The following is a 56,923-nucleotide window of genomic DNA, read 5'->3' on the forward strand; positions in this document are numbered from 1 at the left end:
TGCCGCCGGAGAAATCGCCGGCACGGAAGGCCGGCACCATGTCGTTTTCGATGATCAGCTTGGTGTGCAGGTCGGTCAGCGTGCCTTCCAGCCCATAGCCGACTTCGATGCGCATCTTGCGGTCGTTCGGCGCCACCAGAAGCAGGACGCCGTTGTTCTCCTTCGCCTGGCCCAGTTTCCAGGCGCGGAACAGCCGGTTGGCGTAAGGCTCGATCTCCTCGCCGTCGAGGCTGGGGATGGTCGCGACGACGATCTGGTCGGACCCTTTGGTCTCGAACTCGGCAAGCTTCTGCGTCAGCGCCGCCTCGGTCGCGGCATCGATGATGCCGGCATTGTCGACGACCCGTCCGGTGAGGGTTGGCAGGTCGGCGGCGAAGGCGATGACAGGGAGGAGGAGGAGAAGGCTTTGGAAGACGAGCAGGAAGGCCAGGCAGGCGTTCTGTCGCGCCCCCCTCTGTCCTGCCGGACATCTCCCCCTCAAGGGGGGAGATCGGCTGTCACGGCTGTTTTCGCCAATCTCCAACGTTGCAGGATGGGCGGTGAGGCCAAAGCTGCCAATCTCCCCCCTTGAGGGGGAGATGCCCGGTAGGGCAGAGGGGGGCGCTACGGAGTGCAAGGCCAATAGGGACCACGCTCACCGGCTGTTCTTCACCCGCCTTGCGTGGTGTTGGTGCCGAAATCGACCTTCGGCGGCTGCATCTTATCCTCCTCGATGGTGAAATTCGCAAACGGCTGGTTGCCGCGGAACCAAAAGGTCGCCCAGATCACCGACGGGAAGGTCCTCAGCGTCAGATTGTACTCTCTCACTGCCTGGATATAGTCGCGGCGGGCGACCGTGATCCGGTTCTCGGTGCCTTCGAGTTGTGCTTGCAGCGCCAGAAAGTTCTGGTTGGCCTTGAGATCGGGATAGTTCTCCACCACCGCCAGCAGGCGCGACAGCGCGCTGGTCAGGCCGGCCTGGCTGTCCTGGAATTTCTTGAAGGCTTCCGGATTGTTCAGCGTTTCCGGCGTCACGGTCACCTGCGTCGCCTTGGCGCGCGCTTCGACCACGGCATCGAGCGTGTCCTTCTCGTGCGCGGCGTAGCCCTTGACCGTGTTGACCAGATTGGGGATGAGATCGGCGCGGCGCTGGTATTGATTCAACACCTCGCTCCATGCGGCTTTGGCGTTTTCCTCAGCCGTCGGAATGGTGTTGTAGCCGCAGCCGGCAAGCAGCGGCAGCATGACGGCCATGACCAGGAACGCAGCTAGATTACGAAAGATTGGCGGCGAAGAAAGGCGCTGGGCAAGCATGATAAGTCCCCTCGATAGCATTGGCAGGCGAAGCATTAGCACAATCCTTGCGTAAGAAAATGACTTCGGCCGAGAAGTGTTACTGGTTTCTGCCATTCGCCGTCGGGCCCTGTGACAGACGAGGCGAACGGGTTAAGCTCGGCATAAAACGGGACATCACCATGGCGAAACGCCACGACAGCGACGCGGAATCGCGCCGCATCATCGAACGGGTGGCGCGCGAGACCGACCCGGGGGGCACCTCGTTCCTTGCACGAACCACTAAAGGCGCGCGCGACCACGTCACCGCGGCCGATGCCGACCGGTCGGACCCGATCGAATATTGGGGCACCCGCATCGGTCGGGCAGCGGGCTTGCTTATTGCCATCGGCCTGTTGATCTGGCTCGTGCTTTTCGTCACCAGGGGCAGTTAGGAAAATCAATGAGTGCCGAAAAAACCGAGGCGCCGCGCGCGGTCATCGTCGTCTCCAGCCATGTCGCCCGTGGCTCGGTCGGCAACCGTGCCGCTGTCTTTGCGCTGGAGACGCTCGGCTTTCCGGTTTGGGCGGTACCGACCGTCATCCTGCCCTGGCATCCGGGCCATGGCCGGGCCACCCGCATCGTGCCGCCGCTAGACCAGTTCAAGGCGCTGATGGCCGACCTTGAGCGCGCGCCGTGGCTGGGCGAGGTCGGCGCCGTGCTGTCCGGCTATCTCGGCGAGGCTGGCCAGGCCGAAGCCGTCGCTTCGCTGGTCGGCGCAGTGAAGGCGAAGACGCCGGACGCCCTCTATATCTGCGATCCGGTGATGGGCGATTCGGGCGGGCTCTACGTACCTGAGCCGACCGCAATCGCCATGCGCGACCGGCTGATGCCGATCGCCGATATCGCCACGCCCAACCGCTACGAGCTGGAATGGATGGCCGGAGCGCCGCTGCCAGACCTGAAATCGGCAATGGCTGCGGCCCTGCAGGCCGGCCCACCGGCCATGCTGGTCACATCGGCGCCGGCGATGATGGCCGGCGGCACCGGCAATTTACTGCTTGCCGGCAGAGAGGCACTGCTTGCCGAACACCGGCTCATCGACAAGCCGCCGAATGGGCTCGGCGACCTGACGGCGGCCGTCTACCTGGCGCGGATCCTGTCCGGCCAGCCGGCCGCCAAGGCGCTGCAATCGACCACGGCGGCGGTCTACGAGATCCTGGCGCGGACCGCCAAGCGCGGCGGCGACGAGTTGCAGCTCGAGACCGATGCCCAGAGCCTGTCGCACCCGATGGCGATGGTGCAGCTTCGCCATCTCCTGCATCCGGAACGGGACCGCCGGGCGTGACGCAGGCCGAAGACGCCGTGCCCCAGGATGATGCGCCCAAGGATGTTGCGCCCGACGATGTTATGCCCTGGGGTGTTGTGCTTGTCGGCGTCGACGGTTGCAAGGCCGGCTGGATAGCCGTCCGCCGCGATCCCGGTGCGGCACCGTCGACAGCCGTTTTCCCAAGCTTCGCGGCGTTGCTCGACCGACTGCCCGCCGACTCGTTGGTAGCGGTCGATATGCCAATCGGCCTGCCCGATTTCTCCCAAAGAGGCGGTCGCGGCCCGGAGGCGCTGGTGCGGCCGCTGCTTGGGGCCCGGCAGTCCAGTGTCTTTGCCATCCCCTCCCGCGCCGCGCTCTATGCGGAGATCGAAGCCTTCACCACGGTCGAAGCCTGGTACGCCGCACATTGCAAGGCAAGCGAGGTAGCCAAAACAACCTCAGATCCGCCGCGCGGCGTCTCGATCCAGGCCTTCGGCATCTTCGCCAAGATCCGTGAGATCGATTCGCTGCTGATCGCGCGGCCCGAACTGCGCAGCCGCGTCTTCGAATCGCATCCGGAAGTTGCCTTCAGCAAACTGAACGGCGACCGCGCTATGCGCCTGCCGAAGAAGATCAGGGGCAACATCAATCCGGCCGGCATGGCCGAACGCAAGGCGCTGCTTGCCCGGCATGGCTATAGCCAGGATTTTCTCGACCAGACGCCGCCGCGCGGCGCGGCCGCCGACGATTTCCTCGACGCCGCGGCGATGATGGTGGTTGCCGGACGCATCGTCAGAGGCGAGGCAATGCCGTTTCCGGATCCGCCGCTCGCCGATCGTTTCGGCATTCCGGTCGCCATCTGGGCCTGAGGACCAGGGCGTCAGGAGCGTGATCTGAGCGCCTCGTTGAGTGCCCACATATCCTTCTCCTCGGGCGCGGTCTCCAATCCGAGCACGGGAACTTGCTTGCGCAAATGGTCGTGGTGGGTGCGCACGCCATATTCGAGATCGGAGAGGTAAAAACCTCCGAAGGCTTCGGACAGCATGGATTCGTTGGACCATATCGAAAGCTGTACATCCTCGGCCAGCGTGTCGCGGTCGATGCGGTAGGATAGGTAGCGGGCTGCCGCCTGTCGCCTGGTCTCGTCGCTATAGCGGTAGATGGCGCCGCGCAGCAGCGTCTCACCCGTCGACAGCGGAAATTCCTGATAGAACTGCACCGATTCCGGCATGATCGACAGCGCGTTGTTCGGGAAGATGCCGTAGTAGATCCAGGCCTTGCGCAGGTGTTCCGGCAGGTGCTTCGCCTCGGGTGCGAGCTTGATATATTGCGCGACGCTCCAGCGCCGTCCGGCATACGGATTGTAGGTGGCGAACGAGCGCGACACGCCGTTGACGAACGGCTCGTCGAAATAGGTCGCACCGTAAAGGTCCTGCAGCGCCGGATGCGCCATGGCGACGTGGTAGCCTTCATTGTCGACATCGCGCACCGATTTCCAGTTGACCGGCGTCTTTTGGGTCCAGATGCCCCAGGACGGCACCATCTCGGCGACGCCGTAATGGGCAATCTCGGCTTCGATCGGCTTCAACAGCTCGGCCACCGATGGCTGCGGCCCACCCTTGCGGAAACGGATGAAGATGAAGCCCATCCAGATTTCGAGCTCGAGCGGCATCAGGCCGAATTCGGTCTTGTCGAGGTCGGGGAAGGAACGGGGGCGGGCAGCACCGCGCAGCGTGCCGTCGAGATTGTAGACCCAGCCATGAAAGGGGCAGACCAGCGCATTCTTGCAAGTGCCCTGGCTGTCGGCAACGACGCGACTGCCGCGGTGGCGGCACATATTGTTGAAGGCGCGCACAACGCCATCCTTGCCGCGCACGATCAGCGCCCGCTCGCCGACCACATCCATCGTCAGATAGTCGCCGGCGTTCGGCACGTCGCAGACATGGCCGGCGATCTGCCAATGGTTGCGGAAGACGTGCTCTTTCTCGAGTTCGAGCAAGGCGTCGGAATGATAGCTCCAGCCCGGCAGCCCCCGCCGATCCCAATCGTTGGGGATTGCCACGTCACGCAGATGCGGGTTCATAAAAGGCTCTTTATTTATTGAATGCTCGTTCAATAAAAGCATATTTTCCGTTGAAATGCAATGGCTTGTGAAAATGGGGCGAATTCTTGACGGGAAATCGAGCGGGATTCGAGAACCCAGTCCGAACGATCGAAGTCGGGAAAATCCCGGGAATTCCAGACGTTAATCCCCTTACACGTGTTGAGCGCCCGACGCTCTGTGGGCCTGGAAAGGCGACGTGGATCTGGTGCCGTGGGTAGCGGAAAACGAGAATGCCACCGGTGCTGCCAGCTACGCCGGATCGATTTGCCCAGGAATGGCCGCGGGCTTGGTTTCATGCCGGTTACACAATCGTTAATCCATCATCGTTGGCCGGTTACAAGGTGCGATTAAGTTCGTTTCAACAGAGAAAAGAAGAAGACTGAAGGAAACGACGATGCGTACGAAAATCCAGATCACCGATACCGACCTTCGCCAGCAGGGTCCCCAGCGTAACGACCGGCGCCCGAAGCTGGCGCTGCGCCAGCGCGCCAGTGATCATCCAATGGCGATGTTCATGCTGCTGGCGGCTGCCGCATTTGCCGGCATGGCGTTGACGCCGACGGTCGGTCCGGCCTTCGCCTCACTGAACCCGCCGGCCAACCTCATCGATGGCGCGACGACCACCACCAAGACGGCGCGCCTGCCGATTCCGGAGATCGATTTTGCCTGCAAGGGGCAGGCCTGGGGCGCCGAGAGCCTGGAATGCCTGCGCGTCATCGCTGCCCAGTCGGGCAAGGCACGACCGGTCCGCATGATCGCCAATGCCGCCCCGCTGGCTGATACGCCGAACGTTTTTTGATTTTTTTGCGAGCGCCCTCCAGCACTCCAGTCAGGCTCCCGCCGCAATGTCGGCCGGGAGCCTTTTTCTTCCGGGGCGAGATCGCGGAGTCTAGCCGCCCAGAGCGGCCTGCTCGGCAATGGCCGAGAGCACGCCGCGCACATCCAGCGTGCTGAACGGTTTTTCGAGGATCGGCGGTCGCTGCTGCGCCGGCAGCGCTTCGATCTCGCCTTTCGCGCCGATCAGATCGCCGGTGACAAGCACGAAGCGCCGTGCCAGACCCGGCATTTCGGCGAGTAGCTCGCGATAGGCGGCTATGCCGCTGGTGCCGGGCATGCGCAAATCGGAAAACACGATGTCCGGCGGCACATGGCCGCTCAGCGTCGCGGCGGCCGAGACCCAGGCCGGCACGACCCGCGACTTGATGCCCATCAGCTCCAGAATATCGGACAGCGACGCGGCGACATCCGGCTCATCGTCTATGATCAGCGCGTGACGCAAGCCGCTGGACCGCGACGGAGCTTCGCCGGCGGCGGCCGCGCCGGCAGCGATCGCCGGCAGCTGCACAACAAAACGCACACCTCTCGGCGAAACCTCCTCGAACCAGATATTGCCATTGTGCCGCTCGATGATCGATTTCGAGATCGACAGGCCGATGCCGGTACCGACACCGACCGGCTTGGTGGTGAAATAGGATTCGAATATGCGTGAGCGTATCGCTTCCGGCACGCCTGGCCCGTTGTCCTCGACCGAGAATCCGGGATTGCCGCGGTCGCTGCGAAACGTCCGGACCTTGATCCGGCGGTCGCCGGCAACGCCGACCAAGGCGTGCTGGCTGTTGATGAGGAAGTTGGCGGCCACCTGCGTCACGTGGTCGGCATCGGCCATGGCCAGCAACGGGCCGCTGGCGAAATCGGTGTCGATGATGATGCCGCTCGACCGTGCACCATAGGCGGTCACTTCGAGTGCGGCGCGGATCACCTGGTTGAGGTCGGTTTCGGCTTGTGCGGCCGGGTGCAGGCGGACCATCGACAGGAAGCTCTTGACGATACGGCCGCAGCGCTCGGCAGCGGCGCGCACCTTTTCGGCGCGCACCTTGGTCTGCGGATCGGCGGCGAATTCGTGCAGCAGCGTCGACTGGGCGACAACCACGGCCAGCGGATTGTTGAGCTCGTGCGAAACGCCGGCAAGCAGCGAGCCCATTGCCGCCATCTTCTCGTTCTGGTGCAGTTTTTCGCGCTGGCGGTTGATTTCCTCCTCGGCCCGCAACTTGTCGCGCAGGTCGCGGATGGAGCCGAAGATCAGCTGGCGATCGGCGACCCGCATCTCGGTTGCCGTCAGCTCGATCGGAAAAACCTCGCCGGCGGCATTCTGGGTGACCGTTTCAAGCCGTTGGCCGACCATCGGCGCGCCGCGGCCCGACATGTATTCGGCACCCGACGCATAGCCCTTGCGGTAATATTCCGGCACGACCGTATCGAGCAGGTCCTTGCCGAGGATATCGCTGCGCCGATAGCCGAACATCTTTTCGGCGGCCGGATTGAATTCGATAATCGAGCCGGTCTCGTCGATGACGATGATGGCGTCGAGAGAGGCCTGCAGCATGGTGCGGCGAATGACGTCGCTGGCATGCGCGTCGGAGGGCGACCGTTCGATGGCATCGCCGATGGCGAGTGCCACCATGTGCAGCGCCGCCTCTTCCTGGTCGGTCCATTCGCGTTCGTGGATGCAGTCGTTGACCGCCAGCGTGCCCCACAAATTGCCGTGCGAAAAGACCGACACCGACAGGAACGACTTGATGTTCTGCTTTTCGAAATCCGTCCGCAGAAAGCCTTCGAGATCGCGTGTGTGCCCGGCGAAGATCTTGCCTTGACGCTCGTCCTCCGCCAGCCGTTCCAGCAATGGGTCCGAATCGACGACCGACTGCATGATGACGGTCGGCGACGCCAGCTCGCCGCCAAACCGGGGGGCGATCCAATAAGCGGCGACCGACTGGGCGAAGCCCTGGCCGGGCAGTTCGCGCAGGCGAAACAGGATGCCGCGGTGACAATCCATGGCTTCGCAAAGCGTCTGGAGAATACCCTCCATTTCGCGTTGCCAGTCGCCGGCTTCGCGCAGCCGGCGAACCACATGCACGGCCGCCATCGCCGCGCCCTGCCTGGCGCCCTGCATGTCCGCGCGTGTTGTTTCAGCCGTCATGGTCAGCCGTCATTTCCTGGCCGTGGCTTGCTCAAGCCGCCGGGCCTTAGTTGTTTTCCCCGACTGGCAGCGAGAAGATATAGCCTTCGCCGCGCACCGTGCGCAGGAATTTCGGATTGGCCGGATCCGCCTCGATCTTCTTTCTCAGCCGCATGATGCGGATGTCGACGGCGCGGGACGACTCCGGGTCCTCGACGAAACCGATCGCCTCGGAGATCGCCGCCCGCGTCAACAGCCGGTTGGCGCGCGTCAGGAACACCTCCAGCACGTCGAACTCGCTCTTGGCCATGTCGATGACCGCGCCGTTGGCGCCGGTGACGAGCCTGCCGTCGAGATCGGCGTGAAAGGGTCCGAAGCTCACGGACCGGCGGCCGCCGGATGTTTCAGCCTTGGCCTTTTGTGGCTCGGTCGGCTCCGGAACGCGGCGCAGCACGCTGCGCACCCTGGCCAGCACTTCGCGCAATTCGTAAGGCTTGACGATGTAGTCGTCAGCGCCGAGCTCCAGTCCGACGATGCGGTCGAGCGCGGTACCGGCCGCCGTCGCATAGATGATGCCGATCGGCATTTTCGACCGCATCCAGCGGCCGAGCGACAGGCCGTCCTCGCCCGGCATGGCGATGTCGAGAATGGCCAGATGGAAGGACTGGGTTTCCAAAAGGTCGCGCGCCGCCGCCGCACTTTCGGCCGTGGCCACATCATAGCCGCTGGCGCCCAGATACTCGGCGACCGCATCCCTCAGGTCGGGCTCGTCCTCGACAATGACAATTCGTGCCCGCACGATGCTTTCGCTCCCGCTTTCAGCGGAAAGTAGATTGGGTATAAACATGATGTCCAGCACTCTTCTTGGGTTGCCGTATGCGGGGTAGAAAAACATGGCTGCACGATCCGTTATCGCGCTTGTTTCCGTCGCTGAAGTAATTGCGACCGATCTCGCCGATCATCTCGAGCGGCGCGGTCATGACGTCCGCGCGGCGCGACAGCCGTGGGAGGCCGAATCGCTGCTTTCGGAAAAGGGTATCGATGTCGTGGTTGTCGGCGACAGCGTCAGCCAGGCAGAGGGGCGCGACCTGCTCAGGCGACATGGCGGCGAAGGTGGACCGGATTTCATCCTGATCTGCCGCCCGGCCGATCTGGTCGACAAGGTTCTGGCGCTCGAACTCGGCGCCGCCGACGTCGTCGAAAGCCCGCTCAATGTCAGGGAGCTTGCCGCTCGCGTAGGCGGCCTTCTGGCTCGGCGCGGCAGGAGCGCCGGGGAACTGATCGTGCTGGAGAACGCGACCGTCGATCTCCGATCGGCCATCGTCATGCACCGCTCGGGCACGGAAGAACAGCTGTCCCCCGGGCAGGTGGCGCTGCTCAGGCTGTTCCTGGCCAGCCCGCGCAAGGTGCTGACGCGGGACGACATCATCGCCGCCGCGCCCGCCGAAAATGCCGAAGCCTTCGATCGGTCGATCGATTCGCGCATCGTGCGGCTGCGTCGCAAGCTCGATACCGAAACCATCACCACCATACGGGGTGCGGGCTACCGGTTCGATCCGCCCACGCAATTCACCGATTGAAGGCAGGACGGCCACCCTTTTGTCTTGAGCATCGATTTTCCCAAAACCGTTCCACTTTGGGGTCCGATGCTCTTCAGCGCACCACGAGAAGCGACGGGCCGGACAGCATGTCACTGTTCGTGCTGACCTCGCCGGCATGGGCACGTTCCTTCAGCAGGACGGTGGCGAGGCCGGCAATGCCGAGCAGCCCCTGCACGTAAAGCAGCGCGGAAAGCATGGAAGCGGCGAATTTCGTTTTCATCCTGTTCGTTCCTCAAAATTGGAATTTACGGGCACTTCAGGGGAACCCCCGAAGCGCCCGCGCCGCCAGCGGAGCCCCCCGTTGCGGCGCGGGCCTTCGGTCCTCTCGGCTGCAAGTTGCCGGAGGCGCCGCGCATCCTCAACGGCCCTAAGCCGCCCCCGCCAGAGGGGCTTGAGCCGGTCGACGCGCAGGCTGGAAACTGTCCAGACCAATCCAGACCGTAGCGAAAACAGTGTTGGCTTCCGATCGTTCGTTGACCGCTGTTTTCGTTAGGTCAACTTTGCCTGTTCGCTGTATCCGGATCATGCCGCCGAGGCTGCGCTTTGTTGCAGCTCGGTTTCGGAGTCAGGTGAATTCCTATCAAACGAAAGGCAATCGCGTATTCGCGCCGCGGTTTGGCCGATCCGCCTAGGCAAACACGCCACCGTCATGACGACGTCGTGCAACTGCAAGCTGCTTTGCACGGACCTTTTCTGTTAACCAGGGGAAACAGAATCGAAACACAAACGAGCACGTAGCGAAATCGACTTGAAACATGACGCCCCGATAAGCCGGTCATCGAATTGAGCCGGCCCCGACCGGCAGAATAGGGGAGACATCATGTACACTGCCATTTCCGCCAAGCTCATCAACATCGCCGCCGCCCTCATCACCGGTACTGCCTTGCTTGTCAGTGCCGGCAACGGCGCAGCCCACGCCGCCGCCAACAAGATCGTCGCGCGTGTGTCGCTATCGCAGCAGACCATGGAAATCCTGGTCGACGGCCGGCCGACATTCGCCTGGAAGGTCTCGACCGGCGACAGGACGCACGTCACGCCGACCGGTTCGTTCAAGCCGACCCGCATGCATGAAATTTGGTATTCGAAGAAATACGACAACGCCCCGATGCCGCATTCGGTGTTCTTCAGCGGCGGCTACGCCGTACATGCGACAAGCGCCATCAAGCGCCTCGGCCAGCCAGCCTCGCATGGCTGCGTGCGTCTGCATCCGGACAACGCCGCCGATTTCTACCAGCTCGTCGAGGTCTTCGGCCCGGCCAACACCAGCATCGTCATCGTCAAGTGAGCGATGCTTCTCGTCGCTCCCAGGGGCCGGAAATTAGCGCAGTCTAATCCGGCATTACCGGCATCAGCTTCGGATCCGGCTTTTCGGCGTGATGCGGCAGGTCCTTGCTGGCGATAAAGGTGTAGAACATCGGCACCACGAACAGCGTGAACATGGTTCCGACCAGGATGCCGGTGAAGATCACCAAGCCCATCGAATAGCGTGCCGCCGCACCGGCGCCGCTGGAGATGATCAGCGGCACCACGCCGAGCGCCATCGCCGCCGTCGTCATCAGGATCGGCCGTAGCCGCACCTTGGCCGAGGCGATGATCGCATCACGCCGCCGCATGCCGTGCATTTCACGCTGCTGGTTGGCGAACTCGACCAGAAGGATGCCGTGCTTGGTGATCAGGCCGATCAGCGTGATCAAGCCGACCTGGGTGTAGATGTTGAGCGTGCCGAGCCCAATATTAAGCGGCACGATCGCGCCGAAGATCGACAGCGGCACCGCCATCATGATGATCAGCGGATCGCGGAAACTTTCGAATTGCGCCGCCAGCACCAGATAGATGACGAGCACCGCCGCCGCGAAGGCGATGATGATCGTGTAGCCCTGTTCCTTCTCCTGCCGCGATTGACCGGTATAGTCGATGAAGAAGGTGTCGGGCAGGCTTTGCTTGGCAATGTCCTCGATCGCCTGTAGCCCATCCCCGGTGGTGATGCCGGGCCGCGGCAAGGCAGAGATCGTCGCCGAGTTGAGCTGGTTGAACTGCTCGATGGCGGCCGGCGACGCGTTGGTCGAGATCTTCACCACCGCCGAGAGCGGCACCATCTCGCCCGATACGCTGCGCACGAAATACTCGCCCAGTTTTTCGGGATTGTCGCGGAATTGCTGCGGCACCTGCGGAATGATGTCGTAGCTATTGGATTCGCGGTCGAATTGCGCCACTTCGGCGCCACCGACCAGGAGCGTCAGCGTCCGGCCGATGTCGGCTATCGGCAGGTTGAGCGCGGCGGCGCGATCGCGGTCAATCGTCACTGTCACTTGCGGCGCGTCGAAGGTCATCGAATTCTGCACGACGATGAAGCGGCCGGAGGCCTGCGCCTTGTTCTTGATGTCTTCGGCCGCCTCGTACACCTGCGAGGCGTCGCCGGTCGAGCGCACGACCATCGTTATCGGCAGGCCGCCGCCGGAGCCGGGCAGCGTCGGCGGCGCGAAGACGAAAGCTTCGACGCCCGCCACCTTGCTCAGGCGGGCCGTAATGTCTTGCTGGATTTCCTTCGAGTTGCGCGTGCGGTCAGCCCAGTCCTTGAACGCAAAGCCGACGAAAGCGCTGTTCGTCTGGCCACCACCGAAGGCGACCGCGGAGAACTGTGCCCGCGTCTCAGGCAGATCCTTGACCAGGCCGAGTATCTGATTGACGTAGGTTTCGGTATAGTCCGACGTCGCGTACCGCGGCGCGGTCACCAGCGAAAGCAGGAAACCCTGGTCCTCTTCCGGCGCCAGTTCGCTCGCGGTCTTGGTGAACATGAAACCGGTCGTGGCGACCAGCGCGAGGACGATCATCAGCGTCACCGGGCGATAGTTCAACGAACCGGTGACGAGCCGCTCATAGATGTGTTCGACGCGCCCGAACGTATTGTCGACAATGCGCTGGAAGCGGCTGTGCGAGCCGGACCTCAGGATACGTGCCGACATCATCGGTGTGATGGTGAGGGCGACGACACCCGAAAGCACCACCGAGCCGGCAAGCGTCACCGCGAATTCGCGAAATAGTGCGCCTGTCAGGCCGCCGGTGAAGGCCAGCGGCGCGAACACGGCGGCCAATGTTATCGTCATGGCGACGACGGCGGACGAGATCTCGCGCATGCCGTTGAACGCCGCCTGCATCGGCGACAAGCCGTCTTCCTCCATATGGCGGTGGATGTTTTCCACCACCACGATGGCATCGTCGACGACAAGTCCGATCGCCAGCACCATGGCCAGCAACGACAAAAGATTGATCGAATAGCCCACTGAAAACAGCAGGAAACAGACGCCGATCAGCGACAGCGGAATGGTCACGATCGGCATCAGCACCGAGCGGAACGAGCCGAGGAAGAGCAGGATGACGACGATGACGATGGCGACCGCCTCGCCGATGGTCTTGAATACCTCCTCGATCGACGCGCTGATCTGCTCGGTTGAGTCGTAGACGATCTCCATCGTCATGCCGAGCGGCAGCGTCTCCTGAATGGTCGGCACAATCTTGTGGATTGCCGCCGCGGTGGTCAGCGGATTGGCGGCCGGCGTCGGAAAGATAGCGAGAAAGATGCCGGGCTTGCCGTTGAAGCTGACCCTGGTGTCGGTGTTCGCCGCGGCGAGTTCGACGCGGGCCACGTCGCGCAGTCTCACCACATTGCCGTCTTTCGAGCGGAGCGGAAGGGCAGCGAAAGCCTCCGGGGTCTGCAGCGTCGAGCGAACGGTGATCGAGGAAACCACATATTCGTTTTCGGTGTCGCCGGGCGCGGAAAGGAAATTCGATTCGTTGATGGCGGCCAGCACTTCCGCCGCCGTCACGCCGCGCGCCGCCAGTTTGATCGGGTCGATCCAGACCCGCATCGAATATTCGGCTGCGCCGAAGATCTGCACGTCGGCGACGCCTTCGACCGTCGAGATACGCGGCCGCACGACGCGCTCGATATATTCGGTGAGCTGTTCCGGCGTCATGTTCGGGTTCTGCATCGAGATGTACATCATCGCGAACTGCTGGCCGGTGCCCTTGACGATCACCGGGTCCTTGGTTTCGTCCGGCAGATCGCCGCGAACGCTCTGCACCTTCGACAAGACTTCGTTCAGCGCGACGTCGGGGTCGGAGCCGAGTTTCATCTGCACTGTCACGGTGCTGGATGACGGCCGGCTCGCCGACGTGACATAGTCGATGTTTTCGGTCGACGCGACGGCACGCGCGATCGGCGCGGAAATGAACCCCTGGATCAGGTCGGCGCTGGCGCCGGGATAGGCAGTGGTGATGGTGATGGCCGTTTCTTCAACCTCTGGATACTGCCGGATCGAAAGGTTGAAGATGCCCTGAAAACCCAGAAGCAGGATCATGCAGGCAAGCACGGTCGAAAGGACCGGGCGGCGGATGAAGAGGTCGGAAAAGCTCATTGCTGGGCTGCCTGCTGGTTCCCTGGCTTGCTCGGATCGATCGTGTTGTCGACGGCAACGGACATTCCGTTGGAGAGCCGGTTCTGGCCGGCGGTAACGACTTCGTCGCCTGGCGCGATGCCCTCCAGAATCTCGACCAGGCCGGCGTTGCGGCGGCCTGGCTTGACGAACACCTGGGCTAGCACGAGCTGCGGCTTCTGTTCTTCCGCTGCCGGCTTGGCTTCCTCTGCCGGTTTGGCTGGGGTAGCAGCCGACTTTTCGTCGGGTTTTGCCGCGGGTGCTTCGGCTGCGGGCTTGGCAGCATCTGCAGCCGGCTTTTCTTCCGGCTTTGCCTCGGGCGCCGCGCCGTTGGCTTCGGCGGATTTGGCCGGGCGCACTACGAAGACGAAGTCGCCGTACAGACTGGAGGTCAGCGCCGTCTGCGGCAGCGCCAGCACGTCGTTCTCCTCGGGCAGTTCGACGCGCACCTGGACGAACTGGCCGGGCGTCAGCTTGCCTTCGGGATTGCCGACCTCCGCCCTTACCGTCACCAGCCGGCTGGTCGGGTCGATCTTCGGATCGATACCGCGGATGCTGCCGGTGAACGGCATGTCGCCGCCGCCGACGCCCAACCGCACCGTCTGTCCGATCTTCAGCTGCGGAAGCTGCTGCTCCGGGACGGTGAAATCGACACGCATCGTGTCCATGTCCTGCAAGGTCACCACGGCGGTGCCGGGTGTGAGATACTGGCCAATGTCGATTTTCGGAATACCGACGGTACCCTTGAAAGGGGCCGTCAACTGCTTTTGGTCGAGCACCGCTTGCAGCTTGTTCACCTGCGCGGCGGAGACCGATGCTGCTGCCTGCGCTGTGTCGAGCGTAGCGTCGGTGCCGACCCCGCGCTTCTGCAGCTCAAGCGCGCGCATCAGCGTCGTCTGGTCGGAGGTGGCTTGCGCCTTCGATGCCACGAGGTCGGCTCGCTCGACTTCATCGTCGAGTTGCAGCAGCACGGCGTTGGCGGCGACCTTCTGATTGGCATGGAACAGGATGTCCTTGACGATGCCCGCGGTTTCGACCGTCAGGTCGACGCCGCGTACGGCACTGACAGTGCCGATCGCCTCGATGCCGGGCGTCCAGGACATCGGTTTGACGATGACCGTCGACACGGTCGCGGCCGGCGGCTTCATGGTGGCGAAGAACTGTTTGATCGCATTGTCGCGAAACAGGTTGAAGCCGACGATGCCGCCGCACACCAGCACGAGCAGAATGAAGGCGATGATGAAGCGCTTGATCACGAACAGTCCCCTCGGCCACGGCCCAGCATAACGGTCGGACGACCGGAACACATACCTGTGACTGGTCCCAATTTCAAATGACGGCGATCTTACTGTACCGTCTGGACGGTCTTGTCAATTCCGCCTAAGCTAATGAATGGGGAACGCTTGATGAAGGCCCGCAGAGCAAATTCGCGCGAGAAGATTCTCGCCGCCGCCGCCGCCGTGGCGCGCGAGACGGGTCCTGGCAGCCTGTCGCTGGATGCGGTCGCCAGCCGTGCCGGCGTGTCGAAGGGTGGTCTTCTCTACAATTTCCCGACCAAGGCGAAATTGATGCAGGCGCTGGTCGAGGATTACCTGCGCGCCTTCGAGCAGGCGCTGGAGTCCGCCCGCACGGCCGGCGTCAACGGCGAAAGCCCGCTTGCAACTTACATCAAGCTGTCGGCCGAGCATGCCGAGGAATCGAAACCGTCGGCATCCTGGATATTTTCGGCGATTGCCGAGGATCCCGACTTCCTGACGCCGATAAAATCGTTCAGGCGGCAGGTGTTCGAGCGGCTGAAGGAGGAGACGCCGAATCTCAAGGCGCTGCTGGTCTGCTATCTCGCCATCGAAGGGCTTCGCAGCATGAACCTGTTCGGTTCGGACATTCTCTCCGTCGAAGAGCGCCGGCTGCTGATATCGACCCTGCTGGAGATCGCGGAATAGTCTAGGAATACGCCGGCTGGGTTCAGTTGCCTCGCTCGCTTCGATCGCCCGTTTGCGTCAACCCAAAGTGCCTGCCGTCACACAGGCTTCATCGTGCCGACATAGCGTCCTCCCATTCTTTGCTGCAAGGCACGAGGAGTGGGGTGTGGTCGATATTGTTTCAAGCGAAGCAGGAATTCCAAGGCCGGAGCATCCGCTTGACCGGCCAAACGGCACCGGTAAATGGTTTCTGCCGGCCTTTGCCGTCATCATTCTGGGCGGCCTTGCCTATGTCGGCTACGCGCTCAGCCAGGACCTGACCAGCACCGTCGCGGTGCCGTGGATCCTACTTGGGCTGGCGCTGCTGATCGCGCTCGGCTTCGAATTCGTCAACGGTTTTCACGACACTGCCAATGCGGTGGCAACGGTGATCTACACGCATTCCATGCCGGCCGAGCTTGCAGTGATGTGGTCCGGCTTCTTCAATTTCCTCGGCGTGCTCACCGCCAGCGGAGCAGTCGCCTTCGGCATCATTTCGCTGTTGCCGGTCGAGTTGATCCTTCAGGTCGGATCGAGCGCGGGGCTGGCCATGGTCTTCGCGCTGCTGGTCGCGGCGATCATGTGGAATCTCGGAACCTGGTATCTCGGCCTGCCTGCCTCGAGCTCGCACACACTGATCGGTTCGATCATCGGCGTCGGTCTCGCCAACCAGTTCATGGCCCCGGCCGGCTCCGTCACCAGCGGCGTCGACTGGTCGCAGGCGTCCAATGTCGGCCTGTCGCTCCTGATCTCGCCGCTGGTCGGTTTTGGCCTGGCTGCACTGCTGCTTCTGGTGATGAAGCTGCTGGTCAGGAACCGCGAGCTCTACGAGGCGCCCAAGTCGAGCGCGCCGCCGCCGCTGTGGATTCGGGCGCTGCTTATTTTCACCTGCACCGGCGTCAGCTTTGCCCACGGCTCCAATGACGGGCAAAAGGGCATGGGCCTCATCATGCTCATCCTGATCGGCGTCGTGCCGACCGCGTTCGCGCTCAACCGCACACCGGACGTGAACTATCTCGAAGCTTACAAATCGGCGGCGACGCAAGTCGAAACGGTACTCGGCAAATACGTCAAGCCCGGCGTCGTCGTGACTGACGCGGCGACCGCGGTCGGCGACGCCGTTCGCACCAAGACCTGGAAGGACGAGACCACGCCTGCCCTGCAGAGCTTCATCCACGACACCAGCGCCATGTTGTCGCCCTATCCGTCCGTGGAAAAGCTGCCGACAACGCTGGTCAGCAACGCCCGCAACAACATCTATCTTATCGGTGAAGCGCTGAAGCTGATCGACAGGAAGAAGCTGCTGCCGATGGAGGCAGACGACCTGAAGGCGGTGACGACCTACCATAAGGCGGTCGACAACGCGACGAAGTTCATCCCGCTCTGGGTCAAGGTCGCCATCGCGCTGGCGCTCGGCCTCGGCACCATGGTCGGCTGGAAGCGCATCGTCGTCACCGTCGGCGAGAAGATCGGCAAAAGCCATTTGACCTACGGTCAGGGTGCGTCCGCCGAGCTTGTCGCGATGGCGACGATCGCATCGGCCGACTATCTCGGCCTGCCGGGTCTCAACCACCCATGTGCTGTCCTCGGGCGTTGCCGGCACCATGGCGGCGAACGGCTCGGGCCTGCAATGGTCGACGGTGCGCAACATGCTGATGGCCTGGATACTGACCCTTCCGGTCTCCATCTGTCTTGCCTTCGTGTTGTTCGTCATCTTCCGCCAGGTGTTCTGAGCGGGGGCAGGGTTTGACCAGAATGTCGCGGCACCGGCCCCGGCGCCGCCCTGATCACCTGAACGTGCATTATTTCGGCGGCGGCCATGAATGACGCATCGCATCTGACATTGCTTGCCGCGGACGACCAGCATCATGCTCCCGGGCTGGTCCGGGCCTATCATGCCGCTCCCGGCAAAGCTCCCGAACCGCTGGCGCCCCGAGACATAGAGGCCGCGCTGGCCTCAGCGGGCGGCTGGGTCTGGCTGCATGTCGACCTTGTCGACCGGCGCGCCCATTCCTGGGTCAGCCATGCCTGCGCGCTGCCGGCGTCGGCTCATGCAATCCTCGAAGGACATGAGGACAGCCTAGTGCTGGCGCATGAGAATGGCGTCGTCCACGGCATTTCGGCCGATCTGCATGGCGAGATCACCCATCAGTCGACGACCATCGGCAGATTGCATTTTGCGGTCTCGGAACGGCTGCTGGTCACCGGCCGCCGGCATCCGCTGGCGGCAGTGGAGGAAGTGCACACGGCCCTTGCCGCGGGGCTGCGGCCGGCCACGGCATTCGAGCTGTTCGAAATGCTAGTCATGGCTTTTTGCAAGACCACCAGCCTGCGGCTCGCCGCGGCAACGAAGCGGCTGGATGCAGTCGAGGATCATCTCGTGACCGAGCGGCTTGCCGACGAAAAACGGCAGCTGAAGGATGTGCGCCGCCTTGCCGTATCCCTGCATCGGCCGATCTCGGCCCTGGCAGCGCTTTTCCAGGACGAAGACCGTTCCGCCTGGAACCTTTCCGCCGGCGCACATGAAGTTCTGCGCCGGCTTGCTGCGCGCCTTGAACGGCTCGACCACGAGGTCGTCATGATCAACGACCGGGCAAGGCTGCTGCAGGAGGAGCTTGCGGCTGAGCTTGCCGACGAATCGAACCGTAGCCTCAAGGCGCTGGCGGTGATGAGCGCGCTGCTTTTGCCAGGAACCCTGATCGTCGGCATTTTCGGCATGAACACAGGCGGACTGCCATTTGCCGAGAGTCCCAGCGGCTTCTTCCTGGCGATGCTGCTGGCGGTTGGCGCGACCGGCCTGTTCTACTGGCTCCTACTGCGCGCCGGCGCCAATCTGCGGTTCTGAGGCCGATTAATGGCGGCGTTCGTTCACCTGTGTCAAAATACGGGCTGCCACCTCGAAACCACGCCATCCCGCCTTCCGAAAATCGGTTCCGATTTTCAGGCCGATGCGCTAGAGCCTTTCGGGATTGAACCGTGCCTTTAACCCGGAAAGGCTCCCACCGCTGCCCATGCCCCATCTTCCCGAGCATCTTCTCACCGGCTACCGCAATTTCATGAATGGCCGCTATCTCACCGAGAGCGGGCGTTATCGCTCGCTGGCGCGAGAGGGCCAGGCACCGGAAACGATGATCGTCGCCTGCTGCGATTCCCGTGCCGCGCCCGAAGCGATCTTCGATGCCGGGCCGGGCGAGCTGTTCGTGCTGCGCAATGTCGGCAATCTGGTGCCGCCCTATGCGCCAGACGATCAGTTCCACTCGACATCGGCGGCGCTCGAATTTGCGGTGCAGAGCCTCAAGGTCAAGAACATCGTGGTGATGGGCCACGGCCGCTGCGGCGGCATCCGCGCAGCGCTCGACACCACGGCCGCCCCATTGTCGCCGGGCGATTTCATCGGCAAATGGATGAGCCTGATCGCGCCGGCGGCCGAGACCGTGTCGTCGAGCACCTTCATGACGGCGACCGAGCGCCAGACGGCGCTGGAGCGCATCTCGATCCGCTATTCCATTGCCAATCTGCGCACCTTTCCTTGCGTCTCGATCCTCGAAGGCAAGGGGCGGCTATCGCTGCACGGCGCCTGGTTCGACATCTCGACCGGCGAGCTTTGGGTGATGAACAAGGACACCGGCGATTTCGAGCGGCCGGAGATGGAGTAGGAGACAAGGCATGACGCGACTTCGGGACGCGTTCGCGGCTGCGGCACTGCTGTGCTCGGCAGATTTCGCCCGTGCCGACGATAGCGCGATCATCGATCGCTGGTATTCGGCACTGCTCGTCGCCGACCGCAGCGAATTGTCGGACCTGCTCGCCGACAACGTCCGCATCAAGCTCGACGACCTCGGCGTCGTGCAAAGCAAGCAGGAATTCATCGCCTCGATCGCCGAGTGGCAGGACGCCGTCGCCGGGGCCGAAATCCGCCATCGGATCGAGAAGACGGAGGGCGGCGTCACCACTGTGATCGCCTGCTATGATTTTCCCAGTAACGACATGCTGATGCAGGAGACTTTCGCGATCGCCAACGACCAGATCAGCGCCAGTTCGCAAGCCGCGATCGCCGAAAACTGCGACGGCTACTGACGAAATTTGGTCTTGAGCTTCTCGGGGGATAGGCGCTGGAATTGCCGGCGTCAATTCGGACCTGTCCACGTCACGTGGTTACGCAGGTGGGAACGCCAATGCGACAAGCCATGCGGTCAATCCACTCACAACGACGGTCGCGCCCTGCAAAAGTGCACTGTTACCGGAATTCGAAATCTTATGTGTTGGAGGGCAATGATGGGCAATCAATTCAATCTTTTCCTGTCGCACAGAGATGAAATCGTTTTCAACCATGCCTTGTCCAAGGGTGTTGAGAATATAGTATTCGTCAAGCCGTCCATCGAAGATGGCGATACCCCCATTTTTTGGGAGCCCATCCGAGAAGAAGAACGGTCTTTTAAAAACAGAAGAGTTCTGATATCGTCAAAGGATTTTTTAAACAACATAGTCCTTGAGCGTGACGCTGAAAATAAATGTTTGCAAGTTAGTTCAAGATTATCTCCGGTAATTGAATATGATATAAATCTGTGGCGCGGCGATGTAATGTTGCCTGGCAGAATGTACTATAATTTAGACTGGTCGGAAGGCGATATGAGGAAAGAATACGACGCGTACTTTAGTCGTGTTTTCAAGTTGTCTAAATCTAACCTAAATAAAATTAGAAATAGTCACGGAAGCGTTATCTATCTCGGAAACGAAATGATGCCTGAATTTTACAACGAGACCATGGATTTTAGATTATTATAGATGGGAATTACCGTTACAGTGCACTTTTTGCTGCGCTGCGCGCGAGTGGGCATCCTGGTTCGCATACGAGTCGTGGGCACGCATCAGTGTTAACCAGCCGCGCTGTTGCGCGCAATCGGCCGGCGCCCTACATCGGTGACGCCCGCCTCCCGCCACTCAGCGAAAGTTTGCCCATGCCGTCCACCGTCGACCTCGCCGCCCATCCGCTGACCGCATGGCAAGGGCCGCTCGGCCTGCCTGATTTCACGCGCATCGGCGACGGCGATTTTTCTCCGGTCTTCGACGCGGCCATGAAGGCGCACGAGGCCGAGATCGAGGCGATTGCCGGCAACACCGGGACGCCGACGATCGAAAACACGCTTGCCTCGCTCGAGCTTGCCGGCGAGGCGCTCGACCATGTCTCCTCGATCTTCTGGTGCCGCGCCGGCGCCCACACCAATGAGGCGATCCAGGCGCTGGAGCGCGACATCTCGCCGAAGATGTCGCGGCACTTCTCGGCAATCTCGATGAACGAACGCCTGTTCGCCCGCATCGACCACCTCTATCAGCGCCGCGATGCTTTGAAGCTCGATGCCGAAACGCTGCGGGTCTTGGAAAAGACCTGGAAAAACTTCGTCCGCTCCGGCGCCAGGCTCGACGCCGAAGGCAAGAAGCGGCTGGCCTCGATCAACGAGGAATTGTCCTCGCTCGGCACCAATTTCGGCCAGAACGTGCTTGCCGACGAGCGCGACTGGGCGTTGTTCCTCGACGAGGCCGACCTTGCCGGCCTGCCGGAATTCCTGAAAAGCTCGATGGCGGAAGCCGCCGAGATGCGCGGCCAGAAGGGCCGCTACGCCGTCACTCTGTCGCGTTCGATCTACGAGCCGTTCTCGACCTTCTCAGAACGCCGCGATCTGCGCGAGACGGCGTTTCGCGCCTTCATCATGCGTGGTCAGAATGGCGGCGCCACCGACAACACGGAAGTGGTGCGCGACATGCTGCGCCTGCGCGCCGAGAAGGCGAAGCTGCTCGGCTATGCTTCCTACGCCGCATTGAAGCTCGACGATACCATGGCCAAGACGGCGGAGGCGGTGCACGCGCTGCTCGATCCGGTCTGGGAAAAGGCGGTGGAAAAGGCCGCAAGCGACCAAGCCGAATTGCAGCGGCTGGCGGCCGAGGCCGGCAGCAACGAGAAATTCGCTGCCTGGGACTGGCGCTTCTATCAGGAGAAGCTGCGCGCAGAGAAATTCGCCTTCGACGAGGCCGAGCTGAAGCCGTACCTGCAGCTAGACCGCATCATCGACGCCTGTTTCGACGTGGCAACACGATTGTTCGGCATTTCTTTCGAAGAAAAGAAGGGCATTGCCACCTGGCACCCGGACGCTCGGGTTTTCGTGGTGAAGAATGCCGACGGCAGCGAGCGCGGCCTGTTCCTCGCCGATTATTTCGCGCGACCCTCGAAGCGCTCCGGCGCATGGATGAGCGCGCTGAAATCCGGCTACAAGCTAGGCGATGGCTCCAAGCCGGTCATTTACAACATCATGAATTTCGCCAAGCCGCCGGCCGGCGAGGCAGCCTTGCTGTCGGTCGACGAGGCCAAGACCCTGTTCCACGAATTCGGTCACGCGCTGCACGGCATGCTGACCGACGTTACCTGGCCATCGGTCGCTGGCACCTCGGTCAGCCGCGATTTCGTCGAGCTGCCGTCGCAGCTCTATGAACACTGGCTGACGGTGCCGGCGGTGCTGGAAAAGCATGCGCTGCATATTAAGACCGGCAAGCCGATGCCAAAGGCGCTGGTCGACAAGATGCTGGCGGCGCGCACCTTCGGCGCCGGCTTCGCCACCGTCGAGTTCACCGCCTCGGCGTTGGTCGACATGGCCTACCACGCCCGGCCGGATGCACCGGAACAGGCGCTTCGTTTCGAAGCCGAAACGCTCGAAAAGCTCGACATGCCTGACACCATCGCCATGCGTCACCGCACCCCGCATTTCGGCCATATCTTCGCCGGCGATGGCTATTCTGCCGGCTATTACTCCTACATGTGGTCGGAAGTGCTCGACGCCGACGCGTTCGCCGCCTTCGAGGAAACAGGCGATCCCTTCAATCCGGCGCTGGCCGAGCGGCTGCGCAAGAACATCTACGCCGCTGGCGGTTCAAAGGACCCGGAAGAACTCTACACCGCCTTCCGCGGCAAGATGCCTTCCCCGGAAGCGATGATGGCCAAGCGCGGGCTGGTGTGATGCATGCCCGCTCTTGTCACCGTTCTCTTTCCATCCTGATTGATCTCGGCTGTCATGGCGGCGGGTTGCGCACCGCCTGATCCGGTTTCCGCCGGTCCAGTTCGGCCTCGTTGGCTGCGGCCGCGTCGTTGAGGTGACTGCACTTAATGCGGTCTCCATCGTTCCGGCCGAAGGAGCCGCGTTCATGGCGGCGCTACGGACTGTGCGGGGTAGGCAACGACAGCTTGCCCGCGATGCTGATCGGCCGCTGCCGCATCTGGATCGCGCCTTGCGACGACCGCTACGGAAACTCTCAGTCGCGAACGTCAGCCCCGCCAACGGAAGGCGGGGCTGGTAAGTTGATTGTCCCGGCAAGCTTTTTTGCCGGGGCGATTGGCCTAGGCAGGCACAAACCCAAAATAGGCTTTGTAGGAAGCCCCCTCGCCGGAAATCAGGGGCGTTTCCACTTTGAACCCAATCCCGCTGAAGGTGGTATTGTTCGTACGTGCCGCGAGCAACACCATCTGCTTTGCGGAGATGGTCACTGTCGCGCTCCCGATCCTGTCATCGCCCCAATCGAAGAGATCGCTGATGGCGCCGCCGATCGATGGCATCAAGGATCCCAGGGCCGGGCCGGCTATGGCGGCAATGATAGGTCCTGCCACCGGAATGAGGCCCAAAGCCAGCGTACCGGCCGTATGGACGCCCATCACGACCTTCTGCACTTCGTCCTTGTACTTGTTGGGATCGCCAAAATCGTTTTCCATCAGCACCGTACCGATGTTGATGCCGTAGGGCTTGCCTCGATAGACCTCCATCAGGTCGGGTCTCGTATCTCCCGCATCGACGTCGCCATAGACCTGGCTGCGCTTGGTGTCGGCGATCTGTGGCGTTGCCACGCTGACGATGACATAGGGCTCGTCCGCACCACCCGGCCCCTGATCCCAGTCGGTCTCGCCGAAGCAATGGAGGCCGGTATAGTGGACGACGACATCTCGAAGGTCGATCGCGCCGGTGTCGGGCCACCAGTATATGCCACCGTTTTCAAACAAATTGGCGCGGCCTCCGTCGGCAAATTCGGTCTCGTCGGTCGTTGGGTACCCAAGGTATGACCGCTCCCAGCCCAGGCTTTCCCACTTCTTTCGAATGTCGCCGTACACCACGTTGGCTCCTGTGTTCGGTGTCCAGTAGATCGAGCCGGCATTGGCAAAATGGTTGTAGCGCCCGACGCCGTCGGGAGTTCCGGTTTCGTCGGTGACCGGATAGCCGAGAACCGAGCGCTCCCAGCCCATTGCTGCCCATTTGCCGCGAATTGCCCCCCAAATCGCTTGAGCACCGGTGTTCGGTGTCCAGTAGATCGAAGCGGTATTGTTGTTGAAGTGATTGTATCGGCCGACGCCGTCGGGAGTTCCGGTTTCGTCGGTGCAGGGAATGCCCCACGCGAGACCGCCAAGCGCAATCCACTTCCTGTAGATTTCGCCATGGATCTCAAAGGCGTTGTGCATGGCATCGTTGTAGCAAATGCATGAGCCGTTCTTGAGATACCAGGCTTTTCCAGTGTCCTTCCTGTCGATCTCGGCGAAGCCGGCGCCTCCAAGGGAGTTGTACTTTTGCTGTATGACGGCTTCCGGCGAGAGGAGCGACCAAGGCCCGATCCTGAGCTGATCGGAAAGTCTTGTGGCTCCAGCGCGGATGGTGCCGGCACGCACTCTCGAAGTTGCTCTGGCAGTATACGGCATGACCTTTTCCTTCCTGTGAGTGTTGGTGTCGGGGGCTTCAGGCCTCCGGCGATCGGTTTTGATCGACGGGCCGAGGTTCCCAGACCGCGACTTACGGACGGCTTACAGAGTTCCGAGCTGCGCCAGAGCAATTCCAGGAAAAATCTGGAACGGTTTTCCGTCCGGAATTGCGCAAAAATAAAGAGATAGAGCGGTTCGGCGTTTCGGTGAAACAATGACCGGTCTAGAGAAGCGGGCGCACGAGCGAACGCAGCAAAGGCGAGGGCTCGTCATCGCCGGTCGAAGCGAGCGCGCGTTCATAGCGCCGGTAATCCTCGATGGCGCCGGCATGGTCGTTTCTGGAGAGGCTCTCCTGGATGAGCGTGCCATGGAGTTTGGCCGATTCCGGGTAGAAATCGAGCGCACGCCGGCACGCTTGGCGTGCCCGATCTGCGTTGCCTTGGCTCTGCCAGTGTTTGGCGACCCGCACGGCAAGCTCGACCAACCCGTCCCGCACCCGGTCGGCCGCGGCGTTCGACCAGGCGGGCGTCGGGCCATTCGAGAAAAGCGGGCCGACAAAGCCTTCCAGCAGTTTCTCCTGCTCCTCGATTGCGCTGTCTCTTTGGCCCGACAGAACGGGTTTCAGCCGGTCTTCCCAATCCTGCAGATCGATCCAGACCTTGTCGGCAGCGAGCCGCAAACGGCCCTCTCTCAGCGTTACGAGCTCGCCTTGCCAGAGCAATTTGCGCAGACGATGCAGCGCCTGCTCCAAGGCCGCTTTGGCCTGGTCGCCGTCGAGGTCGGGCCAGAGCCAATCCTGCAGGGTTTCCACCGAACAGACCTGATCCCTCGACAGGCAGATAATGCGCAATATGTCGAGAGCGCGGGTAGGTTTGGCACCGGGCGCGACCTCGGCGCCATCGATTTCGAGGCGGAAGCCTCCCATCAAGTGGATCCTGAGCGGCCAAGGCCACTGGGCGGGTCGGCCAGCGGGCGGGACCAGATATCGCGCCCGAACGACGCGGCGGCAGAGATCGATGTCGATCTTTCGCTCCAGCGCATCGGCGACCAGATCGGCCAATAGGTCCGGCAGGTTGAGCAGGATTGCGGAGGGGTTGACCTGGCGCAACGCCTCCATGAATTCAGCCAGACGACTGCCATAGGACGCGCCGCCGTTCCACTTCTGCTCCAGGGCCTGAGCGGCCAGAATGTTGAGTTCGACGCGCTGGCGAGGGCCGCCGCTCAGCCTTTCGACGATCTCCTGGAGTAGCGCAATGGCCTCCGCTGGACGCCGATCGGCCAGCAGGACCTGGTATTTGGTGACGTAATGCGGCCAGCGTTCGATCATCGGCTCATTCGCCCGCTCGATCGCATCCATGAAGGCATCGCAGTCGAGATAAGCCTTGACGAAGTTGCCGTTGCGCGTGTGCATCGCCGCGTGGCAGTCGGCGACTACAGCGACCTGGGTTGTGAACCTGCTGTCCGCGATCTCGCCCAGCCGGGAGACGAGCGCATTGAATTCCGAGAACCTGTTGTGAAGCTTCATCAGCAATTGAAGCTGATAGAGCGCGCTGAACTCGACGCCCCGTAAGGCGTGCTGCTCGCCTATCGCCGTTGCGCGTCGCAACGCATCCTCGGCCGAGGCATAGACAAAACCGCGCCGCGAATACGGGAAGTAACGGCCGCTGGCCGAGCCAAAGGACACCAGCCACATGCCGAGCACCAGCGGCGGGATATCCGGATGTTCGAGATCGGCGGCAACGCTGTCCACGGCATTGGCAAAAATGTCGCGCTGCCCCGACGAGGTCGCGTAGTCGATGAGCGCTTCGCTTGCCAGCAGGCGCAACTCGACCGAATCCTCGATCGGCAGATGTGTCAGGCGCTGCTGGATATCATTCACGAGGCGCTTCGCGTCATGGGCGTCGAATTCGCCAGGCTCGGCGAAATCGACGGCCCGCAGGATGCCGAGCCTGACCATCATGAGTTCCTCCGGATCCAACTCCGGCAATCCCTTGGCAAGAACCTGTGAGGCTCGGCGCGTCCAATCCGCCAGCCCCTCATGCGTACGCCAGCTGGCGGTCTTGACCACGACCGCCCGCGCCACCGTCAGGCATTGGCCGCGCATGTCGGTGTTCTCGAATGCTTGCCATGCCTTGGAGAAGTGCGGTTCGGCCTTCGCATCGTCCGATGCGAAGGCGACGCCCAGCCAATAATGGACCCACCCGTCCATCTGGTCGGGGGGCAGCCTGTTGCACCATTCGACGAAGCTGGCCCTGCGCCCTTGCGAGAGAACGCCGTTAGCGCACTCCAGAATGAGCTGGCGTGCCAGCGGCCAGGCGCCCGCCTGCAACGCCAGCACGATTGCCGCGTCGGTTTTGTCTGCCTCGTGCAGGACCTTTGCTGCCTGCTCGCGCAGCCTGGAACGGTCCGCTTCCGTCACGCGCCGGTCCAGTAGGCCGGCAAGGTATTCGCGCAACAAGTCATGCAGCTGGAAGGCGGCGCCGCCCGGACCGTCGCGCGTGATCAGCAGCTGGCGATGCTGCAGCCGCACCAGCAGGCGAGCAGCCTGCGGCGAGCCCAGGAACGCATCGGCAAGCTCCGTGCTGATCTCCGGCAGAACGTTGAGCCTGATAAGCAGATCCTGGTCCTCCGGCGCGATGTCGCGCAGGAAATAACGTCCGACAATCTCCCGAAGGCCGGCGCCTCCGGCAAGGCCGGTCTGCGAAAGCGGGTAGTACATTCCGGCGTTGGCCAGCAGGAGAAGGCCCACCGCCCAGCCGCGCGCCTCCGAAATGTCGCCGACCTCGGACGGCGATTGCGAGCGGGCGGTGACGAGGTTGCGAGCCTCCGCAGGCGAAAACTCCAGCAGCGTTTGGTTGAGGACCGGCAACTGTCCCGACAGCACGAGGTCGGCGACATCGCCCTCGGGCAGCATCCGCGATGTGCAGATGCAGCGGACGGTGTTGGGGCGTTCGCGCAACAGGATCGCCAGCGTCCGGCGAAAGCCTGGCGCATCGGCACGATGCAGATCGTCGAGGACCAGGATCGTGCCCGGATCAAGCCGCGAGAAATAGGTGCGGAAGAACAGCCGCGCGAAATCGTCGGAATTGTCGGCATATTCCGGACCAAAGACCGGCATGCCGGCATGCCTGCCGTCGAGCGACAGCGTCAGATAGTGAAAAAGGCGCGCAACGTCCTGGTCCTCGGTGTCGACCCGATACCAGTTGTACGCCGATTCGCCTTGCTTCAGCCCGCCTTGTTCCAGCCCGCCGTGTTCCAGAAAGTCGATCACCGCGGTGGTCTTGCCGTATCCACCAGGCGCAGCCAGCCAGCATGCACCGCTGTCGAGGGCCTGCGAAAGCAGCGCCACTACGCGCGGACGGCTGACAATTCCCACTGGCCGGGGTGCCGAGAGCTTTGCTATCTCGCGCGGCGCGTCCCGGAAGGATTTATCCATTGTGAGGACTCTCGCAGCGCAGTCGCCTCGCGAAAACAGGTAATCGGTTCGCCCGCAACAACAAATCGCCGGCCGGCGTTGTGCTCGCCTGACGTGCCGTGCTCGCCGGCAAGGTCGCGGTTATCCCTTGTGCGACATGATGTGCGAAACCCCGACACTCACGTCGGCGGTGTGTCTTGCCATCACTGCGTTCATTCGCATTGCAATCGTCGCATAGGCGTTTCGTTCGTGGTCGGTAACTTCCGAGGGCTTGAAGAGCCAAGGAAGGGGTGCAACCTGCGCGTCCTCGAAATTGGCCGGCAGATTCGATGGCAAGGCCTTTTTTCCTAAAGGCAGCTCTAGCCCAAGGTCACTAAATTCGTCCTCGAGGCTGGCGTGCAGATGAGAAAGCACCACATAGATCGCCAGCTTTGATCTAGTCCTTTCTGTGTTGTTTTGATTGTACTCGTGAAGAACCTCATCGAACGATGGCGATACGTCGCTTTCCGCAGCGGTAGCTCGTGTTGCAACAGCACCGGCCAGGGCAGTCGCTGCCATTCCTGTAAGACCTACAAAATCACGCCTTGTCGCGCTGGTCATGGTGAATTCCCCTCGGTTTTGAAGACGGACCAAGTCTGGCAAGGACGAGGCGCAGTGGCAATAGGCCGCATACGCTACTGGTGTAGAGGGTCTTTACGTCGCCGATGTGAATCCACCCGGCAACGATAGTGCCAAGCCGCCAGCAGGCTGCAATGCGTTCGCGAGCTTCGTCTGAGAGACGCCGTGAAGCCAAGGAGGATTTCCTTGGAATTCATCCAGGCAAAGGGTGCGAAAAAATCCGCTGGTGGAGCTGAGGAGGATCGAACTCCTGACCTCGTCATTGCGAACGACGCGCTCTCCCAGCTGAGCTACAGCCCCGTCCAGCGGATGGGGCTTTTATCGGCCGCTGCGGTTTCCTGTCAAGGCTGCGCGTGCTGCCGAAATGCCGTTCGGCCGTTCGTCCGGCTTCGCCATGCGGCGGAAGGCGGCTCTTGCCGCTTTCACCTACAGTGGCTACATGTCGGCAACAATCGGAGACCGGCATGATCGCCCTCATTCAGACCATTGTCATGGCGCTTGACCTTTACTGGTGGATCATCATCGCCTCGGCGATATTTTCCTGGCTCTACGCCTTCAACGTCGTCAACTCGCGCAACCAGTTCGTCGACACCATCAGCAACATGCTCTATCGGCTGACCGAGCCGGCGCTTCGGCCGATCCGCCGCTTCATGCCCGACCTCGGCGGCATCGACATCTCGCCGATCATCCTGCTGCTGATCCTGTTCTTCATCCGGCAGTTCCTGCTCACCACCGTGCTTTCGCTGGTCGTCTGAGCCCAGGGCGTCCATGAGTGCGCCGTTCCGCACGCGCGCCGACGGCATCGACCTGTTCGTCCGGCTGACGCCGAAAGCGGCGATGGACAGGCTGGAGGGCATCGAAACATCGGTGGATGGGCGAAGCTATCTAAAAGCCCGCGTCCGCGCCGTGCCGGAAAACGGAGCCGCCAATCGAGCGCTGGAAAGGCTGGTAGCTAAGGCGCTTGGCGTGCCGGCATCGGCCGTCTCGATCGCTGCCGGCGGCACAGCTCGGCTGAAGACGCTGCGCGTGCTTGGCGATCCCGCGGCGCTGGCGAAACGCATCGATACGCTGGGCACGTCTGCGCCATGATCTCGGCTCGCTCACTTACCCCGCAAAAAAGGCCGGGCTGCAAAGCCCGGCCAGATGTGAAGGTCGAAAACCTTCAGAGGGGAACGCGCCGGACGAATGGGAGGAAACATCCGACGCACATTGCATATGGGTTGGCGTCGACGACGTTTCAATGAGCCCGGGGGAACCACCTTCGCGAACAGGCTTTTAAACATTTCGACTATCTGATCAGCAGCTCGACGCGGTCGATCCGTCCTATCGCGACCGATGCGGCAGGACACCAACCGCAACCCCGCCCGAAAGCTCAATATGACCGCCACTCGAGTCCTATTCTTCGATGTTCTGGGAACCGTCGTTGATTGGCGCAGCGGTATCGCAAGGGAGGCCGGCTCCTTCCTGGCGCGAAACGGTGCACAGCAGGTCGATCCCGGTGAATTCGCCGATGCGTGGGCGTCGCGCTATGACGCCTCGACCGAGGCGGTGCGGACGGGGCACCGGCCTTTCGTTTCACTCGACGTGATCAACAGGGAGAATCTGGACGCCACCCTCGTCCAGTTCGGGCTGGCCCCATCCGAGCTGCCGACCGCCGAACTTGAGGAACTCAACCTCGCCTGGCGCCGGCTGGAGCCGTGGCCCGATTCGCTGAAAGGCCTTGCGAGGCTGAAGGAACGCTTCATCATCGTGCCCTTGTCAGGGGCCAATACCCGGCTGTTGCTGGATATGGCCAAGCGCGCCGGCCTGCCTTGGGACACCGTCCTTGGCTCGGATGTGTTCGGCACCTACAAGCCTGCGCCGCAGGCTTATCTCCGTGCAGTGGAGATCCTGGGGGTGCGACCTGCGGAGGCCGTGTTAGTCGCCGCGCATAATGACGACCTGGCTGCGGCGCGAAGGTGCGGTATCGGAACCGCCTTTGTTGCTCGGCCAAAAGAGCATGGCCCGGCGCAGACGACCGATCTCTCGCCTCTTGAGAGCTGGGACTTTGTGGCCGACGACCTTGTCCATCTCGCCCACGTTCTCCCGTAGGCCGAGGGCAGAAAACCTAAGCGATGTCGTCGCGGATGCAGGCCTTCAGATGGCCCTCGGCTGTCGCCCTCAGCGGCGGTACAGCCCCGGCGCAAGCTTCCACCGCAAACGGGCAACGGGTTCGGAAAACACAGCCCGACGGCGGGTTTGCCGGGCTTGGAATATCGCCCTTGAGCACTTGTCGGTCTTGCCTGGCCAGCGGATCGAGCGATGGAATGGCTGACAGCAGCGCGCGCGTGTAGGGATGCTGCGGCCGGGCATAAAGCTCGGCCGCCGGCGCAACTTCCATGATGCGCCCGAGATAGAGCACGATGACCGTGTCGCAGATGTACTCGACGACGGCCAGATCGTGCGAAATGAACAGCATGGTCAGGCCGAGCCGGAGCTGCAGGTCGCGCAACAGATTGATGATTTGCGCCTGGATCGAGACGTCGAGTGCCGAGACCGGCTCGTCGGCAACGATGAATTCCGGCTCGAGCGTCAGCGCCCGGGCGATGCCGATGCGCTGGCGCTGGCCGCCCGAAAATTCATGGGCGTAGCGGTCATAGGCGTCGACCGGCAACTCGACCGCGGCAAGTGCCTTCTCGGCCTTCGCCCGCCGCTCGGACTTCTTGCCGATGCCTTGAATGTCCAGGCCTTCGGTGAGGATCTGCCCTATCGTCATGCGCGGCGACAGGCTGGCGAAGGGATCCTGGAAAATATACTGCATCTTGCGGCGCTGGCGGCGCAACTGGGCGGCACCCAGCCTGGTGATGTCGGTGCCGTCATAGTTGATTTGGCCGGATGTCGGCTCGATCAGACGCAGCACCGAGCGGCCGATCGTCGTCTTGCCGGACCCGGATTCGCCGACCAGGCCGACCACCTGGCCACGCCTGATATCGAAGGAAATATCCTCCAACGCCCTTACGACGGGTCCGCGCGAGAACGCTGTCGGCGCAAAATGCTTGGTCAGGTTTTTGACAGCGAGGAAAGGGGCGTCGGCCATCAGAGCTCCTCCCAACGCAGGCAGCGGCTTTGCTGGGTCGGCGTCGCCCCAAACAAGGGCGGGACCGCGGCGCGGCAGGCAGCGATAGCCATCGGGCAACGCGGCGCGAAGGAACAGCCCTTGGGCAGCAAGGCGAGCGACGGAACATTTCCGGCAATGGTCGGCAGCGGCGTCCCCGCCGCCTTCAGCGCCGTGGCCTGTCCGAGCCGCGGCACCGAGCGCATCAACCCTGCGGTATAGGGATGACGCGGACGGGTGAACACTTCGCTCACCGGACCTGTTTCGACGATACGCCCGGCATACATCACCGCCACCCGGTCGGCGATTTCGGCGACGACTCCGAGATTGTGGGTGACGAACAGGATGCCCATGCCGCGCTGCGCCTGCAGCTCGGCCAAAAGATCGAGGATCTGGGCCTGTATGGTGACGTCCAGCGCGGTCGTCGGCTCGTCGGCGATCAGCAAGCCCGGATCGCAGGACAGCGCCATGGCGATGGTGGCGCGCTGGCGCATCCCGCCCGAAAGTTCGTGCGGATATTGCCGCGCCCGCCGCTTCGGATCGGGAATGCCGACCTGTTCCAGCAGCCGCACCGCGTCTGCTGCTGCTTCGCGGTGCGACTTGCCGAGATGGATGCGGATCGGTTCGGCGATCTGCTCGCCGATCGTGTAGACCGGGTTGAGGCTGGTCATCGGCTCCTGGAACACCATGCCGATCTCGTTGCCGCGTATCTTGCGCAGCGACTCGGCATCGAGGCTGGTCAGCTCGGTGACCGTGCCGTTCTTGCGCCGCAGCGCGATCGACCCCTCTGCGATATGTCCGACCCTTTTCGGCAACAGGCCGATGATCGACAGGCTGGTGACGGACTTGCCGGATCCGGATTCGCCGACGAGCGCCACCGTCTCGCCGGAGCCGATCGTCAGGTCGACATCCGTTACCGCCGCGATGTCGCGCCCCGCGATGCGGAACACCGCGCGCAGGCCGGAAATCGAGAGGATCGGCGCGACACTCAGCGGAGCAGCCCCACGTCGCGAAGGATCATGTCGACCTTCGCGGTTTCCTCCTCGTTCAGGCTGCGTTGCGGCCGCGCCATGGTGTTGGAGGCAATGATGCCGAGGCTCTTCATCGCCGCCTTGAAGGCGCCGACGCCGGCCGAGCCGGCGCTTGTCCTGCCGAGCGAGATCCAGACGATCTCGAACAGCTTTAACAGCCGCTCCTGCTCCAGGCGGGCTTCGGCATGCTGGCCCGCCTGCGTCAGCTTCCACAGCCTGACATAACCATGCGGGTCGACATTGGCGAGCCCCGGCACGACGCCATGCGCACCCATCGCCAGCACGCTATCGACCAGTATCTCGGAGCCGGTCATGCCGAAGAAGCCGGGGTCGTCGGCCATGTCCTTGAGCACGTAACGCAGATTGCCGTCATCGCCGCTGGAATCCTTGATGCCCGCGATGGCGCCTTCCCTGGCGAGGCCGACCGTGGTCTTGCGCTCCAGCTTGACGTGGACGCAGACCGGGATGTCGTAGGCGATGACCGGAATGTCGATCGCATCCTTGATATAGCGGAAGTGGTCGCCGATCTCCGGCTGGCTGGTGCGGGTATAAAACGGCGCGGTGACGACGATGGCGTCGGCGCCGGCCGATCTGGCGATCCGGGCGTGGTTGATGACGCGGTCGGTCGTCGGGTCGATGACCCCGGCGAAGATCGGAACCCGGCCGTTATTGACCTTGACCGCGTGCTCGAGGACGGCCCTGCGGCCCGCCTCGTCGTGGAAGACCACCTCGCTGGTCGAGCCGAGCACGAACAGCCCGTGAACGCCGCCGTCGAGCAGGTTCTCGATGGTGCGGGTGAACGACGGAAAGTCGATGCTGAAATCGGCATTGAGCGGGGTGACGACAGGTGGCACGACGCCGGTAAACAGGGGCATTTTGATGAACCTTTGAGGTCAGTTGAGATCGGAGCGGGGGTCGAATGCGTCGCGCAAGCCGTCGCCGATGAAGTTGATGGCGAGCACGGTGAGCACCAGTGCGGCGCCCGGGAACATCCATTGCCAGGGGTAATTTTCAAGCACGACGGTGGAGCGGGCGAGATTGAGCATGTTGCCCCAGCTGGCTTCGGGCGGTGCGATGCCGAGGCCGAGGAAGGACAGGCCGGCCTCGAGCAGGATGGCGTTGGCGATCTGCAAGGTGGCGTAGACGACCAGGATATCGATGCAATTGGGCAGGCCGTGCCGGAACAAGAGATGCGGCAGCCCTGCCCCCATGCCGCGGGCGGCAACGACGAAATCGCGCTCGCGCAGTTCGAGCAGCCGGGCGCGCACCATGCGCGACAGCACCGGCCAGGAGAGCAGCGAGATCACCAGTATGGTCGGCGCGATGCCGGTGCCGGCGATCGAAGCCAGCACCAGCAGGAAGATCACCGGCGGCAGCGTCATCGCCAGATCGACCAGGCGCATCACCGTGCCGTCGACGAGGCGCCCGCCAAAGCTGGCGACGGCGCCGACCAGGAAGCCGATGACGGTGGAGATGGCGACCGAGCTGACGGCAACCAGCAATGAGATCCGCCCGCCTTGCAGCAACCGGGCCATGACGTCGCGCCCGACGCCGTCGCTGCCCAGCCAATGAATGGCCGACGGCGCCTTGTTCATTGCTCGGAGGTCGATGGTGTTAGGACCGAACGGCCACCACAAAGGATACGTCGAAACCGCCAGCAGGATCGGGATGACGATCAAAAGCCCGGCACGCGCCGCGCGGTTTTCAAAAAAGCGGTCGAGCGCGCGGCGAAGCGGGCCTTTGGTTTGCGGCACGGCTGTCGGGTCAACTGTAGGATCTGGCGCCGTGATTGCCATCATGCCACCTGAATGCGCGGGTCGACGACGGCATAGACGACGTCGGTCAAGAGGTTGACCAGGATGACGCAAACGCCGATCACCAGGGTAGCGCCCATGATCACCGGGTAATCGCGGGTGCCGACGGCGTTGACCAGAAGCAGTCCCATGCCCGGCCAGTTGAACACGCTTTCCAGGAAGATGGCGCCGCCGATGGCGATGCCGACAGTCGAGCCGATCAAGGTAATGACCGGCAAGAGCGCATTGCGGGTCGCGTGCTTGATGATAACCCAGAACTCGCGCACGCCCTTGGCACGCGCCGTCCGCACGTAATCCTGGTTGAGCACTTCCAGCAGCGAGGCGCGCATGTAACGCATGATCAGCGCGGCATGGCCGACGGACAGCAGGCAGGCGGGCAGGACGAGGTGCGCAAGCACATCCGTCGCCGAGAACGGCGCACCCGCGGTCTGCATGCCGCCGGACGGCGCCCAGCGCAGCAGCACCGAGAAGAAATAGAGACCGAGCAGCGCTGTCAGAAAAGCCGGGCTGGAGATACCGATAAACGACAGCACCGACAGCGCGATGTCGGATGGTTCGTTACGGCGCACCGCGCTGAAAATGCCGGCGGAAATGCCGAGCACGATGGCGATCGCCAGGCCCGTACCCATCAGCAGCGCCGTCGGGCCGATGCGTTCCATGACCAGTGGCAGCACGGCAACGCCGCTGCGCTGGATCGAATAGCCGAAGTCACCGCTCAGCGCCGCGCGCAGCCAGGCGAGATATTGCACGGGAAGCGGCCGATCGAGCCCGAGCCGTTCGCGCAGGCCCTCGAGGTCGGAAGCCGACATGGGGACCGATGGGTTGATATAGGCGTCGATCGGATCGCCCGGCGCCAGCCGCAACAGGATGAAGATGAGGACGCTGAGCGCGACCAGCATCAGCAATCCTGTGGCGCTGCGGCGGGCGATGAAGCTCAACATGGGCTTTCCGTGGCGGTGGCAGGCGGCGCCAAAGTGGTCCCGCCTGCTCGCTTGGTTGCGGGTTTCTTACTGGATGTCCCAGCGCTCGGGGTGAGCTGCGTAGGGGCCGCCGCCCGGCGCCGGCGTCCAGACGAAGTCATGCAGCTTGTTGGAGGCTACGCCATAGCGGTTGGCCACCCACAACGTCGCCCAGGGTAGCTCCTTGTTCATCACCTTGCAGACCCCCTGCCAGGATTGATCGAGCTTGGCCGGATCGGTTTGGCCTAGCGCGGCGTCCAATGCGGTGCTCAGATCGTCGAACTCGATGCGCATGGTGTTGAAGCCTGCCGGCGGGATCTGCGACTTGTTGAGGCCGGGATTGAGGCCGGCCGGGTTGGGGCCGTTCTGCAGGCCGGCATAGACCATCGGAAAGGCGTTCCAGTCCGGCGTGCCTTGCTTGTAGACGATGCCGTTGTAGGTCGGCGTATCGACGACCCGCGGCACCACATTGATGCCGACCTCGGCCAGCATCGACTGGACAGCGGCCATCACATTGGCCGCTTGCGGCGAGCCGTAATAGGTCAGCAAGGTGATCGGCTTGTCGCCGTTGATCTTGTCCCAGCCGGCCTCGCTCAGCAGCGCCTTGGCCTTTGCCGGATCGTAGGCATAGGGTTCGAGGCCTGCGGGAACGAGATGCGGCGCGACATAGCCGCAATTGGCTGGCTCGGCGGCACCGCCGTAGAGGCTGTCGATGATGGCGTTGCGATCGATCGCGTACATGATCGCCTGGCGGACACGGATATCCCTAAACAGGTCGACCTTCTGGTTCAGGCCGATATAGTTGACCACGTACGAGGCACCTTCGATCACCTTGAAATTGCTGTCGCTCTTGAACGATGCCGCATCGTCGGGCTCGACATAGGTGAACTGGATTTCGCCGGCACGGAGTGCGGCAACGGCCGCCGCCGGCGACTCGAAATAGCGGTTGATGAGCACGTCTACCTTCGGCTTGCCGCCGCGATAATCGTCATCGGCTGCCAGTTCGACATATTGGTCGGTCACGTAGCGCTTGAACTTGAACGGGCCGGTGCCGACCGGTGTGGTCGACCACCAGGTGCTTGTCGCCAGCGATTCCGGCGGCAGAGCGGCCAGGGCATGCTCCGGCAGGATCATCAGCTGCGAGAGGATGGATAGAAACGAGCCGTTCGGTTTCGATAGCTTCACCACTGCGGTGTGGTCATCCGGGGCATCGACCGAGGCGATGTTGGCGAGGCGGGCGGCAAACAGGCTGCCGGAGGCCTTGTTCTTGGCAAGCTCGAGGGTGAACTTGACGTCCTTCGAGGTGAACGGTTTGCCGTCATGCCAGGTCTCGTTGACCAGGTTGAACGTATAGCTCAGCTGGTCGTCGCTGATCTTGTAGTCCTTGGCGAGGTCGCCTTCGATATCGGCCAGCCCGGCATTGTAGATGACCAGCGGTTCAAAATAGGTGCTGAGCCAGGTGTAGCCGCCGGTCGCCACCAGCGGGTTGAAGTTCTTGGGAAAACCGCCGGGGCCGACGTCGAAGCCGCCCGCAATGGTCTTGGCGCTTTGTGCCTGGACACTGGTCAATGGGGCAATGCTGGCGAGCAGCAGCCCGGCGACTGAGAATGCGATGGTCCTGATACGCATGGTTTCCTCCCTTGGCATAGTCAGGTTGTTCTTCAGCTTGTTCGGTTTTTTGCGATAACCTGCTGGATCCCCCGGTAATGGTCGTCGAGTCGCCGACGCGCCTGGCCGACGTCCTTGGCGGCGACAGCCTCGACGATCTCGTGATGGTCGCGCCATGTCGCCAGCGGCGTCGGATTATCGAGATTGGTGAAATTCGAGGCCTTGTTGAACGCCGTCCAGAAGATGTCGATCAGCGCGCTCAGCATGTGATTGTTCTGGCAGCGGAACAGCAGCTGATGGAATTGCTGGTCCTCTTCGGCGAAGCTCTCATGGCGCTCGGCACGTTGCCGCATGCGCTCGGTCAACTGGCGCAGCGCCTCGATGTCCTCGGCACTGATCATCTCGATCGTCTTGGCGATGAGGCCGGTTTCCAGCACCCGACGGATTTCGCGCAGCTCTTCGACATCGCGCAGCGAATCCTGCAAACCGTAGGCCAGGTTATCCAGCAGCGGCTTGAACGAGAACTCCTTGACGAACACGCCGATGCCGCGTCGTGTCTCCAGGATGCCGATCGATTCCAGCGCCTTGATGGCTTCCCGCACGGAGTTGCGGCCGACGCCGAGCCGCTGCGCCAGGAACGTCTCCGGCGGCAGGGGATCGCCTGCCTTGAGCTGGTTGCTTTCGATATAGGCCCTGAGGCTTTCCTGCACGGTGACGTGAAGCAGCGGCGGTCTGCTCAACGGTTCGATCGACTTCAGTTCCGCCATCCCACTGCCTTCATCATCCGCTGAAGCTTGCCCGCTGCTTGTCGTATAGCCACTTGTAGGATATCCTGCAAGCCCATAACAAACCTGCTGCCTCCGAATGAAGATTACCCTCGCCGGCTCGAGCCACTGGCACGCCGAAATACACCTCGACGCCGCACGCTTTTACGGCACGGAGATCGCCGGTATCTGGGACGAGGATCCTGGCCAAGCGCAAGCGTTCGCCGCGCACCACGACCTGCCGTTTATCGAAGATTTCAAGGAGATACTCTCCAGCCCGCCGGATGTGATCCTGTTGATGGGGCACCCTTCGATGGTGCCGGCGCGGGCACGTGCGATCATCGCGGCAAGGATACCGCTGATCCTGGAGAAGCCGGCGGCCAGCCATACTAGGGAACTGATGGCGCTGCGCGACCTTGCCAGGCAGTACCAGACTTTTGTCGCTGTTCCCCTGCCCAACCGTTTCGGGCCGGCCGTTGCCGGCCTTGAACGGCTGCGCCGGCAAGGTCGCGCCGGCCCCGTGGCGCATTGCCAGTTCCGGCTGGTCAACGGCCCGCCGCAACGCTACATCGCCGACGGTGTCGCCTGGGTGCTCGACCCGGCGGTTGGTGGCGGGGGTGCATTGAGGAATCTCGGCATACACGGCGTCGACGCGGCACTCAGCCTCGCAACCGGCAAGCTCGGCCTGAAAAGCGTTTCGATCGCGAACCGCATCCATCCCGGCCCGGTCGAGGATCACGCACTTCTGGTGCTGGAAGACGAGGCCGGCGCGCTGTTCATCGTCGAGGCCGGTTACACCTTTGCTTCGATGCGCCCCGGCGGTGACTTCGAGTGGCGCATCGTCAGTGCCAATGCCACCCTCATCGATCATGGCGACCATGTTATCTGCGCAACGCTCGACGACGCGGCAATCGTCGACTTGCCGGTCGAACTGCCGGCAACGCGCTATCGTCTGTTCATGCGCGATACGCTTGACCGGCTGGCCAGAAAGGCGCCTCCGCCGGTGTCCATCGAAGATTATGTTGCGGCGATGTCGCTGATCGACGCCGCTTATCAAAAGGCAGGACCATGATTGGAATAGGAATTATCGGCGCCGGCGATTTCGGCGCAGCCCATGCGCGGGCAATCCGCGAGGTTGGAAATATTCGCCTCGTCGCGTCCTGCCGGGGAAATACCGATGCGTTGGAGCGATTCACCGCCGAATATGGCGGCCGCGGCTACACTGATTGGCGCAAGCTGCTGGACGACAAGGAGGTGGATGCGGTCCTCATTGCCAGCCCGCACCATCTCCATGCCGAAATGGCCATCGGCGCGGCAAAGGCCGGCAAGCATATCCTGCTCGAAAAACCGATGGCGCCGACGGTGGCTGCCTGCGATGCGATCAACGCCGCCGTGGCCAAGGGTGGCGTCAAGCTGATGGTCGCCCACCTCATGCATTTCGCCCTGCCCTGCATGGCGGCCAGGCAAATTCTGGAGGAAGGCGAGCTCGGCCGGCCGCTCGCCGGATCGAGCTGGATCATCAAGCTGTGGATGGAGCACAATCGCCGCGACTGGCATCTGCGCAAGGCGACCGGCGGCGGCATGCTGTTGACGGCCGGCATCCACGCGGTCGATCGTCTGGTCTGGCTGATGGATGACGATGTCGTGTCGGTGAGCGGCATGCTCGGCGCCAAGTTCCATGACCAGGAAGCAGACGACAGCGCTCTGCTCGGATTGCGCTTCGCCGGCGGCGGCATCGGCCAGGTGCAGAGCGTCGGCTATCGCACCGGCGCCACCACCTATGCCATGGACCTGGTCTGCGAGCGGGGAACGCTGCGCATCGACATGGACCGCGGCACCATGCTTGGCCGCGAGACGGTCTGGACCGAGCTGCCCGGTTCCTTTGAGCCGAACTGGATGCATAACGCGCTGGTGCGCGAATGGAGCGCAATGCGCGATGCCATTGCCGATGACACGCCGGTGCCGGTCGACGGCATCTATGCGCGCAAGATCATCGCCATTATCGAGGCTGCCTTCGCGTCGAACGAAACCCGCCGCGAACACGAGATCGCCGGTGGACGCTGACCTCGACGACCATCTGGCCCGCTTGCCCGCACACGCACCGCGCGGCATCTGGGGCGCGGTGATGCTGGCCATCGACGATCGCGGAGCGATCGACTGGCAGGCGACGGAAGAGACGATCGCCCGGCTCTACGCCTCAGGCGTCGACGGCATCTATTCCAATGGCACGGCCTGCGAATTCCATTGCCAGACCGAGCCCGAATTCGACCGGCTTTGTGAGTTGGTCGCAACCATAGCCGGCCGCGCGCGCCTTCCTTTCCAGATCGGCATCAGCCAGTCCAATCCGCGCGTCGCGCTGGAGCGACTGACGCGGGTCGCCGGACTTCGCCCGGCGGCGGTGCAGTTCACGCTGCCCGACTGGTGGCCGCCCAGCGACGACGAGGTCATGCGCTTTGCCGGCGGCCTGTGCGACGCCGCGCCTGAAACGCCGCTGGTGCTCTACAATCCGCCGCACGCCAAGCGCCACCTGACGCTCGACGGCATCGCCAGTCTGCGTGCGGCCGTGCCATCGCTGGTCGGCGCCAAGCTGCCGGGCGGCGACGCCGGCTGGTATGCCGACATGCGCCGCAAACTGGACGGATTTTCCGTCTTCGTCCCCGGCCACACGCTGGCAACAGGCTATGCTGGAGGGGCCCATGGCAGCTATTCCAACGTTGCCTGCCTCAACCCGAAGGGCGCGATGATGTGGTGGCAGATAATCCGCACCGACATGGCCGCCGCTGCCGAGGTCGAGGCCCGCATACAGGCCTTCCTCGCCGCACATGTCCTACCGTTTCGCACCCGTTACAATGTCGGTGATGCAGCACTCGATAAGGCGATGGCGGCGGCCGGCGGCTGGGCGCCGCTCGGCCCGCGACTGCTCTGGCCCTACAGCTCCGTTCCCGATCAGGAAATACCGACGCTGGCCAGGGCGGCTCACGCGGCTTTCCCGGAATGGTGGTAGACCCGTCACCAAGGCGCGGGACGACGGTGGCTCTTCAGCAGCCGGCGCGTGCTCCCTGTGTCGCGCGTGACGCAAACGCCCCCGGCTGAGGGACATCGGCCTCGCGCCGTGCCAGCGAATTGCGCAGCAGTGCGATCGCCTCGCGGCCGGCGGTCGCAATCTCGCGTGGCCTGTCGATGCCGACGATCATGAACTCCTTGATCCCCAAAGTGGCGTAGGAAAGCAGCGACAGCGCGACCTGCGCCGGCGGCCCGGCAAGTTCGAGCGCCTTCTGGCAGGAAGCGGCCGGTTTGTCTTCCGTACGGATTCGGACGGGAAGCGCGAAACGCAGCTTGCCGGCCCGGCCGTGTTCGGCGGCGGCGCCGCGTACGCGCTCCATTGACTGGCGGATTTCTGCAAGCGAGCCCGGCGCCAGCTCGAACACATCCGCATGCCTGCCCGCGACCCTGAGCGCCGTGCCCGACTGTCCGCCCATGCGGATGGTCACATCGGCACCATGCGGCCCCTTGCGCGGCACATAGCCGCCTTTGATGCTGTAAAAGGTGCCTTCATGGTCGAACGGCCTGTCGTTCGACCACAACCGCTTCAGCAGCACCAGATATTCGTCGATGCGTTGCCAGACCACCGTATGGCCGGCCGGACGTGCCTCGGCATCGTCGTCGCTCAGCGGCTCGCTGAGCATCCTGAGCGACAGCCGGCCACCGCTTCTCGCGTCGAGGGCAGCGAGCTGCCGCGCCGCCACGGTTGGTTCGATCACGCCTGCCCAATGCGTGAGCACGACCTCCAGGGACGAGGTCCGGTCCAGCGTCTGGGCGGCAAGGTCCATATTGGTCAGCAGCCCGGCCTGGTCGTCGATGACGATCTTCCGGAATCCGGCATCCTCGATCAGTGACAGCTTCGTCGCGGTCTCGACAAAGTCGTAGAAAAAGCTGGCGTTGGTGGCGTGGATCTTACCGGGAACATGCGTGAACTCGATTGGCATTGCCATCTCCTCCATCACGTTGGAATCAGGGCGCGCAAAAGCGCACCGACATTCGGTTCATCAACTCCGGAATTTCTGCAAACGGCAGGCCGCTATCCCGAGGAAGCCTCGATGATCAGAGCCTTGACAATCAGGGGATCAGCCCCAGTACCACTGCCCCGGTGAATACAAACGCAAGGGCAAAGACGAGATAGGCGAAAGCGCCGGCATAGGCCGGCCGCCACACCTGGTCGGAACCCAGCCTTTGGCCTTTGCGGGCAGTCTGAGCGTTCTGGCTATAGGACATATCGACCTCCGTCTCGGCGCTTAATCTATAAAATCAGTAGACTTTGTCGAGTGCTATTTTCGCGCGATCCTTAGAACAATTTTCTCCAAATGATAGACACATTAGTGCTTTTACTGCTTAGCGCTGCCTTTCGAGGCATGCCAGGGTGACGGCAGGAAACGGGTCTGTGGCTCCTTGGCCATCCAATGGATGAGGGATAGCATCGCTTCAGCGGAAAGCCGCGACGTCACGGCAAGGCAGCAGGGAGCAAACCATGGGCACAAGACTGGCCGGCAAGGTCGCCATCATTTCGGGCGGCGCGACGGGAATGGGCGGTGCGGCCTCGGAGCTTTTCGCGGCCGAGGGCGCCAAGGTGGCGATCGTCGACCGCAACGGCGAAGCAGCCGCCGCCACCGCAGCGGCGATCAGGCAACGCGGCCATGTCGCCGAGCACTGGGTCGCCGACGTATCGGATGAGGCGCAGGTCGAAGCGGCGGTGAAGGGCGCGACGGAAAAATTCGGCCCGGTCACGGTTCTGTTCAACCACGCCGGCACCCTCGTCATCAAACCCTTCCTGGAGACCACGCTGCAGGAATGGGACTGGCTGCATGCCGTCAATGTGCGTTCGATGTTCCTGATGACGCGTGCCGTGCTGCCCGGCATGATCGCCGCCGGCGGCGGTTCCATCGTCTGCACCTCGTCGATCTCGGCGGTGGCGGCGACGCCGATGGAGGTGCTTTACGACACCACCAAGGGCGCCTGCCATATGTTCGCGCGTGCCATCGCCGTCGAGTTCCGCGACCGCAACATCCGCTGCAATGCGGTCTGTCCAGGCTTCATCAGGACACCGCATGGCCTGCGCGAGGTCGCCGATCTCGACAAACTCGGCGTCGATGTCTCCGACGCGGCAATGGCGGCGCAACAAGGGCGGATCGGCGAGCCGGAAGAGGTCGCGAAGGCAGCCCTGTTCCTGGCCAGCGACGAGGCCAGCTTCGTCAACGGCGCCCATCTGTTCGTCGATAACGGCTTCACCGCGATGTGAAAGGCGAAGCGCCGCTACCGCTCTTCGCGCCGGAACGGCTTGAGCAGCGCCGACGGGGCCACCGCATTGCGCGACATCACCGCCATAGCGACGATGGTGAAGATGAACGGCAGCATCAGGAAGGCCTCGTAGGGGATATGGCCAAGCCCGCTCGCCTGCATGCGCAACTGCAGGGCATCGACGAAGGCAAACAGCAGTGCCGCGCCTGCCGATCGCCACGGATCCCAGCGGCCGAAAACGACGAGCGCGATTGCCACCCAGCCACGCCCCGAAACCACGCCGAAGGTGAAGGCGTTGAATTGCGCCATCGACAGGAAGGCACCGGCCAACCCCATCAAGGCACCGCCGAGGATCACCGCCTGGAAGCGTGTTGCAATGACGCTGACGCCGGCAGAATCGGCGGCACGCGGGTTTTCGCCGACCATGCGCACCGACAGGCCCCAAGGCGTGCGGTAGAGCACGAAGGCGGCCAGCGGTATGGCCAGCATCGCCATGTAGACCAGCGAGAACTGGTTGAACACCGCCGGCCCAAGCACCGGAATGCCGGACAGGATCGGGATCGGCAGCGTCTCGAATCCCTTGATGTTCGGCGGTACCGATTGCTGGCCGAAGATCAGCCGGTAGAGGAAATAGGCAAGGCCGGAGCTAAACAGCGTCACGCCGATGCCGCAGACATGCTGGCTGAGGCCGAGCGCTACAGTGAACAGCGCGTGCACGGCGCCCATCAGCGCCCCGGTCAGCACCGCCGCTAGCACGCCAAGCCAGAGGCTGCCGCTGAGGCTCGCCGCGGTGAAGCCGGTCATCGCCGACAAAAGCATGATGCCTTCGATGCCGAGATTGAGCACCCCGGCGCGCTCGGAGAACATTTCGCCCAGCGTCGCAAAGGCCAGGGGCGTGGCGATGCGGATGATGGCGGCCAGGAAGCCGACCTGGAAGATCTGCTCCAGCACCACGCTCATTTGGCTGTTCCCACGCGACGGAGGCGATAGGCGGTGAACAGCAACGCCACCAGCATGGCGAGCAGCGCAGTTCCCTGGATGACATCGCTGAGGAAGGCCGGAACGCCGGTCGCCCGCGACATCGCCTCGGCGCCGGTCATGACGGCGGCAAGGAAGATCGCCGCCGGCACCACGCCGAGCGGATTGAGCCTCGCCAGCATGGCGACGACGATGCCGGAATAGCCATAGCCCGGCGAGATGTCGCTCATCACCTGGAAATGCACGCCGCCGACCTCGCCGACGCCCGCAAGGCCGGCCAATGCGCCAGACAGCAGCGCCGTCGAAATCAGCACCCGCTCGACATTGATGCCGCCATAGCGCGCCGCCTCGGGGTTTTCGCCGGTGACCCTGATGCGGAAGCCGAGCGTGGTGCGCGCGACCACGAACCAGATGACCGGTGCGGCGACCAGCGCCGCGACGACCCCGAGATGCAGCCGCGTGCCTTCGAGCAGCACTGGAAAATTGGCCGTATCCTCGATCGGCGGCGAGATCGGGTAGCCGCTGAAACTGTCCTTCCATGGCCCTTCGATCAGCGCCATCAGTGCGTAGAAAATGACCGAGTTGAGCAGCAGCGAGCTGACCACGTCATCGACCCTGAATTTTACCCGCAGCGTGGCGGGGATCAGGGCGACGGCCGCGCCGGCGGCGGCACCCGCCAGCGCCATCAGCAGCATGGCGAGCGGCCCCGGCATCTGGATTGCACCGACGGCACAGCTCGCCACCGCACCAGCCAGCAATTGCCCTTCGGCGCCGATATTCCAGAATTTGGCGCGGAAGGCGACTGCCACGGCAAGTCCCGTGAAGATCATCGGGGTGGCACGCACCAGCGTTTCGGTGACGGCGTAGCTGTCGCCCAGCGACGCCGAAAACATAACGCCATAAGCCTCGACGACGCCGGCGCCAGCCAGTGCAATGAGGCCGCTGCACAGGATCAGCGTCGCGCCGATGGCGAGCAGCGGCAGCGCCAGATTGAACCAGGCGGGCGTTGAGGTGCGGGCCTCGAGACGGAACATCAGGCATGGCCCTCCGCTCCGGTCATCATCAACCCGAGTCTGGCGATGCTGGCGTCGGCGCTGTTCAGCGTGCCGACGATGCGGCCCTCATACATCACCGCGATACGATCCGAGAGCATCAGCAACTCTTCCAGATCCTCGCCGATGACGACGATGCCGCAGCCCTTGGCGCGCATGTCGAGGAATTTTTCGTGGATGAAACGCGCGGCGCCGATGTCGAGGCCGCGAGTCGGCTGCGAAACGATCAGCACCTTCGGATCGAAGGCGAGTTCGCGCGCCAAAAGCGCCTTTTGCAGATTGCCGCCGGAAAGCGCCCCGGCGCGCGTCATCGGCCCGGGGCAACGTATATCGTAGGCTTTGATCTGTGCCTCGGCGAAGGCGCGGATCGCATCCGGCTTGAGCAGGCCGTTGCGGCTGAACGCCGCCGTGCCGATGCGCGGCAGCACCATCGAATCGGCGAGCGGCAGATTGGTGACCAGCCCTGTCGTCATACGGTCTTCCGGGATGCGGCCGAGGCCGAGCGCCTGCACTGTGCTCGGCGAGAACCGCGAAACCGTTTTGCCGGCTATGGTCATCTTCCCGGCATCGGGCGCACGCACGCCGGAGATGACCTCGGCAAGCGCGCGCTGGCCATTGCCGGAGACGCCGGCGATGCCAAGGATCTCGCCGCCACGAACCGACAGCGAAACATCGCGCAGCGCCATGCCGGAATGATGAGATGTCGAGATACCGTCGAGGGTCAGCACGGCCGCACCGGGCATCGACGGTCCTCTGGCCGGAGGCACGATCTCGTGGCCGCACATCAGCCGCGCCATCTCCGAGGACGTGGTGCTGGCCGGCGCATCGACGCGGCCGGCAACGCGCCCATGCCGGAGCACGACGCAGCGATGCGTCAGCGCTCGCACCTCGTTGAGCTTATGCGAGATGAAGATGATGCCGAGCCCTTGTGCCGCCATCGAGCGCAGCGCCGAAAACAGCCCGTCGACCTCGGTTGGTGCCAACACCGCCGTCGGCTCGTCGAGGATCAGCAGCCTTGCGCCGCGAAACAGCGCCTTGACGATTTCGAGCCGCTGTTGCTCGCCGACCGACAGCGCCGAGACGGGGAGGTCCGGGTCGAGCGTCAGCCCGTGCTGGCGGCCGATCTCGGCGAGCCGCGCCAGCCCGCCGGCGCGGTCGATCCGGCCCGATCTGCCGGGAATGCCGATCAAGAGGTTCTCCAGCACCGAAAGCCGCGGTGCGAGATGAAAATGCTGGTGCACCATGCCGATGCCGGCGGCCAGCGCATCGGCCGAACTGTTGATCGCCACCGACCGGCCCTGCACCAGGATCTCGCCGGCATCGGGCGCATAGGCGCCGAACAGCACGTTCATCAGCGTCGTCTTGCCGGCACCGTTTTCGCCGAGCAGCCCGAGGATTTCACCCGGCGCGACGCTGAGATCGACGGCTTCGTTCGCCTTGACGGCGCCAAAGCTCTTGGAGATGCCGCGCATTTCGATGAGAGGGGCAGGCGTTGACAAGGGTGCTCCCGATCGGAATTGGCTTACGATTCAGCTTGGACCTGCGGGTGGCGCTCGTCGCACCCCCCTCTGGCCTGCCGGCCATCTCCCCCTCAAGGGGGGAGATCGGATGTCACTTCTGCTTTCGCAAATCGTCAACGCTGAAGAGGAGGGCGCTGTCGGCGAAGCTGCTAATCTCCCCCCTTGAGGGGGAGATGGCCGGCAGGCCAGAGGGGGGGTGCGACAAGCACCAACCCCAAAAGACAGAGCCCTAATCCGAGACCGGCGTATTCTCATCGACGTCGACGCGGAAATTGCCGTCGAGGATCTCTGCCTTCTTCTTCTCGACCAGTTCCTTGACCTCGGCCGGCAGCGTCTTGTCGAACTTGTGGTAGGGCGCGAGGTAGGAGCCGCCCTTGGCCATGCGCGAGAAATCGCCGTAATCCTGCGCGGTGAAGACGCCGGCCTTGACCAGCTTGATCGCCTGCTCGACGGTCGGATACATGTCCCAGACCGGCCCGGTGATCACCGTGTCGGGGCCGAGGCTCGACTGGTCCGACATGTTGGAGATGGCGAGGATCTTCTTCTCCGCCGCCGCTTCGATGACGCCGAAGCGCTCGGCATAGATGACGTCGACGCCGGCATCGATCTGGGCGACGGCCGCTTCCTTTGCTTTTGGCGGATCGAAGAACGAGCCGATGAAGGCGACCTTCTTCTTGATGTCGGGATTGACCTCCCTGGCGCCGGCAAAGAAGGCGTTGACCAGCCGGTTCACTTCCGGAATGCCCATCGCCGCGACGGCGCCGACCGTGCCTGACTTCGACATTTTTCCGGCGATCATCCCGGACAGATAGGCCGGCTCGTGAATCCAGTTGTCGAAAACGCCGAAATTCGGCTCGGCCGGCCCGGCGCCGGAGCCGAACAGGAAGGCGGTCTTCGGGAACTGCTTGGCGGTCCTACGCGATTCGCGCTCGGCGGCGAAGGCATCGCCCAGCACCAGCTCATAGCCGCCCTGCGCATATTCGCGCATGACGCGGCTGAAATCGGCCGTCTGCACCTTCTCCGACCATTTGTATTCGATGCCGAGTTCCTTCTCGGCCTTCTGCAGGGCAACGTGGATCTGGTTGTCCCACGGCTCCTCGATCGGCGTGGCGAAGATCGCCGCCACTTTCAGCTTCTTGGTCTTGGCAAAGGCGCTGCCCGGCAGCATCGCCGCCGCCAGGCCGAGCGCGCCCAACTCCAGCACGTTGCGGCGCGAAAGCCCTTCGCGTTTCGATTGGATTCTGCTCTTTTTGTTGTCCATTGCATGCCCCTCTGTTCGACAGCCATGTCGAGCCGGCTGTTCGGAAAATATAAAGACAGGGAACTATGGAACGACGCCGGACCTTTGTCCACATGGTCAAATTTCGGGTAATGTCTCAGTTTGAAATTTGACGCGATTGAACGTGCCGCAAGCCGAAGGACGTAAGGCTCTATTTCAAGCCTTCGCGCGGTTGAAAGAATGCTTTCCCACGTTTTTTGCGGTTCATGGCCATTTGCGATCAAGCTCGGCGCGTTGTGAAAGGCGTCCGCGAGCATCCGTGCCTTTTCCGGTTTGTCAGTCCCTCGAATTTCGACGAGAACATAATGCAGAATTATGAGGATTGTATCGTTGGTAATGGGTTGAGGATCGCTCAATTCAAACAGCTTTCTTGCAAGGGCCACACTTTCCCGGCCTAGGCGCAACGGTGTCCATCATTTCGCAAGGATCGCCCATTGACCAGAGCGTCTTTCGCATATCGGGCAAACGAGATAGGCGGCGCCAGGGCTCTGCCCCAGGGCGGCCAAAAGATCAAACGCGTTCGAGCGCCACGGCGATGCCCTGGCCGACACCGATGCACATGGTGGCGAGCGCGTATCTGGCGCCGCGTTCACGCAGCTCCAGCGCCGCCGTGCCTGATATGCGCGCACCCGACATGCCGAGCGGATGGCCGAGCGCGATGGCACCGCCATTCGGGTTGACGTGCTCCGCATCCTCGGCAATGCCGAGCTGGCGCAGCACGGCGATGCCTTGCGAGGCGAAAGCCTCGTTGAGCTCGACGACGTCGAACTGTTGCGGCTCCAGGCCGAGCCGGGCACACAGCTTCTGCGTGGCCGGCACAGGGCCGATACCCATGATGTGCGGCGCCACGCCGGCGGTGGCACCGCCCAGAACACGGGCGATCGGCGTCAGCCCATATCTTTTCGCGGCTGCTTCCGAGGCGACGATCAGCGCCGCCGCGCCGTCATTGACGCCCGAGGCATTGCCGGCCGTAACCGTGCCGCCTTGTCGGAACGGCGTCGGCAACTTGGCCAACGCTTCGATCGACGTGCCCCCGCGGGGATGCTCATCTCTGTCGACAACGACCGGATCGCCCTTGCGCTGCGCGATCGTCACCGGCGTGATTTCCTTTGCCAGCCGGCCATTGGCTTGTGCGGCTACAGCCTTGTCCTGGCTGCGCACGGCAAATGCGTCCTGGTCGGCGCGGGAGACAGCGAACTCTTCCGCCACGTTCTCGCCGGTCTCCGGCATCGAATCGACGCCGTATTGCTTCTTCATCAGCGGATTGATGAAGCGCCAGCCGATCGTGGTGTCGTAAATCTCGGCATTGCGCGAAAAGGCGGTCTCTGCCTTCGGCAGCACGAACGGTGCGCGCGACATCGATTCGACGCCGCCGGGTATCATCAGCTCCGCCTCGCCGGCCTTGATGGCGCGGGCAGCAATCATCACCGCGTCCATGCCCGAACCGCAGAGGCGATTGACGGTCGAGCCGGGAACCTCCTTGGGCAGGCCGGCCAGCAGCAGCGCCATGCGCGCCACATTACGATTGTCCTCGCCGGCCTGGTTGGCGCAGCCATAGACGACATCGTCGATGGCGGCCCAGTCGATGCCCGAATTACGCTCGACCAGCGCCCTTAGAGGTATCGCGCCGAGATCGTCGGCACGGACCGCCGACAACGAACCGCCGAAGCGTCCGATCGGCGTGCGGATGTAGTCGCAGATATAGGCCTCGGCCATTATGCAGCCTTCCCGTTTGCGCTGATGATTTCTGCTCCCGACCCAGCCATGTTGGCCGCATTCTCCTTGAGACGAAAGCACATCTCGCCGCCGGCCGTTAGGCCAAAGAGAATTTCAGCTGCCGCCCGCCGGGAGCGGCGGATCAGCCGATGCTTTCTCCACCGTCGATCACCAGCGCCTGACCGGTCATGAAGGACGAGCGGTCGGAGACGAGGAACAGGATCGCTTCGGCGATTTCCTCCGCGCTGGCCCAGCGCTGCATGGGAATTTTGGTGCGGACATAGTTCTCGATCGCTGCCCGCCCGCCCATCTGCGCGATGAACGGCTCGTTGAAGGGCGTATCGACCCAGCCGGGGCACAGCGCGTTGATGCGGACATTGTGTTTGGCATAGTCGAGCGACATCTGCCGGGTCATCGCCACCACTGCATGTTTTGACGTTGCGTAGGCGATCATTTCGCGGTCGTAGAACACACCCGAATTCGAGGCGGTATTCAGGATCACCCCGCCGCCTTGCGCGATCATCGACGGCATGACCAGCCTGGCCGCGAGGAACTGCGCCCGCACATTGATCCGCCAGGAGGCATCCATGCCGTCGGCGCCGAGTTCGGTCAGCGTGCCGCCGACCTGGATCCCGGCATGATTGTGCAGGATGTCGATCCGCCGATGCCGCCCCAGCGTTCCCGCAATGAGCTGCTCGACCGCCGCATCCTCGCCGACGTCGGTGGCGACGGCCTCGGCCCGACCGCCGGCCGCACGAACGTCGGAAGCGGTTGCTTCCCCCGCCGCCTGGTCCCTGTCGGCGATCACCACGAGCGCGCCTTCCCTGGCCATCATCATGGCGCCGGCACGCCCGATCCCCGACCCGGCACCCGTCACCACGGCGATGCGATCTCTCAGAATCATGTTTTTGTCTTTCAGTGTGATGGTTTTCGTTGCCGCAGTTGCCATTGGGCAAGCACAACGAGCAGAACGGAGGCGACGAGCACGATCGTCGCGATGGCATTGATCTCCGGCGTGACCCCGCGCCGGATCGAGGCGAAGACATAGATCGGCAATGTCGTCTGTGCGCCGGCGACGAAGAAAGCGACGATGAAATCGTCGAAGGAGAATGTGAAGGCGAGCAGGAATCCGGCGATCACCGCCGGCATGATCTGCGGCAACACGATGCTGCGGAACGTCGTCAGCGGGGTAGCGTAAAGATCGCTCGAGGCCTCGACCAGATTGCGGTCGAGGCTGCCGAGGCGCGTGCCGACAATCATCGCCACCAGCGCCATCGAAAACAGGCCGTGCGCGGCGATGATCGAGCCATAGCCGAGCGCCAGGCGCGGTGGCTGGTCGTTCGGCCACAGCGAAGCGACAAACGGGTTGACCACCCCGAATAGCTGGACCAGCGCGACCAGCGTCGAGATGCCGATGACGACGCCAGGAACGACGATCGCAGCACCCAAAAGCGCATCGAAGACGGCTCGCGTCTGCGCGCCGACACGCGCCAGGCCAAGCGCGGCCGCCGTGCCGCACAGCGCCGCCAGCAAGGCGCTGGTCGTGGCGATGAACAGGCTGTTCTTCAGCGCTTCGACCAGGAACGGGTTTGCCAGGGCCTTGCCGTACCATTGCACCGAGAAGCCAGTGAACTCGCTGGCGTGGTGGCCGGCGTTGAACGAAAACAGCACCACCAGCGCGATCGGCAGGTAGAGAAAGGCAAAGACCGCAACGACGAAGGCACGCATCAGATCAGGTCCACCCGGCGGGCACCCGAAAGCCGGGTCGAAATGCGGTTCGCGGCAAGCAGCACGACCACTGAAACCGCCACAAGTGTGATGGCGATTGCCGATCCGAATGGCCAGTTGCGCGATTGCAGGAACAGATCGACCAGCGCGTTGCCGATGAAGAAGACCTTGCCGCCGCCGAGTAGCGTCGGGATCAGATATTCGCCGAGCAGCAGGACCATGACCAGCGAGAAGCCGGTCATCACACCTGGCAGCGACAGCCGCAGCGTCACGCCGAGGAATGTCGAGATCGGCGTCGCGCCGAGATCGGCGGAGGCCTCCAGCAGCCGGCGGTCGAGCCGCTCGAGGCTGACATAGATCGGCAGGATCATCAGCGGCAGATAACCATAGACGATGCCGAGCAGAACCGCTCCCGGCGTGTTGATCAGCCGCACGTCCTCCATCCCGACATAGGCCAGCAGAGCTGGGATGCCGCGCCCGCCAAGCACATACATCCAGGCATAGGTTCGCATCAGCAGGCTGGTCCAGAACGGGATGACGACAAGCGCCAGCAGGATCAGCCGCCACCGTTCCGGCGCGCGCAAAGCGAGGTAATAGGCGACCGGATAGGCAACGAGAAGACAGGCCAGTGCGCCCGCCGGCGCCAGCACCATGGTGTTCCAGAAGGCGGTCGCCCGCGCCGGAAGATTGGCATACTGCGCCAAGGTGAAAGCGGCCTGATAGCCGCCTTCCGGCGCCCGCTCGCCGACGCTGAAAACGGCGATCGCCACGAACGGCAAAACTAAAAACACCACCAGCCACGCCGTTGCTGGACCGAGCAGCAGGGCGGTCAGGAGATTGTGACGGAGGACGTTGCTGCGCATTGAAAAAACCGCCCGGGTGCCGGCGGACATCTGTCCGCCGGGGAGTTGCCTGCATCGAGCCTGTGGCCTGCCCGGTTCAAGCCGACTTGAAGCGTGCCATCAATTCGGCCCGGCCCGGATCGGTTAGCGTCGCAGCCGCACCGAATTCGAGCGGCTTCAGCAGATCCGCCGCCGGATAGAGGATCGGATTGTCCAGCACCTCCTTGGGCAGCAGCGCATTGACCCGCGCATCGGTGGAAGGCGCACCGTTGGCCAGGTGCTCCTTGACCGCGACTTTCGGGTTCATCAAATAGTTGAGCAAGGCATAGCCGGCAGGCTTGTTCGGCGCATCCTTGGGTATTGCGTAGAAGTCGGTCCAGATCTCGCCGCCTTCCTTGCCAAGCACGTAGGCGATTTCGGGGATGTCGCGGTGGAGCTGCGCCCCGTCATTGGTCCAGCACATCGTCATCCAGGCGTCGCCGGCACGCATCGACGGCTGGTAGTCGCTAGAGACCGCGAACAGATGCGGCTTGACCTTCAGCAGCAATTCCTCCGCCTTGGCGAGTTCGTCCGGCTTCAGCGAGTTGAACGAGAAGCCGAAATATTTCAGCGCGTTGCCGATCGTGGTCAGCTGGTAATCATGAACCATGGTCCGGCCGTCGCCCTCCGCCATGGCCGTGTCCCAGAATTCCTTCCAGCTCGTCATCGGCTTGGTCAGTTTCTTGGTGTTGACGGCAAAGCCGGTGGTGCCCCAATTCTTCGGCACAGCGTAGGTCACGCCGTCGATGGTGCCTTCCCCAGTGAAGCGCGGGTCTTCTTGCGAGCCGTCATAATTGGCAAGCTTGGCCATATCCAGCGCTTCGATGATGCCAAGCTTCTTGTAAGTCGAGATCGTGTAGTTGGTCGGAACGAAAAGGCTCCAGCCCGAGGCGCCGGCCTGCAGCTTGGCCAGCATCTCCTCGTTTGACCCGAACACGTTCACCTCGACGGCAACGCCGGTTTCGGCCTTGAAATTCTCGAACGTCGCCGGGTCGTGATAATTGGGCCAGGTGGCAATCGACATGCGGTCGCCAAGCCCCTCCTGGGCGAAGGCTGGCGACGGCACGATGCCGAGTTCGCGGGCCATTACTGCCGTTGCGATGCCTAGGCCGGTGAGGCCAAGGAACTCGCGGCGGCCGATGGAACCGCGCTTGAGGCGCATCAACTGGTCGACGAATTTTTCAGGGCTTATCGGCAGTCCGTCACGATACGATTTCGACATTTTTGTTTTCCCTCTGGTTGGTCACGTTATTCTCCGGAAACGCCAGCGGCGTTCCGGCTGTAAAGCCGACGGCGACGGGTTCACCCGGCTTGAAGAGATTTCCACCGCCAACCAGATAATCGGCCTTGGCGAGCAGTGTCCCGATGCCTTGGACCTCGATTGCATATTCCGCGGTGGAACCGAGAAAGATCCGGTTGCGGACAAGCCCGTTCAGCCGGCCGCTTCCGGGCGCGCCGAGACTTAGGGATTCAGGACGCAGGCTGACCGAGACGGCTTCGCCCTGGGCTAGCGAAGTGCGCTTGCGCGCGGCGATGACGGTGCCGTCGGCAAGCGCTACCTCGACGAGCTTGCCCGAGAGCCCGACGACCTTGCCGCTCAAGAGATTGGTCTTGCCGACGAAATCGGCGACGAAGAGGTCGGCGGGTTCGTCGTAGATTTCGCTCGGCTGCCCAAGCTGGACGATGCGCCCGCCATTCATGACGCAGACGAAATCGCTCATCGACAGTGCCTCTTCCTGATCGTGGGTGACCAGGACGAAGGTGATGCCGATCTCGCGCTGCAGGTTCTGCAGCTCTATCTGCATTTCGGTGCGCAGCTTCTTGTCGAGCGCCGCCAGGGGCTCGTCGAGCAGCAGCACCGCCGGCTTGTTGACCAGCGCCCGCGCCAGGGCGACACGCTGCTGCTGGCCGCCGGAAAGCTCATGGATCTTGCGGCGTCCATAGCCGGCAAGCCGAACCATGGCGAGCGCCTCGCCTGCCTTCAGGCTGATCTCCCGCGACGACAGGCGCGGCCGCGCCTGGCGTAGGCCATAGGCGACGTTGTCCGCCACATCCAGATGCGGAAACAACGCATATTGCTGGAACACCATGTTGACCGGCCGCCGATAGGGCGGCGTGCCGGCCATGTCGCGGCCACGGATGAATACCACACCTTCGCTTGGCTGTTCGAAACCGCCGATCATGCGCAAACAGGTTGTCTTGCCGCAGCCGGACGGCCCGAGCAACGCGACAAAGGCAGACGGCGGGATGGCAAGATCGATGCCGCTGACCGCGATCACGCTGCCGTAGCGTTTGGTGACCCCGCGAAACTCGATGTCGGGCACTGCGGTCAAAGCTGCGGACTCCGGCGGCTAGTTGGTCTCGAAACGCTATCAGAGCCAATGGCGGCTAGTATATACCTCCCAGGTGGTATATTTCGTCTATTTTCTCGTCTGGAGGGGTATGAATTGGGCGTTTCACGCAGCGATGAATACAGCCGGCTCGCTGCGCTCATCGCAGCGACGCGGGAGACGAGCGGCGAGCTTTTCGGCAAGGCGATGGTCGCCTGGCTCCGCCAGCATGTCAGCTTCGATCATTGCGTGATCTTCGGCTATCGCGGCGCCTCACGCCCGCCGCTGCTGTTCGAGACATTCTCGCCGGCCGAAAGCCATGTCTTCGTCGCGCTCTATCAGGAAGGGCCTTATCTGCTCGATCCGTTCCACCATGCGGCAGTCGAGCGCAAGGAAGGCTTTTGGCGCATGCGCGAATTGGCGCCGGATCGCTTCTATGCCAGCGAATATTACCGCTCCTATTACAGCCAGACCAGGCTTGCGGAGGAGGTCGGTTTTTTCGTGCCGCTGCCGGGAAAGGACGCGCTGGTGGTCTCGCTAATGCGATTGCGCGCTTCGGGGCCGTTCGGAACCGCCGATGCCAGGTTGCTGCGCGACATGGCGCCTGCGGTGATCAGCCTCGTCAGGCTGCGCTGGCCTACCCTTCCGGCTGACGGACCGGTTGGGACGAAGCAAGACGAGGCGATTGCTCCGGCCAGTGAGTTCGAACGTGCTCACATCTGGAAGAGCCTTTCGCTCACGCCGCGCGAACAGCATGTCGTCGATCTGGTGCTTCAGGGCCATTCCACGGAATCGATTGCCAGGGCGATGCGCATCGTGCCGGGAACCGTAAAAGTTCATCGCCGCAACATTTACCGCAAGCTCAAGATAAAGTCGCAGGCGGGTCTGTTCGCGCGTTTTGTCGAGATCATGGACGCACGGATTCGGTAGTCCCAAGTTCAACCGGCAGCGCCGTCCCAGGAACCGGTTTCGGCCATCTGCCTGAGCCGGGGTGCCACTCGAAAGACATCCTTGCCGGTCTGCTGGTGCCAGTGATCCAGCCGCCGGATGATCTTGTCCACGCCTTCGAGGCTCGCCCAGAACATCGGCCCGCCCTTGCCGACCGGGAAGCCGTAGCCGTTGACCCAGACGACGTCGATATCGGAGGCGCGGGCGGCAATCTTGTCCTTGAGGATTTTGGCGCCCTCGTTGATCATCGGATAGAGCGTCCGCTCGATGATCTCCTCGGCGCCGATCGCGCGCGGTGCAATACCGCGCTCGGCAGCCTTGTTGCGGATCAGCGCCTCGACATCGGGATCGGGCAGCGGCGTGCGCGAACCGCCTTCGTAGCGATAGAAGCCGCTGCCGGTCTTCTGGCCGAAATGTCCCTGTTCGCACAACGCATCGGCGATCACGGCCGTCTGGCCACGCGCCTTGCGGTTGCGCCAGCCTATGTCGAGGCCGGCGAGATCGCTCATCTCGAACGGCCCCATCGGCCAGCCGAAATCGGTGAACACCTGGTCGACCTGGCGCGGCATTGCGCCTTCCAGCAGAAGCGTCTCCAGTTCCGCACCGCGCGCCGCCAGCATGCGGTTGCCGACGAAGCCGTGGCAGACGCCGACAACGACCGGCACCTTGCCGATCCGCCGTGCCAGATCGACGATGGTCGCCAGCACGTCGGGCGAAGTCTTGTCGGCGCGGACGATTTCCAAAAGCTTCATGACGTTAGCCGGCGAAAAGAAATGCATGCCGAGGAGATCTTGCGGCCGCGACGTCGAAGCGGCGATTTCGTTGACGTCGAGATAGGAGGTGTTGGTGGCGAGGATCGCGCCCGGTTTGGCCACGGCATCGAGCCTGCCGAAGACATCCTTCTTGACCGCCATCTCCTCGAACACGGCCTCGACGATCAGGTCGCAATCGGCAAGATCGGCATAGTCGGTGGAACCCTTGAACAACCCAAGCCGTTGGCGCTTGGCGTCTTCGCTCAGCGAGCCGCGGATGACGGAAACGGCATAATTCTTGTTGATCGTCGCCAGCCCGCGCTGCAAGGCCTCGTGTGTCGCTTCCAGCAAGGTCACGGGGACGCCGCCGTTGGCGAACGCCATGGCGATGCCGCCGCCCATCGTGCCGGCGCCGATGACGCCGACCCGGGCGATCTTGCGCCTGACGACGTCCTTGCCGGCAATCTTTGCCGCCTCACGTTCAGCGAAGAACAAATGCCGCTGCGCGCGTGATTGGTCCCCGGCGACAAGCTTGACGAACAGGTCGCGCTCCGCCGCCAGCGCTTCGTCGAAGGGCAGCGTCAGGGCGTTGCGGATCGACTGCGCACAGGCGATCGGCGCCTCGAGGCCGCGTGCTTTGCCGGCAAGCACTGCCGCTTCCTTGTCGAACGCCGGCAAGTCGGCCTGGTCGAGGCGATCATTGCGGTCGCGCACCGGCGTGAACGGACCGCCTTTCGCGGCCGTTTCGTTGGCGAAATTCACCGCTTGCGCGGTCAGGTCGCCATCGAAGACGGCATCCACCAG

At 63.0% G+C, this 56,923-nt stretch carries 51 protein-coding genes, 1 tRNA gene and 1 pseudogene (1 of these 53 cut by a window edge); 21 read left to right on the forward strand and 32 right to left on the reverse strand.

What is annotated here, in order from left to right; all coding sequences use genetic code 11:
* Nucleotides 1-430, reverse strand: a 430-nt coding sequence (locus NKI25_RS08850) for a TPM domain-containing protein (RefSeq protein WP_502897352.1), incomplete at its 3' end; no start/stop codon positions are given.
* 218 nt (nt 431-648) lie between these two features.
* Nucleotides 649-1,293: a LemA family protein gene (locus NKI25_RS08855; RefSeq protein ID WP_023678141.1), complete on the reverse strand. Its 645-nt coding sequence runs from the start codon at nt 1,291-1,293 to the stop codon at nt 649-651.
* Nucleotides 1,294-1,454: 161 nt separating this feature from the next.
* On the opposite strand from NKI25_RS08855, the gene NKI25_RS08860 reads away from it, so the two are divergent.
* From NKI25_RS08860 to NKI25_RS08870, 3 genes are all read left to right on the forward strand, one after another.
* On the forward strand, nt 1,455-1,706 hold the full coding sequence (locus NKI25_RS08860) for a hypothetical protein (RefSeq protein ID WP_023678142.1): 252 nt from the start codon (nt 1,455-1,457) through the stop codon (nt 1,704-1,706).
* 8 nt (nt 1,707-1,714) lie between these two features.
* The gene (gene pdxY, locus NKI25_RS08865) at nt 1,715-2,599 is read left to right on the forward strand and encodes a pyridoxal kinase PdxY (RefSeq protein WP_023678143.1); all 885 of its coding nucleotides are present in this window, start codon (nt 1,715-1,717) and stop codon (nt 2,597-2,599) included.
* A 62-nt stretch (nt 2,600-2,661) separates the two neighbouring features.
* On the forward strand, nt 2,662-3,429 hold the full coding sequence (locus tag NKI25_RS08870) for a DUF429 domain-containing protein (protein WP_352594145.1): 768 nt from the start codon (nt 2,662-2,664) through the stop codon (nt 3,427-3,429).
* Between the two features lie 11 nt (nt 3,430-3,440).
* Here NKI25_RS08870 and NKI25_RS08875 read toward each other — a convergent pair whose 3' ends face one another.
* On the reverse strand, nt 3,441-4,643 hold the full coding sequence (locus NKI25_RS08875; protein ID WP_352594103.1) for an aromatic ring-hydroxylating oxygenase subunit alpha: 1,203 nt from the start codon (nt 4,641-4,643) through the stop codon (nt 3,441-3,443).
* A 415-nt stretch (nt 4,644-5,058) separates the two neighbouring features.
* Between NKI25_RS08875 and NKI25_RS08880 the strand changes: the two genes are divergently transcribed.
* Complete coding sequence (locus NKI25_RS08880) at nt 5,059-5,463, forward strand: hypothetical protein (RefSeq protein ID WP_352754690.1); 405 nt, start codon at nt 5,059-5,061, stop codon at nt 5,461-5,463.
* A gap of 90 nt (nt 5,464-5,553) precedes the next feature.
* On the opposite strand, the gene NKI25_RS08885 is transcribed toward NKI25_RS08880, so the two are convergent.
* Nucleotides 5,554-7,641 (reverse strand): PAS domain S-box protein, encoded by a 2,088-nt coding sequence (locus NKI25_RS08885; RefSeq protein WP_352976145.1) that lies wholly within the window; start codon nt 7,639-7,641, stop codon nt 5,554-5,556.
* Nucleotides 7,642-7,687: 46 nt separating this feature from the next.
* Nucleotides 7,688-8,467 carry a response regulator gene (locus NKI25_RS08890; RefSeq protein ID WP_198023578.1) on the reverse strand — a complete coding sequence of 260 codons (780 nt, stop codon included), beginning with the start codon at nt 8,465-8,467 and terminating at the stop codon, nt 7,688-7,690.
* Nucleotides 8,468-8,513: 46 nt separating this feature from the next.
* On the opposite strand from NKI25_RS08890, the gene NKI25_RS08895 reads away from it, so the two are divergent.
* Nucleotides 8,514-9,200 carry a response regulator transcription factor gene (locus tag NKI25_RS08895; protein ID WP_023678149.1) on the forward strand — a complete coding sequence of 229 codons (687 nt, stop codon included), beginning with the start codon at nt 8,514-8,516 and terminating at the stop codon, nt 9,198-9,200.
* Nucleotides 9,201-9,273: 73 nt separating this feature from the next.
* On the opposite strand, the gene NKI25_RS08900 is transcribed toward NKI25_RS08895, so the two are convergent.
* The gene (locus NKI25_RS08900; protein WP_023678150.1) at nt 9,274-9,441 is read right to left on the reverse strand and encodes a hypothetical protein; all 168 of its coding nucleotides are present in this window, start codon (nt 9,439-9,441) and stop codon (nt 9,274-9,276) included.
* A gap of 600 nt (nt 9,442-10,041) precedes the next feature.
* Between NKI25_RS08900 and NKI25_RS08905 the strand changes: the two genes are divergently transcribed.
* The gene (locus NKI25_RS08905) at nt 10,042-10,506 is read left to right on the forward strand and encodes a L,D-transpeptidase (protein WP_352569490.1); all 465 of its coding nucleotides are present in this window, start codon (nt 10,042-10,044) and stop codon (nt 10,504-10,506) included.
* Between the two features lie 43 nt (nt 10,507-10,549).
* On the opposite strand, the gene NKI25_RS08910 is transcribed toward NKI25_RS08905, so the two are convergent.
* A complete protein-coding gene (locus NKI25_RS08910) occupies nt 10,550-13,636 on the reverse strand; it encodes an efflux RND transporter permease subunit (protein WP_352569488.1) in 3,087 nt (1,028 codons plus the stop codon).
* On the reverse strand, nt 13,633-14,910 hold the full coding sequence (locus tag NKI25_RS08915; protein WP_502897348.1) for an efflux RND transporter periplasmic adaptor subunit: 1,278 nt from the start codon (nt 14,908-14,910) through the stop codon (nt 13,633-13,635). Before NKI25_RS08915 ends, NKI25_RS08910 begins: the two co-directional genes overlap by 4 nt.
* 150 nt (nt 14,911-15,060) lie before the next feature.
* Here NKI25_RS08915 and NKI25_RS08920 point away from each other — a divergent pair, with 150 nt between their 5' ends.
* The 7 genes and pseudogenes from NKI25_RS08920 (at nt 15,061) to NKI25_RS08950 (ending at nt 22,622) form a co-directional block, all read left to right on the forward strand.
* The gene (locus NKI25_RS08920; RefSeq protein WP_352594106.1) at nt 15,061-15,597 is read left to right on the forward strand and encodes a TetR/AcrR family transcriptional regulator; all 537 of its coding nucleotides are present in this window, start codon (nt 15,061-15,063) and stop codon (nt 15,595-15,597) included.
* 145 nt (nt 15,598-15,742) lie between these two features.
* A pseudogene (locus NKI25_RS08925) lies at nt 15,743-17,348 on the forward strand (inorganic phosphate transporter).
* An 86-nt stretch (nt 17,349-17,434) separates the two neighbouring features.
* Nucleotides 17,435-18,460 (forward strand): transporter, encoded by a 1,026-nt coding sequence (locus tag NKI25_RS08930; RefSeq protein WP_352998367.1) that lies wholly within the window; start codon nt 17,435-17,437, stop codon nt 18,458-18,460.
* A gap of 166 nt (nt 18,461-18,626) precedes the next feature.
* Nucleotides 18,627-19,271 carry a carbonic anhydrase gene (locus tag NKI25_RS08935; protein WP_352636927.1) on the forward strand — a complete coding sequence of 215 codons (645 nt, stop codon included), beginning with the start codon at nt 18,627-18,629 and terminating at the stop codon, nt 19,269-19,271.
* Nucleotides 19,272-19,281: 10 nt separating this feature from the next.
* On the forward strand, nt 19,282-19,692 hold the full coding sequence (locus NKI25_RS08940; protein WP_352998368.1) for a nuclear transport factor 2 family protein: 411 nt from the start codon (nt 19,282-19,284) through the stop codon (nt 19,690-19,692).
* A gap of 195 nt (nt 19,693-19,887) precedes the next feature.
* Nucleotides 19,888-20,400, forward strand: a complete 513-nt coding sequence (locus NKI25_RS08945; protein WP_352574570.1) for a hypothetical protein — start codon at nt 19,888-19,890, stop codon at nt 20,398-20,400.
* 167 nt (nt 20,401-20,567) lie between these two features.
* Nucleotides 20,568-22,622 carry a M3 family metallopeptidase gene (locus tag NKI25_RS08950; protein ID WP_352998392.1) on the forward strand — a complete coding sequence of 685 codons (2,055 nt, stop codon included), beginning with the start codon at nt 20,568-20,570 and terminating at the stop codon, nt 22,620-22,622.
* A gap of 377 nt (nt 22,623-22,999) precedes the next feature.
* Here the strand turns inward: NKI25_RS08950 and NKI25_RS08955 are convergent, their stop codons facing one another.
* The 4 genes from NKI25_RS08955 to NKI25_RS08970 form a co-directional block, all read right to left on the reverse strand.
* Nucleotides 23,000-24,340, reverse strand: coding sequence for an LGFP repeat-containing protein (locus NKI25_RS08955; RefSeq protein WP_352998369.1), 1,341 nt, complete (start codon nt 24,338-24,340; stop codon nt 23,000-23,002).
* 223 nt (nt 24,341-24,563) lie between these two features.
* The gene (locus tag NKI25_RS08960) at nt 24,564-27,776 is read right to left on the reverse strand and encodes an AfsR/SARP family transcriptional regulator (protein WP_352998370.1); all 3,213 of its coding nucleotides are present in this window, start codon (nt 27,774-27,776) and stop codon (nt 24,564-24,566) included.
* 120 nt (nt 27,777-27,896) lie between these two features.
* The gene (locus NKI25_RS08965; protein WP_352782949.1) at nt 27,897-28,355 is read right to left on the reverse strand and encodes a hypothetical protein; all 459 of its coding nucleotides are present in this window, start codon (nt 28,353-28,355) and stop codon (nt 27,897-27,899) included.
* Between the two features lie 242 nt (nt 28,356-28,597).
* Nucleotides 28,598-28,673 (reverse strand) — tRNA-Ala (locus NKI25_RS08970).
* Between the two features lie 164 nt (nt 28,674-28,837).
* Here NKI25_RS08970 and NKI25_RS08975 point away from each other — a divergent pair.
* From NKI25_RS08975 to NKI25_RS08985, 3 genes are all read left to right on the forward strand, one after another.
* The gene (locus NKI25_RS08975; RefSeq protein ID WP_023678162.1) at nt 28,838-29,128 is read left to right on the forward strand and encodes a YggT family protein; all 291 of its coding nucleotides are present in this window, start codon (nt 28,838-28,840) and stop codon (nt 29,126-29,128) included.
* Between the two features lie 13 nt (nt 29,129-29,141).
* On the forward strand, nt 29,142-29,462 hold the full coding sequence (locus tag NKI25_RS08980; RefSeq protein WP_352782947.1) for a DUF167 family protein: 321 nt from the start codon (nt 29,142-29,144) through the stop codon (nt 29,460-29,462).
* 246 nt (nt 29,463-29,708) lie between these two features.
* Nucleotides 29,709-30,464 (forward strand): haloacid dehalogenase type II, encoded by a 756-nt coding sequence (locus tag NKI25_RS08985; RefSeq protein ID WP_352782944.1) that lies wholly within the window; start codon nt 29,709-29,711, stop codon nt 30,462-30,464.
* 16 nt (nt 30,465-30,480) lie between these two features.
* Here NKI25_RS08985 and NKI25_RS08990 read toward each other — a convergent pair whose 3' ends face one another.
* The 7 genes from NKI25_RS08990 to NKI25_RS09020 form a co-directional block, all read right to left on the reverse strand.
* A complete protein-coding gene (locus tag NKI25_RS08990) occupies nt 30,481-31,449 on the reverse strand; it encodes an ABC transporter ATP-binding protein (protein WP_352724381.1) in 969 nt (322 codons plus the stop codon).
* A complete protein-coding gene (locus NKI25_RS08995; protein ID WP_352783633.1) occupies nt 31,449-32,459 on the reverse strand; it encodes an ABC transporter ATP-binding protein in 1,011 nt (336 codons plus the stop codon). Before NKI25_RS08995 ends, NKI25_RS08990 begins: the two co-directional genes overlap by 1 nt.
* A complete protein-coding gene (locus NKI25_RS09000; RefSeq protein WP_352569475.1) occupies nt 32,456-33,373 on the reverse strand; it encodes a dihydrodipicolinate synthase family protein in 918 nt (305 codons plus the stop codon). The genes NKI25_RS08995 and NKI25_RS09000 overlap by 4 nt, the downstream gene beginning before the upstream one ends.
* Nucleotides 33,374-33,391: 18 nt before the next feature.
* Nucleotides 33,392-34,297, reverse strand: a complete 906-nt coding sequence (locus tag NKI25_RS09005; protein WP_023678168.1) for an ABC transporter permease — start codon at nt 34,295-34,297, stop codon at nt 33,392-33,394.
* Complete coding sequence (locus NKI25_RS09010; protein ID WP_023678169.1) at nt 34,294-35,253, reverse strand: ABC transporter permease; 960 nt, start codon at nt 35,251-35,253, stop codon at nt 34,294-34,296. Before NKI25_RS09010 ends, NKI25_RS09005 begins: the two co-directional genes overlap by 4 nt.
* Before the next feature lie 66 nt (nt 35,254-35,319).
* Entirely contained in the window at nt 35,320-36,900 is a 1,581-nt protein-coding gene (locus NKI25_RS09015) for an ABC transporter substrate-binding protein (protein ID WP_023678170.1), read from the reverse strand.
* 32 nt (nt 36,901-36,932) lie between these two features.
* Nucleotides 36,933-37,646, reverse strand: coding sequence for a FadR/GntR family transcriptional regulator (locus NKI25_RS09020; protein ID WP_352696935.1), 714 nt, complete (start codon nt 37,644-37,646; stop codon nt 36,933-36,935).
* Nucleotides 37,647-37,743: 97 nt separating this feature from the next.
* Here NKI25_RS09020 and NKI25_RS09025 point away from each other — a divergent pair, with 97 nt between their 5' ends.
* Genes NKI25_RS09025 through NKI25_RS09035 form a run of 3 tightly spaced genes read left to right on the forward strand, consistent with a single transcriptional unit; the run spans nt 37,744 to nt 40,647 of the window.
* Complete coding sequence (locus tag NKI25_RS09025) at nt 37,744-38,715, forward strand: Gfo/Idh/MocA family protein (RefSeq protein ID WP_352696937.1); 972 nt, start codon at nt 37,744-37,746, stop codon at nt 38,713-38,715.
* Entirely contained in the window at nt 38,712-39,707 is a 996-nt protein-coding gene (locus tag NKI25_RS09030; RefSeq protein ID WP_352782936.1) for a Gfo/Idh/MocA family protein, read from the forward strand. Before NKI25_RS09025 ends, NKI25_RS09030 begins: the two co-directional genes overlap by 4 nt.
* Nucleotides 39,697-40,647: a dihydrodipicolinate synthase family protein gene (locus NKI25_RS09035; RefSeq protein WP_352782933.1), complete on the forward strand. Its 951-nt coding sequence runs from the start codon at nt 39,697-39,699 to the stop codon at nt 40,645-40,647. The genes NKI25_RS09030 and NKI25_RS09035 overlap by 11 nt, the downstream gene beginning before the upstream one ends.
* 34 nt (nt 40,648-40,681) lie before the next feature.
* On the opposite strand, the gene NKI25_RS09040 is transcribed toward NKI25_RS09035, so the two are convergent.
* Nucleotides 40,682-41,629 carry an LLM class flavin-dependent oxidoreductase gene (locus tag NKI25_RS09040; protein WP_352636939.1) on the reverse strand — a complete coding sequence of 316 codons (948 nt, stop codon included), beginning with the start codon at nt 41,627-41,629 and terminating at the stop codon, nt 40,682-40,684.
* Between the two features lie 130 nt (nt 41,630-41,759).
* Complete coding sequence (locus NKI25_RS09045) at nt 41,760-41,915, reverse strand: hypothetical protein (RefSeq protein ID WP_023678176.1); 156 nt, start codon at nt 41,913-41,915, stop codon at nt 41,760-41,762.
* A gap of 253 nt (nt 41,916-42,168) precedes the next feature.
* Between NKI25_RS09045 and NKI25_RS09050 the strand changes: the two genes are divergently transcribed.
* The gene (locus NKI25_RS09050; protein ID WP_352470743.1) at nt 42,169-42,936 is read left to right on the forward strand and encodes an SDR family NAD(P)-dependent oxidoreductase; all 768 of its coding nucleotides are present in this window, start codon (nt 42,169-42,171) and stop codon (nt 42,934-42,936) included.
* A 14-nt stretch (nt 42,937-42,950) separates the two neighbouring features.
* Here the strand turns inward: NKI25_RS09050 and NKI25_RS09055 are convergent, their stop codons facing one another.
* From NKI25_RS09055 to NKI25_RS09100, 10 genes are all read right to left on the reverse strand, one after another.
* On the reverse strand, nt 42,951-43,895 hold the full coding sequence (locus NKI25_RS09055; RefSeq protein ID WP_352574549.1) for an ABC transporter permease: 945 nt from the start codon (nt 43,893-43,895) through the stop codon (nt 42,951-42,953).
* On the reverse strand, nt 43,892-44,947 hold the full coding sequence (locus NKI25_RS09060) for an ABC transporter permease (RefSeq protein ID WP_352782928.1): 1,056 nt from the start codon (nt 44,945-44,947) through the stop codon (nt 43,892-43,894). Before NKI25_RS09060 ends, NKI25_RS09055 begins: the two co-directional genes overlap by 4 nt.
* Nucleotides 44,947-46,437 (reverse strand): ABC transporter ATP-binding protein, encoded by a 1,491-nt coding sequence (locus NKI25_RS09065; RefSeq protein WP_502897353.1) that lies wholly within the window; start codon nt 46,435-46,437, stop codon nt 44,947-44,949. The genes NKI25_RS09060 and NKI25_RS09065 overlap by 1 nt, the downstream gene beginning before the upstream one ends.
* Before the next feature lie 277 nt (nt 46,438-46,714).
* Entirely contained in the window at nt 46,715-47,746 is a 1,032-nt protein-coding gene (locus tag NKI25_RS09070) for a BMP family protein (protein WP_023678180.1), read from the reverse strand.
* A 528-nt stretch (nt 47,747-48,274) separates the two neighbouring features.
* Entirely contained in the window at nt 48,275-49,480 is a 1,206-nt protein-coding gene (gene pcaF, locus NKI25_RS09075) for a 3-oxoadipyl-CoA thiolase (protein ID WP_352998371.1), read from the reverse strand.
* Nucleotides 49,481-49,622: 142 nt separating this feature from the next.
* Nucleotides 49,623-50,384: an SDR family NAD(P)-dependent oxidoreductase gene (locus tag NKI25_RS09080; RefSeq protein ID WP_352998372.1), complete on the reverse strand. Its 762-nt coding sequence runs from the start codon at nt 50,382-50,384 to the stop codon at nt 49,623-49,625.
* An 11-nt stretch (nt 50,385-50,395) separates the two neighbouring features.
* Nucleotides 50,396-51,208 (reverse strand): ABC transporter permease, encoded by an 813-nt coding sequence (locus tag NKI25_RS09085; RefSeq protein WP_352594120.1) that lies wholly within the window; start codon nt 51,206-51,208, stop codon nt 50,396-50,398.
* Nucleotides 51,208-52,071, reverse strand: a complete 864-nt coding sequence (locus tag NKI25_RS09090; RefSeq protein ID WP_352594121.1) for an ABC transporter permease — start codon at nt 52,069-52,071, stop codon at nt 51,208-51,210. Before NKI25_RS09090 ends, NKI25_RS09085 begins: the two co-directional genes overlap by 1 nt.
* Before the next feature lie 76 nt (nt 52,072-52,147).
* Nucleotides 52,148-53,311 carry an ABC transporter substrate-binding protein gene (locus NKI25_RS09095; protein ID WP_352594122.1) on the reverse strand — a complete coding sequence of 388 codons (1,164 nt, stop codon included), beginning with the start codon at nt 53,309-53,311 and terminating at the stop codon, nt 52,148-52,150.
* Nucleotides 53,292-54,422, reverse strand: coding sequence for an ABC transporter ATP-binding protein (locus tag NKI25_RS09100; RefSeq protein ID WP_352594123.1), 1,131 nt, complete (start codon nt 54,420-54,422; stop codon nt 53,292-53,294). Before NKI25_RS09100 ends, NKI25_RS09095 begins: the two co-directional genes overlap by 20 nt.
* A 114-nt stretch (nt 54,423-54,536) precedes the next feature.
* Between NKI25_RS09100 and NKI25_RS09105 the strand changes: the two genes are divergently transcribed.
* Nucleotides 54,537-55,349: a helix-turn-helix domain-containing protein gene (locus NKI25_RS09105; RefSeq protein WP_352594124.1), complete on the forward strand. Its 813-nt coding sequence runs from the start codon at nt 54,537-54,539 to the stop codon at nt 55,347-55,349.
* Between the two features lie 8 nt (nt 55,350-55,357).
* On the opposite strand, the gene NKI25_RS09110 is transcribed toward NKI25_RS09105, so the two are convergent.
* Nucleotides 55,358-56,923, reverse strand: the 3' portion of a protein-coding gene (locus NKI25_RS09110; RefSeq protein WP_352594125.1) for a 3-hydroxyacyl-CoA dehydrogenase NAD-binding domain-containing protein. It continues 504 nt past the right edge of the window; only the last 1,566 of its 2,070 coding nucleotides appear in the window; the start codon falls outside the window, past its right edge; it ends in the stop codon at nt 55,358-55,360.

Source organism: Mesorhizobium sp. M0808, from assembly GCF_040320025.1.
Classification (GTDB): Bacteria; Pseudomonadota; Alphaproteobacteria; order Rhizobiales; family Rhizobiaceae; genus Mesorhizobium.

Coding starts and splice junctions, on each gene's coding strand:
- NKI25_RS08855 (WP_023678141.1), bottom strand. CDS start 1,293: ATGCTTGCCCAGCGCCTTTCTTCGCCGCCAATCTTTCGTAATCTAGCT.
- NKI25_RS08860 (WP_023678142.1), top strand. CDS start 1,455: ATGGCGAAACGCCACGACAGCGACGCGGAATCGCGCCGCATCATCGAA.
- pdxY (WP_023678143.1), top strand. CDS start 1,715: ATGAGTGCCGAAAAAACCGAGGCGCCGCGCGCGGTCATCGTCGTCTCC.
- NKI25_RS08870 (WP_352594145.1), top strand. CDS start 2,662: ATGCCCTGGGGTGTTGTGCTTGTCGGCGTCGACGGTTGCAAGGCCGGC.
- NKI25_RS08875 (WP_352594103.1), bottom strand. CDS start 4,643: ATGAACCCGCATCTGCGTGACGTGGCAATCCCCAACGATTGGGATCGG.
- NKI25_RS08880 (WP_352754690.1), top strand. CDS start 5,059: ATGCGTACGAAAATCCAGATCACCGATACCGACCTTCGCCAGCAGGGT.
- NKI25_RS08885 (WP_352976145.1), bottom strand. CDS start 7,641: ATGACGGCTGAAACAACACGCGCGGACATGCAGGGCGCCAGGCAGGGC.
- NKI25_RS08890 (WP_198023578.1), bottom strand. CDS start 8,467: ATGTTTATACCCAATCTACTTTCCGCTGAAAGCGGGAGCGAAAGCATC.
- NKI25_RS08895 (WP_023678149.1), top strand. CDS start 8,514: ATGGCTGCACGATCCGTTATCGCGCTTGTTTCCGTCGCTGAAGTAATT.
- NKI25_RS08900 (WP_023678150.1), bottom strand. CDS start 9,441: ATGAAAACGAAATTCGCCGCTTCCATGCTTTCCGCGCTGCTTTACGTG.
- NKI25_RS08905 (WP_352569490.1), top strand. CDS start 10,042: ATGTACACTGCCATTTCCGCCAAGCTCATCAACATCGCCGCCGCCCTC.
- NKI25_RS08910 (WP_352569488.1), bottom strand. CDS start 13,636: ATGAGCTTTTCCGACCTCTTCATCCGCCGCCCGGTCCTTTCGACCGTG.
- NKI25_RS08920 (WP_352594106.1), top strand. CDS start 15,061: ATGAAGGCCCGCAGAGCAAATTCGCGCGAGAAGATTCTCGCCGCCGCC.
- NKI25_RS08930 (WP_352998367.1), top strand. CDS start 17,435: ATGAATGACGCATCGCATCTGACATTGCTTGCCGCGGACGACCAGCAT.
- NKI25_RS08935 (WP_352636927.1), top strand. CDS start 18,627: ATGCCCCATCTTCCCGAGCATCTTCTCACCGGCTACCGCAATTTCATG.
- NKI25_RS08940 (WP_352998368.1), top strand. CDS start 19,282: ATGACGCGACTTCGGGACGCGTTCGCGGCTGCGGCACTGCTGTGCTCG.
- NKI25_RS08945 (WP_352574570.1), top strand. CDS start 19,888: ATGATGGGCAATCAATTCAATCTTTTCCTGTCGCACAGAGATGAAATC.
- NKI25_RS08955 (WP_352998369.1), bottom strand. CDS start 24,340: ATGCCGTATACTGCCAGAGCAACTTCGAGAGTGCGTGCCGGCACCATC.
- NKI25_RS08960 (WP_352998370.1), bottom strand. CDS start 27,776: ATGGATAAATCCTTCCGGGACGCGCCGCGCGAGATAGCAAAGCTCTCG.
- NKI25_RS08965 (WP_352782949.1), bottom strand. CDS start 28,355: ATGACCAGCGCGACAAGGCGTGATTTTGTAGGTCTTACAGGAATGGCA.
- NKI25_RS08975 (WP_023678162.1), top strand. CDS start 28,838: ATGATCGCCCTCATTCAGACCATTGTCATGGCGCTTGACCTTTACTGG.
- NKI25_RS08980 (WP_352782947.1), top strand. CDS start 29,142: ATGAGTGCGCCGTTCCGCACGCGCGCCGACGGCATCGACCTGTTCGTC.
- NKI25_RS08985 (WP_352782944.1), top strand. CDS start 29,709: ATGCGGCAGGACACCAACCGCAACCCCGCCCGAAAGCTCAATATGACC.
- NKI25_RS08990 (WP_352724381.1), bottom strand. CDS start 31,449: ATGGCCGACGCCCCTTTCCTCGCTGTCAAAAACCTGACCAAGCATTTT.
- NKI25_RS09000 (WP_352569475.1), bottom strand. CDS start 33,373: ATGCCCCTGTTTACCGGCGTCGTGCCACCTGTCGTCACCCCGCTCAAT.
- NKI25_RS09005 (WP_023678168.1), bottom strand. CDS start 34,297: ATGATGGCAATCACGGCGCCAGATCCTACAGTTGACCCGACAGCCGTG.
- NKI25_RS09010 (WP_023678169.1), bottom strand. CDS start 35,253: ATGTTGAGCTTCATCGCCCGCCGCAGCGCCACAGGATTGCTGATGCTG.
- NKI25_RS09015 (WP_023678170.1), bottom strand. CDS start 36,900: ATGCGTATCAGGACCATCGCATTCTCAGTCGCCGGGCTGCTGCTCGCC.
- NKI25_RS09020 (WP_352696935.1), bottom strand. CDS start 37,646: ATGGCGGAACTGAAGTCGATCGAACCGTTGAGCAGACCGCCGCTGCTT.
- NKI25_RS09025 (WP_352696937.1), top strand. CDS start 37,744: ATGAAGATTACCCTCGCCGGCTCGAGCCACTGGCACGCCGAAATACAC.
- NKI25_RS09030 (WP_352782936.1), top strand. CDS start 38,712: ATGATTGGAATAGGAATTATCGGCGCCGGCGATTTCGGCGCAGCCCAT.
- NKI25_RS09040 (WP_352636939.1), bottom strand. CDS start 41,629: ATGCCAATCGAGTTCACGCATGTTCCCGGTAAGATCCACGCCACCAAC.
- NKI25_RS09045 (WP_023678176.1), bottom strand. CDS start 41,915: ATGTCCTATAGCCAGAACGCTCAGACTGCCCGCAAAGGCCAAAGGCTG.
- NKI25_RS09050 (WP_352470743.1), top strand. CDS start 42,169: ATGGGCACAAGACTGGCCGGCAAGGTCGCCATCATTTCGGGCGGCGCG.
- NKI25_RS09055 (WP_352574549.1), bottom strand. CDS start 43,895: ATGAGCGTGGTGCTGGAGCAGATCTTCCAGGTCGGCTTCCTGGCCGCC.
- NKI25_RS09060 (WP_352782928.1), bottom strand. CDS start 44,947: ATGTTCCGTCTCGAGGCCCGCACCTCAACGCCCGCCTGGTTCAATCTG.
- NKI25_RS09065 (WP_502897353.1), bottom strand. CDS start 46,437: ATGCGCGGCATCTCCAAGAGCTTTGGCGCCGTCAAGGCGAACGAAGCC.
- NKI25_RS09070 (WP_023678180.1), bottom strand. CDS start 47,746: ATGGACAACAAAAAGAGCAGAATCCAATCGAAACGCGAAGGGCTTTCG.
- pcaF (WP_352998371.1), bottom strand. CDS start 49,480: ATGGCCGAGGCCTATATCTGCGACTACATCCGCACGCCGATCGGACGC.
- NKI25_RS09080 (WP_352998372.1), bottom strand. CDS start 50,384: ATGATTCTGAGAGATCGCATCGCCGTGGTGACGGGTGCCGGGTCGGGG.
- NKI25_RS09085 (WP_352594120.1), bottom strand. CDS start 51,208: ATGCGTGCCTTCGTCGTTGCGGTCTTTGCCTTTCTCTACCTGCCGATC.
- NKI25_RS09090 (WP_352594121.1), bottom strand. CDS start 52,071: ATGCGCAGCAACGTCCTCCGTCACAATCTCCTGACCGCCCTGCTGCTC.
- NKI25_RS09095 (WP_352594122.1), bottom strand. CDS start 53,311: ATGTCGAAATCGTATCGTGACGGACTGCCGATAAGCCCTGAAAAATTC.